We start from the raw sequence: 57,671 nt of genomic DNA on the forward strand, positions 1-57,671 counted from the left end.
ATGGTAATAAGGTAAAACTGCCGAAAGTTGGTTGGGTAAAATTATGCCTGCATCGCCCGCTGATGGAAAATAGCACTATTAAGACTGTAACCATAAGCAGGACACCAACAGGAAAATACTACATCAGTATTCTTGTAGAGTATGAAAACCAAATACTCCCCATAATACCGAAGAACTTTCTTGGGCTGGACTTTGCTATGCACGGTTTGTATGTTGCTTCCGATGAGGATGATGCAGACTATCCAAATTTCTTGAAGAAAGCCGAGAAAAGATTAGCCAAGGCACAAAGAAAACTTTCTAAGCGGCAAAAGGGAAGTCATAACAGAGACAAACAAAGGTTGCGTGTAGCTAAGTTACATGAAAAAATTGCCAACCAACGCCACGACTTCCTTCACAAAAAAGCCCGCTACTTGGTAGACCGCTATGATGCCATAGGCATAGAAGATATTAGTGTCAAAGCTATGGCGAAACATAAGAAAGGCGGAAAATTCAGCTTTGGTAAATCCGTAGCCGACAATGGCTGGAACATGTTCACAAATATACTGGAGTACAAGCTTGCATGGCAGGGCAAACAACTTATAAAGATAGACAAGTGGTATCCAAGCAGTCAATTATGCCATATTTGTGGCTACCAAAATGACGAAACTAAAAACTTGTCTGTAAGAGAATGGGATTGTCCCGCTTGTGGTAGTCATCATAACCGCGATAAAAACGCTGCAATAAATATTCGAGAAGAAGCTAGACGAATATCTGCCTAACTAATCTCGTAAAATACCGTGGGTCGCACGGGAATCTACGCCTGTGGAGAGAGTGTAAGTCGCTGCAACTCTTCGGAGTCAGTGGTGCTGTTCTCGTGGAAGCAGGAAGCTCCCGCCTCTATAGGCGGGGGTACGTTCACGCGCTGGATTATGTAGCAATGAACGGAAAGAAATAAAATAAAAAAGCTTCATGCTGATTGACAAGAACTGTCATTCGCATGAAGCTTTTTGTTATTCTTTTTTTGATAGAGCTACGATGGCATCGATGATATCCTTCGATTTCTCATCTAATCGTGGGTATTCGGCAATCAGAGAATCCAGGCGGCTGTCATTGGATGTCTCTTGAACATTGGCTATATGTATGTGATCTGTGTTCAGTGCCTTTGAGGTGGTGATATAGGCGGTGGAAATGAAGAAAGCAATGTCAGTGGCGAGGGCTGTGGCCAAATGCTGCAAATCGTCAGCGGCAATGCCGGTGGTATAGCCGCGTTCCCAATTGGAAATCACCTGCGAAGATTTATGGATGCGTTGCCCCAGCTCTGTTTGTGTCAGCCCCAGCTCTTTTCGTCGTGCTTTGATTCTGCTACCAATGGACATGTTTTGTATCACCTCTACAGGCTATTATACAGAATATCTAATGCAATAAGTTAAAACTAACGAAATAATAGAAAACAAAAATAAAATAGCGAATTCCGTTATAAAATGATATAATATAGAAAAATATCATGTCACTTTGACATAGCGTTAGAGAAAATGAGAGCTGGTAAAACGACATGGGGTGTCGCAGCGATATTATATGATTAAGGTAAGCTAATAGAGAAGGGCGGTGTGAGCGAGTGAAGCCGACGCTTAGGATTGTCCATCTGTTTTGCCGGCTGCTGCAACGGGAGCGGCTGAATCGGGAAAATGTTATCGAGGAGTACAAGATCAACAGCCGTACCTTTGACCGCGATATCAGCGATATCCGCTATGTCCTGTCGGAGCTGCATGAATGCGATGAACTTATTTATGACCGCAATGACAAATGTTACTATCTGTCCAGAGGCGGCCGGCATGATTTTACTGGCAGGGATGTAATGGCTCTTCTGAAAGTGTTATTGGGAAGCCGTGCTTTATGCCGTGATGAGATGATGGGGATGGTAGATGCCATTCGCGCATTGCTGCCATATGAGGATAGGAAAGCCCTTTATTATGCAATAGAGGATGAACTTAAACATTATATTGAGCCAATACATGGCAAATCCATACTGGAATTGCAGTGGAAAATCAATAAGTCTATCATAAATAGACAGAAAATACAGATTATATACACAAAGGCAGATAAAAAGCGGATTAAGCGGGATGTATTGCCCGTGAATATCGTATTTGCAGAGTTCTATTTTTATCTGGTGGCGTTCCGCGATGAATCCGAGTATGAGTACCCGGCATTTTTTCGCCTGGATCGCATCGAATCCGTCAAGGTACTAGGCAAGGTGGGAGAAAATCCGCTTTATACGAATTTCCGCTATAGTGATATGCGTCCGGCAGTCCAATTCATGTATGCTGGAGAACTCTTGGAAATAAAATTGCGATGCAAAAAATCGGCACTGGAAGCTGTGGTGGACAGAGTGCCGAAGTATGAGATTATACAAGAAACAGATGAAAGTGTTTTACTAAAAGTAACGGCCTTTGGTGAAGGTTTCATCCGCTGGGCAGCTATGCAAGGCGAGGCTGTAGAAATTCTTGCTCCGCAGGAATTGAGAGAGCGGATGGGACAGTGGTTCGCGAAAGCGGCGGAAGTGTATATGGAGGAGGTAAAAGATGCATAAAAAAAGAGAGAGGGGTTAGGATAAAATAACTGAAGATTTAGAAAAGATATACTTAGATGTGGTATGTGGAATAGGGAGTAAATATGGAGCGTTCTGAAGCAAAGGGAAATGGTACTTTTCTATTGTAATAGTCGGTACGGTTCTTCCTTTTTATTAGAATAGCGAAAGGATTACAGGAGTTTACTAATGTCAGAGATTATAGGTATTGATTTTGGTACGGGGTTCCTGACAGCGGCAGTTGTAAAGGATGGCATCCCTGAGTGTGTGAGGGATAGCGGGGGAAAAACGGCTTTTTTTCCAGGAGATGGTGGTAAAGGTGTGGCTGCATGGGGGACAAAAGATAAACCTAGTACGTATCTTTCTGCTGTAAGCAGTATTAAAAGAGAAGCTGTTATTGGTGGCAAATATCCTTGGTTGGAAGGAAAAGTCTACTATCCCGTTACATTGCTCACAGATATGTTCAATGAGCTCAAAGTTTTGGGCGAATCATTTTTGGGCAAGACAATTTCACAGGTTGTGATTTGTCTGCCTGAGAGATTGCTGGGCAAGCAGACAGAAGTGGTCAACGAGGCTGCAGTTAGAGCTGGCTTTGAACAGGTACAGACTGTTGCAGATGGTGTAGCTGCTATGCATTATTATGCATCCTGCAATCAAAACAGGGAAAATATCCTGATATGTGATGGAGGGGCAGGTACTTTTAGCGTGACTTTGGGCAGTATCAAAGGGGGAGAGATAGAAAAGCTTTATGGCAATACGGAGATGTTTTTTGGGGGGCTGGATTTTGATACAAAAATTGCAGACAGGTTGGCTAAAGAATTCGCTACTGAGTACGGCATAAATCTGTATGGTCTTAAGGGGGCAATGCCACGTTTGTATAATGCGGCTGAAGATGCTCGAATTTCCCTTTCCAGTAAGCATGAAGCCGAAATTTATTTGCCTCAGCTTGCTGCTAAACGATCACAAATATTTGATTTGTATAGAAAAATTGGCCAAGGGGAAATGTATGAACTGACTTATGGATACAGGCTGCTAATTTTAAATATGCTTAGGTCATTTGATATAAGTATTCCTGTACGGCGGGTGCTGCTTACGGGGGGACTTTCATATATGCCTATGGTGGGAGAATGTATTCGCGAGGAATTTGGTAATGTGTCTGTGGAAGTTTTCCATGTTAAAGAGGCTCAAGCTATGGGGGCTGCTCTATATGGAACAACTATAGCAAGCAGGAAAGAGCGCGTATTTTCTAGGCATAGAAATGAGGTAAGGGAAAAAAATAATTATAATCATAAGAAAAAGATTTTTAAGGTATTGGTAACGGCGACCATGAGCGCAGGTAAGTCAACTTTTATCAATGCCCTAATCGGCAAAAAAGTGAGCAAAGCAGAAAATATGGCCTGTACCGACCGTATTCTTTCATTTGCGAACTCAGGGGGAAAAATCTCTCGTACTTTTGAAAGTGAAGATGGTACGTCTGTGAACTTTTTGGGAAAGCTGGCGGAGTTTGATCTTGTTATCAAAGATTCACCTGGGGTGAATTCTAGCATGGAAAGAAGTCATCGGGATATAACGAGGCGGGAGATAAAGCAGGGAGACTATGATTTGCTGGTTTATATCATCAATGCCTCGCAGATTGGGGTCAATGATGATAGCTACCATATGGAGTTTGTGCGTGAGCATGCAATGGGAAAACCAGTGCTATTCCTGCTTAATAAGATAGATTGCTTAAATCCAGAAGAGGAAGATTTGAAAGGGATTATCAGAAGAGTTCGCAGCTATATTTCAAGCAAGGGGTTCAAGGCACCGATGATTTGCCCTGTATCGGCCAAGGTCGGATTTGAGGTGCTGAGTGATGAAGGTGAGTTAGAATTAGAAGATCAATTGGAAAGACGCAGATGTAAACGTCTTTTCAAAACTTTTGGTATTCCGCAGTATTATGCACAGGAATTTTCCCAATACTGTACCGACTCCGAGATTGAAAATCTTCATACGTTATCAGGTATTAATTATGTGGCCATGATTATCATGGAACTATGCAAGGGAGGAAAAATTTGATGGCAAAATTGTATGTTAAGTATAATCCCTATCGTTTACAAACAGAAATTAAGATTAATGGCAATGCCATAGAAAAAGACAGCAGACTGTACAAATATGTCAAAGACAAGCGTTTGCAGGAATGGGTAGGGGAGTTTCCGGAAGAATTGCGAAAAGCAGTTAATACAGTAGATTTTGATATAAAATTCCACGGAATGGAGATGGATTGGGATGATTTTGAAGATGCCTTTCGTCAGGCAGTAGAGAGAGGTGTCATAAAGCCGCCTACTATGGAATTCGTTGCAGGAAAGTCTCAGAAAAATATCGTAGAGAAATTGACAAAGATTTTTGATGATTTGCGAGATGATAATGCTCCTGTAGAAGCTTTCAAAGATGAAGCTCTAAAAAAATCTTTTGATAATGTGAAAAATGCGGTATTTCCTATTAACGTCATTGCTACTATGAGTTCTGGAAAGTCTACATTGATCAATGCCTTGTTATCAAGGAAGATGATGCCATCTAAAAATGAGGCTTGTACAGCCACTGTAACCCGAATAACTGATAATGACAGAGATGATTTTCAAGGAATTGCATATGATAGAGATGGAAATATCATCTCAAAAATAGATAATATAGCCTATGCGAATATGGTGGAGTTGAATGAAGATCCAGAAGTGCAAGAAATTGCTATATCTGGCAATATCCCTTTTATCGATGCCAATACGACGGCCTTGCGCTTGGTGGATACACCGGGTCCAAATAATTCTCAGAATCAAGACCACAAAAACACAACATATAGAGCTGTAGAAAGTGACGCAAATAATTTAATACTGTATGTATTGAACGGGACACAGCTGGCTACCAATGATGATGATCATCTGCTCAATCATGTTGCGGAAAAAATTCGTACCGGTGGGAAATTGATGCGAGACAGGTTTTTGTTTGCTATAAACCGTATGGATGATTTCAACCCGGAGGAAGAGAATATAGAATCTGCCATCGAGAAGGCTAGGACATACTTGGTCAATCATGGTATAGAGAATCCGCAGATTTTTCCGTGTTCTGCTTATGTGGCCTTGAATATTCGTACATATCTCAGGGATATAGATCCCGCCAAGTTAAAATTGGATGATATGGATAATCTCCCTGATGCAGCCTTGGATACTATTAGCAAAATGAGACGGTTTAGGAAGCATGAATCCATGCACTTAGAAGCATACAGCAATTTGTCTCCTATAGCCAAGCGGGAACTGAATGCTGAATTAGCTGCTGCTTTGGATAGAAAAGACAGCAAAGGGCAAGTGTTAATCCATTGTGGCATACGCTCTATAGAGTCTGCAATTATCGCCTATGTGAAAAAATATGCCATGACGAAAAAAATAAAGGATTTGGTAGAGACGTTCCAAGGTGTGTTAGAGGCTAGTGAAGTCTTGGCAAAAGTCAAGGCAACGGTGGCCACGGATGAAAATGCACTAAGGGAAATTACTGAGCGTGCGAAGATTATTCAAGCGCGTATAGATGACGGCAAAGAAGCACAAAAATTCAAAGATAAGATAAATGCTTTTAATCCCATGGAATCTATAAGGGAAAAAACCGAGGAGTTGACAGACAAGATCAATGAAGATGTTAGTAATATTTTTCAAAGCTATGATGAATTCATTGAAAGTAAGAGGGAGGCTGTTCGGTTAGTTAATCAATTCACGGATATGTCATCCAATACTATGGCTAAACTAGCGGCTGAACTGGAAACTATCATCAATCGCGAATTAGTAGAAACTGGCGAAAGGTTGTTGAGAGAATACCAGGAAAAGCTCACTCGCTTCGATAAGGAGGCTCAAGTAGGGGCGTTGGACTTTGATACAGCATCTTTGGTGAAGGATGGTCTGACTAACCTTCGGGAGAGCATCAATACTTGGCGCTCCGATTCCTTTGCTATGGAAAAGGCGGAGGCTATAGGTGAGACTACCATAGAGGTAGAAACTTATCATGAGAAGGTAGGCACTGAAAAAGAAGATGTTATAGTGGGATCTCATGATGTAGAAGTAGGGACACGCCAGGTAAAATCGGGTTCTCATATAGAGCCGCGCACTAGAAGAGTGAAAAATCCCGACAAGCAAGGGTGGAAATTTTTGATGTTCTGGCGAGATGATTATGTGGATGAAACGTATTATGTAAATGTGGATGATTATCGCACAGAGAAAGTATACAAGACGGTACTTGATTATGAGACAGTAGAAAGAGATGTCTTTGAGGAGCGTACTAGAACTACTGAGAAGTTCCGTGTAGCTACGGATAAGATACAGGCAGATTTACTAGCAAAATATCAACAAAAGCTGGGAGAGAGCATTAAAAAATCACTTGATTACGCCGAGATGCAGATAGACGATATGAAGGAGCAGTTCTCTAAGAGTTTTGATGAATTGGATAGACGTATTGGCGAAAAGTATAAGGAAATTGAGGCTTGCACGGTCGACCAGGAAACAAGAGAAAAAGAACTTGAAAAGAATAAGAAAATCATAAAATGGATTGAGGCCAATATTGCCGAATTGAACGGGATTTTAGATGTTTAGGAGGGTGAGAGATGCATGATTCGGTAAAGAGTTGTATAGCCAATGGTGATATAGAGGGACTGAAGTATATTTTTAAGGATGCTTTAGATGTGGATCCAACCTTTGCAAAATATCGGGATGATTATAATCAGGTGGCAAAGGCTGAACTGTTTCAGTCACATCAGGAATTGTCCAGTTTTAATGGAAACTCTTCTCAGTGGGATATGACTTATTGGAAGACATTGAAGAAGGATTTGTTGAAAAACTTTTCTCGCGAGCGGGTAGACCATATGCAGAAAGTTGCTCAAGTGATCTATGCAGATAAGATAAGCAGAAAATCAGAGATTTCTGAGAGTGCAGAAGATAAGCAACAAGTTTTGGCAAAGACTGAGCTTCAGCCAAAGCCTGCCGAAATAGCATCGACTGTGCCCAAAACTGGGAAACCAAAAGAATCCAAGGAAGAATACCAAAGACGCATAAATAAAGAACTGGCAGAGGATACAAAGAAATATGCGCCAGTCAATCTTCCAACACGCATTGAAGGGGCAGAGCCTAAAAAAAAAAGGTTGCGACCAATCCGTCAAATGCCTTCGGGGGAAAATCAAGCAGAGAGCAGAGAGATTATGGCGAAAATTGCGTTGGCGATATTTGTCGTAGTGATAATTCTGTTGATAATGTTGAGATAAAACATTCCACGACGAGAAGCGTTGCTTGGCGAACCATATTAATTATTGATTCTGTGGAAAAGTACTTTTTATCACTGAGCAGAAAACATATAAAAAAACGTATTGGCAGCAGAGAAGCAATTTATGAGCTTACAGAAGACTTGTACTTTGATGATTGTGATTGGAAATGGATAAAAGGTTATTCGCCACAGGACTTTGCTATTTATATGCAAATTTGTGAAGGTCGTCCAACCGGTTATTATAAGCTCATGATACCAGGAGAAAAGAAAAAATTTTATTGCAGAATTAATGGAGGTGGTGGTTTATGAAGTGGAATGGGTTTGATGGAAAGACGATAGAGGTAAATGAAGAAAGTTTTTTATCTGAGAAAATGGAAAAACCGCAACTGCCTTTGATGACTGAAAATCGGATAACTATAGAACCAAAGTTAGATGAATCGCAGAAAGAAAAAAAGACCAGACACTCACTAGTGAGGGAATATGAACAGTTTGATCGATTGGCTATTTTGCAGAATAACCTTGCCAATTGTTTGAAAATCATCGATGATGAAGTGATGAAGGGATATTTGGCAAAACTTGATAGTTTGCAGATTGTGGAGGCAGATGCAGAGGCTTTAGCCCAAATTAATCAGATTCAGTTTTTCCGTATTGATAAGCTGGCATATCAGGCGGAGGAATTCTCTTTGCATAATCTGGCAACTTTGTATAGGGTTTTGAGCGATAAGCCTTGCACTTTAGTGTTGATGATGAAAAGCGATGGTATAACGGTGGAATTTTTCTTGGGTGTGAGACCTAAATCTTCTATTCACGCTGCTGGTACTATGAAGTGTATGTTAGAGGATAGTCTCAAAGGGCTTTTCCCCGGTAGCCGCACCTCGGCTTATTTGGAAGAGGATTTGCATAAACAAATGGAAAACATCTCCATGGGAGCTGTTTCTAGTGTTACTTGCATAGCTGATTTTCGCCAGAATGAGGAGGGCTTGAGCGATAGACGTTTTGTGCAGGGGGTGGAAAAATTCATTGACAGCATGAAGGGGAAGCGCTATCAGGCTTTTTTCGTTGCAGAGAACGTAAGCTATGATTACCTTGCTGAAATACGAAGAGGTTATGAAAGCATTTGTACACAAATATATCCCTTTGCTAATATGCAGATGAATTTTTCCTTAAATGATTCTGATGCTGAGGCCAAAGCTAATAGCAGTGGTAACACCATAACGCTTTCGAAAAACAAAGGGGTGGGAAAAACTGTAAACGATGGCATTACACTGTCAAAGAATATCGAAAAAAATTATGGCAAGAATGCCTCTATTACCGCCGGAGAAAATATATCTGAGACTATTGGGCACACATATACATCTGGGACAGTCGATGGGCTGAATGAGTCTACAGCAGAGGCTCACAGTGAGAGCACTAATACGACAGATGGATCTACGGTGGGGGTGGGTGCTTTTTATGGTGTGGGTGCTAGTTACAGTAAAAATCACAGCGAGAGCAAAGGCAGCAGTGATACTCACACTGTCACCAAGGGCACTAGCCATACAGTATCCGAGTCGCATTCTATTTCGCGCACATTGACTCATGGACTAAGTACATCAAACACAGTGGGGGTAAGTAGTGGTATCAGTGAAGGTGAAGGTTCGGCTAGGAATTACGGGATCGCTATTAATGATACAAAGACTATAGGACGGAGTGAGGCCGTTACACTGACTAATTCCTTGACGGTTACATCTACATTGGGAAAAAGTCAAGGGATCACGTTAGGGGCAGAAAATAAAACCTTTGCTGCGATTGTCAAGCGATTGGAAAAGCAGCTTCAGCGCCTAGAGGAATGCGAGAGCATGGGGATGTGGAATTTTGCTGCTTACTTCGTGGGAGAAAGCTCTGCCGAAACGGAAATGGCAGCCAATATCTATCGATCCGTGGTTTCGGGCAAAGGGAGTGGTATTGAGTGCTCGGCTATAAATACTTGGAACGATGAACCTTCCTTGGCACAACTGGCACCATATATCAAAAATTTCTTGCATCCGGTGTTCGCGTACCAAGGTTTTGACTATGATGGAGAGCGCCGGGTGGAAGTGACTCCTGCCGCTTTAGTGAGTACTGGGGAATTGGCAATACATATGGGGCTTCCTCATACATCAGTGAAGGGGCTTCCAGTAGTTAATCATGCATCTTTTGCAAGGGAAGTCCTGCATAGCTGGCAACCTGATAACGGACAGGCGGATGTGTTGCAGTTAGGTCATATTTTCCATATGGGTGAACAGACAGAAACAGTGGTGGATTTGGATATAGAAAGTCTTGCCAGTCACACATTTGTGGCGGGGTCTACAGGCTCAGGAAAGAGCAATGCTGTTTGTCATATTATTGCTGCCTTGAAAAAACATGGGAAAAAATTCTTGGTTATTGAACCGGCTAAGGGGGAATATCGGCATATGTTCCCCGGGATAAGAATTCTTGGTACTAACCCCAGATTAGGGGAATTGTTGCAACTTAATCCATTTGTATTCCCTCCCTCCATCCATGTGCTTGAGCATATAGATAGACTAGTGGAGATATTCAATGTTTGTTGGCCCATGTATGCTGCTATGCCTGCGATTTTGAAAGAGGCTGTGGAGAGGGCTTATACAAGATGTGGTTGGAACCTGTCTCTTTCGGAGAACAGAATTCATGAAGAGATATATCCAAGCTTTGCCGATGTGCAGGAAGAGGTTAGGCAGATTTTAACCGAAAGTGAGTACTCTGCGGACAATAAAAGTGACTATATAGGCTCACTTGTCACCAGATTGCGTTCCTTGACCAATGGCATAAACAGCCTTGTCTTTTCAGCCAAAGGTATTTCCGACGAGGAACTTTTCAACGAGAATGTTATCGTTGATCTTAGTAGGATTGGATCTGCAGAAACTAAGTCCCTTCTCATGGGATTATTGGTGCTCAAATTACAGGAACATCGTATGGAAGAACGTAGCAGGGGGGCTTCGCCGAACAGCACTCTCTTCCATGTCACTGTCTTAGAGGAGGCACATAATCTCTTGAAGCGTACTAGCAGAGAGCAGACTGCCGAGGAAACTAATCTTTTGGGAAAATCAGTGGAGATGTTGGCTAATTCCATAGCAGAGATGCGTACCTATGGCGAAGGCTTTATCATAGCTGACCAATCACCGGGGCTTTTGGATTTGTCAGTTATTCGCAATACGAACACGAAAATCATCCTACGTTTGCCGGAACTATCTGATCGTGAATTAGTAGGAGCAGCTGCTGGATTAAATGCGTCACAGATTGAAGAAATCGTGAAGCTGGAGAAAGGCGTAGCAGCGGTGAGCCAAATTGATTGGCTGGAACCCGTTCTTTGTCAGATTCCACTTTATGAGCCAACAATAAGTGTTGATGAAAAGCAGAAAGTACAGATAAAGGATTTTGTTAAAATAGAGGATCAATTGTTGGACGCTATCAAGAATAATGGGATTGGAGGTTCTAAATTACGGAAAGCTTTGCTAAACATGAAGGCTGAGATTCTAAGTTCATCATTAAGGGGGGCTTTGAAGGCTGAATGTTTGATGTATGCAAAAAGTGGAAATGCTTCAAATTGGCAACACTTTTTGTTTGAGTTTTTTGATGCACAAAAAGCTCTTAATCATGCTAAATCTTGTGGGGAAATGAATTCTTGGCTGAAAGCAGTAAAAGAAAAGTTGATACCTACGTCATATGAACTTGCATCGCAACAAGTAGACATTCTTTTAGGAATTGTATTGCGTGAGGCAGTTAAAAGAGACGGCAGTTACTTGAATATTTTTCTGAGGTTTACTGAAGAACACCGAAGTAAGGGTGGTGTGTTTGTCAATGGATGAGATAAATGAAAGGTCAGATGTTCATGAAGATCAGGGAGAGTTTGAAAGTTATCATGAAATAGGCTCAGAAGGAGAAATTTCTCAAGATGAGGCAGAAAATTATTGGGGGGAACAGTTAGAAGCAGCAGAAATAGAAAATCCTGATATCGAGACAGTGCCCTTCAGTACATATGAAGAGCGTTTGGCTCATGTGCCAAAGGAGAATACGGATAGGGGCATATGGGAGGGAGAAAGAGGAGAAAGTGGCTATAGACCTGCAGACAGAGAAACCATAGAAGCTATGAAAGAGCGTGGGGTGAGTGAAATACCCTATCAAGATGCTATGGTGGATTTTAGCGGGGTGGCAGAGGCTACGGTAGAAATTGATAATATGACGGAGCGTCGTCTGGGGCGAGACGGAAATTTTGAGCAGTGTGATACGAAATTATCTGAAGTATGGAACAAGGAAAATCATGAGGGGCGGGATGATTGGACACCTCGTGATGTATCGGATTGGCGTCATGAGAATAATTATTCTTGGCATGAACGTAACGACATGAGAACATGCGATCTTGTGCCCACGAAGATACATGAAGCTTGTACTCATTTAGGTGGCGTGTCAGAATGTAAGAAAGCTAGTCAGGAAAAGGAGCGTATTTTTGATGATTAATCATAAGAAAGTCAGACTATGGGGGAGAGACCTAGATCTTGAAATACAATATGACTGCTATGCAGGTGAAGAAGTACTTCCTGTTCAGGAAGAGGCTTTAGAGAGTGTGTTGAATAACTGGCAGATTGTAGAAGATGCGAAGGCTTATGTTGTGAAATACATGCTGGAGCGTGATGGTGATAAGATAGAGGATGCAAACAAGCTTAATTTGTTTAAATATGTAATGCCGCAAAAACTTTTTGTAGGGCGGACAAAAGACACCCCGTCGGTGTATTTAGTCTGTGCTTACAGATATAATGAGGATGATGGTTTAGTGGTGGAATTTGTAGATGCTGCTGTAAGACAGGTGGGTACACAAAGCATTATTTGAAATGATGAATATTTCCTAAATAAGGTTGCCTGTTCAAAGCAGAACAACGTCATGCGCGTAAAGAAGATTATTTCAATGAGCGCATTAAGTAAATTGAAACCACGGCAGAATACATGACCACTATGAGCGAACTAAAGCCTATGATGGTAAAATGGCAACTATGTATAAGTCGTTTGTAGAGGAAGTAGAGAGAGTATCTTGAAATTCATTATGAATTTGAAAAGGCATTTGATTCTAATGAAAGAATAGAAGAAGCAATTGGATGATCAGTCAGACTAGCGGAAAAATGTAAGGTGGATAAATAGAAAATCATTCATAATATTAAGGAGTTGGATATTTTTTTTTACCAAGGTACATAATGGAAAAATGTGTACGGGCGTGTGTGTTTAAGAGACAGGATATAGAAAGAGAGGGGACGGGGTTATGACTTATCGTAAAGATGCAGATTTAGAGATTTTGGCTTCGGCGAGTGATGAAGATTTGCTAATATTAGTGGATTATCTTATAAAAGATAGGGATGGTAGCCTAAGGTTAACTGAAGAATTGACATTAACAGAAGTATATAAAAAATATTCAGATAGACCAAGTATGTATTGGCAGGAAATTGCTGGGGAGTTGCAGCATTTTGGTGGAAATAGTATTGCCAATTTAGTTAGAAATATATTTGGTAATGGTGAAGGAGTCCTGTATAGAGAAATTCTATGTGATGTTTGCGATAAGATGAAAGTAAATTATAATTCTAAAGCTTCTATTGAAATAATAGAGATGAATTTATTGCAAAAAATTCTAATAGACGCTATTGATAAAATGAATAGTGAAGAATTAAAAAAGATAATAGATGAGTTGGATTTGAAGACAACTGATTTTACCAAAGAAGCTTTGATCGCGGCATTACAAGCTGGTATAGTTAAAGGGGGATTCTTTGCGTATCAGATAGCAGTAATAGTAGCTAATGCTGTAGCAAAGGCGCTTCTTGGTAGAGGATTATCTTTAACAGCAAATGCAACAATAACAAGAGCCATGGGGGCATTGGCTGGACCTCCGGGAATTGCTTTGACTGCTTTATGGACTTTGGTAGATATTGCTGGGCCTGCATACAGGGTCACAATACCAGCGGTCGTACAAGTTGCATATATTCGTATGAAAACTAAAGAAATATTGCGCTTAGAAAGTGGACGGTCTTGATGATGCTGTAAAGATAGGCACAGGCTGATTTGAGTCTTAGTTAAGAAAAAATTAAGGTTGCCTGTGTGGCAACCTTTTTTGTATTGTTACGTGTTACAATCAATAATAATAGGAGACAGTTAATATGCAAATTAATTATGAGTCCCCTTGGGTTCAATTTTATCAGCGAGCAGTTAAATACTTAAATCTCGAATTTGATGAAAAAATCTTTATTGAGGAATGCTTGCCTTTATTTGATAGTATCCGTTCTTGGAATTATCTTGATTCGGAAACGTTAAACTGGGTGAAGTCGCAACCAATGTTAAATCACTATAGCATACCTGTTATAGATGGGATGACAAAAGAAGGAATTATGCGATATAGAGAAAAATGGTTAGATGATGATGAATTTGGGGGGATATTCGATCGATTTATATCAAATCCTTTTTCTGGATTTCATGAAATTAGTGAAATGATACCTTGTGGTACTTTTGTTTATATGCTAAAAAAGGCTTGTCAGTATTATGACAAAAAATGTGAAGAGTTGTGTAAGAAAATAGACGAAATAAAAAATAATGAAAAAATGTTGTCTGAGAAGGAAAAACTAGCTTCAAGTGGCGATGTGGGCGCGATGGTTTTCTTAGGTGATGCCTATCACGAAGGTATGTTGTGCCGTCGGGATGTGAAGAAATCATTTAAGTACTATCAAAGGGCGGCAGAGAGCAACAGTGCCGATGGTTGGTTCGGTATGGCAAGATGTTATTCTCTGGGAGAATGTGTAGAAGCCGATGCTGAAAAAGCGATAAGGCTATATGAAAAAGCAGCTAGCAATGGCAATTGTAAGGCGATGCTATTGCTGGGGAGTACTTATTTAGGTGGAGGTGCTAGTGATAAAACTGATAAAGTATATATTGGAAATGTTAGTTTTGATAGAGAATACGATTTTTCTAAAGTAAAGTTCTGGTATGATAAGGCTATAGTTGCATGTGGAGATGATAAAGAAGCGTTGGCTTTGTGCTATCATCGCATAGCTGCTGATATTCAGTATTCTAAAAATAAGGATGAATTGAGTAACATAGCAGAGGAGTATCATAGAAAAGCTGCTGACTTAGGAAATGTTGGGTCAATGTTGGATTTGTTGCGTATATATGATATCAAAGAATCATTAGATGATGATTTTATGCGAAAATATAAGAGGTGGTTGGATAATGTGGTAGAAGAGAGTGGCTTGAAAAATATCGGCATTATTGGAGCTAAATACATAGAAGGTAGTTTGGTTACTGAAAAGCAAGAAGATAAGAAGAATAAAATTAAGGCAGAGTTTAAATGGTTGAATGAAAAAGCCAATGCTGGTGATGGATGGGCTGCCTTTACTTTGGGGAATATTTGTTATTATGGATATGGAGCTTGGGGCGTTCGTATCAATAAAGCGCATGAGTATTATAAGTTGGCATCAGAATCTATTAATCCTGTATACGCAATAGAATTTGGAGATATGTACTGGCAAAAAAAGATTCCATGTGTTCAAAGGAGAAATAGTGCTATAAAGTGTTATTATAAGTCATTGATAAATGGTAATAGATTAGCATTGGAACGTTTGGAAAAGTTCCTTTAATCAATTGGAGAAGTGCTAAAAACTATGGACGTGATGATAGATGAGACACTTCTAATTGGCTGGGAAGTTATTGAAAATAGTTAATAGAATCTGTAAATGCTTATGATTGGGTAAATCGGCCATGATTATTTTGCATGTAAAGTGAATTGCTGATTAGCAGACAGGAGGAGTCAAAGTGGAAAAGGAAGTAAAAGCGAAAGATTTAATGGACTTAGGTAATCAAGCGGAATTAGCTGGCGATATTGATAAGGCCATTCACTATTATGAACTTGCAGCGAAAGAAGGAAATACTGATGGCTTAGCCAGCATTGGATTGCTGTATCAATATGGTACGGGGGTTGAGCAGTCATATAATCGTGCTATTGAATGGTATCAAAGGATAATAGATGCTGGTGATGTAGATGGATGGTATCTATTAGGGACGGTTTATGAAGATATGGAAGATTATACCAAGTCGGTTTATTGTTATGAAAAACAAATAGAGGAAGGGGGGAATTGCAAGTATACTGCTTTTTATGGTTTGGCAAAAGCCTATCGTTATGGTTTAGGGAAAGAAGAAGATTTCCCTAAAGCTTTGGATTATTACCAACGAGCAGCTGGTAATGGTGAAATTACAGCCATGGTAGATTTGGGACAACTTTATTACGATGGCAATGGCGTTAAGCAGGATTACAGTATTGCCAATTATTGGTTTGAAAAAGCGGCGGACTCCTATGATGGAAATTATCTTGCTTTTGCACATTTGGGAGAGGCCTATCATTATGGCTTGGGAAAGAACGTAGATTACGACAAAGCAAAAGAATACTACGAAAAGGCACTAGAAGCTGGTGAAGATGCAGTATTGTTCTGGTTCGGGCAAATTTACTATGATGAAGAGCAGTATGAAAAAGCATTAGGATATTTCCAGCGTGCTGCAGTGGAGAAAAATCAATTCCAAGCTGAGGCAGAGGAGCATATTGGTAGAATGTATCAGTTTGGTGAAGGTGTTGAGCAGGATTTTGGCAAAGCAGCAGAATGGTATCAAAAGGCTGCCGATAATGGCAATGCAGCGGCAATGCGGTCTTTGGGGGCTATGTATACCCGTGGCGATGGTGTTGAACAGGACGCTGGTCAGGGAGCATACTGGGCTTTACAGGCTGCCAAGTTGGGCGATGTTATAGCGATGCATAATATTGGATATTGCTATGGAAATGGCGAAGGTGTTGAACAGGATTATGTTGCTGCTTTGGCTTGGTACATGCGCGCAGCTGATTGTGGTGATGAGGATGCCATGAATGAAATTGGTGACATATATTATTTTGGCAATGGCGTAGAGAAAGATTATTCCATCGCTAAGGAGTGGTTTGAAAAGGCTATCGCGGCAGGGAATGAAACGCCGCTTATGCCGTTGGGAACTATTTACTATTATAATGAGAATTATGATAAGGCAATGGAACTATACTTGAAGGCTGTAAATGACGATAATACATATCAGCATATAGCTGAAGCGAGAATTGGCGATTTGTATTTGGAAGGCTCAGGTGTTGAGCAGGATATAGCAAAGGCCGCAGAATGGTACCGAAAATCAGCGGCGCATGGTTATGCAACGGCGATGTTGGCTTTAGGAGATATTTACTGTGAAGGCGTGGGCAATGTCGAACAGGATTTGATCAAGGCTAAAGAATGGTATGAAAAAGCCAAAGAGGCAGGAAGTGAAGATGCAGAACAGCGGCTGGCTGATTTTTCATAGTATAATAGGGCTTATGGACACAGAAATGACATCTTCGGCGATGGAGGTGTCATTTTTTACAATAATAAATTGTTTGAATTTACCTGTATATTATTGATTGGATGGTAGATTTTTATTGCAGGCTGGCGAATAATGCTATCAGGATGGTCTGTTTTGGGCTAAGCTGATTATTAATCGCTTTGGTGAACAAGAATAAATATGAATTAGAAATGTGAGGTGTAACCGTCATGTTATATGGTGATAAAGAAGTAACAAATGCTTTTTCGGATGTTGAGACTGTCTGTGAAAAGGCGAGAGCTTTGATGGATCAAGAGAAGTATGCTGAAGCAATAGAATTGTTAAAGAAAGAAATCAAGAAAGTTAAGAAGTTCAAGGTATACGGATTTGAAGAATATTATAATTTTGATGAGATGTTCCAGTTTGAAATATTTATAAACTTTTTGTCGGGAAAGAATAATGCCAAGAATAAAAAGCAAAGAAACCGTGCCAAGATGGGGCCGAATATAATTTGGCGTACGGAACCGGTGGCTGACTTATACTACTATTGTGGTTATGCTATGGTAGAACTCGGTGAATTTGAGCAGGCTTTAAACACATTGCGTATGGGGCTAGAGTGGAATCCATGTTCAATGGATTTACGATTTGAGCGAATTAATATTTTCAGAAATCAGGGAGATATAGAAAACTTGCATCGTGAAACTAAGGATGCTTATAAATATGTGTTTCGGCCAAAGTATTTGGCAAGAATTTATCGTGATAAGGGGTATGGGTTCATAGAAGAGGAAAAATGGGATGCTGCGATAGCGAGCTATTTCCTAAGTCTTGCTTTTGCTGTTGATGATGATGATATTGAAAGAGCTAATGGTGAATTGGGATATATTGAGGAAACTACAGGAATTGAAATTGGAGAACCAAGTGAAGAAGAAATCGTACAAATTGCCCGTGAGTACAAAATCCCTATTGGCATTGATGAGCGGTTATTAAATTTTGCGCAGAGAAGATGGGAACAAAGCCTGCAGAATAATGATGAAGACGGTGTAAAGTATTATCAGGAGATAGTTGAGGCATTCTCTGATGAGGCATAAATTTGCTTAGAAATGATTTACTGGTTATTGAAAAGCACAGGCCCGATTGAGCCTGTGCTTTTCATGTTGCACAAGAGTGTATGTGTTAGCTGTAAGCAATATTATTCTTCTGGGCAATGCGCTGGACATTCTCCATGGATGTTGAGGCGAGACGGGAAATTTTTTCATAGGGTTCATGCTCGCGTAACATATTGAGAACGAATTTATATGCGCCAGATGGGGCTTCGTGCTCAATGGGTTAAGCCCTGGGGTCCAACTACCGTTGATTCAGACTTCAGTGACAGTCTACAGAACATCTTGGATGAACAATTTAATCCAGAACGGCCTAATGCGGTTCGGTGCTCAGACATCACTTATGTATGGACAATTGACGGATTGGTATATCAGCGGCGCATGGCTATGCAACGGCGATGCTGGCTTTAGGAGATATTTACTGTGAAGGCGTGGGCAATGTCGAGCAGGATTTGATCAAGGCTAAAGAATGGTATGAAAAAGCCCAAGAGGCAGGAAGTGAAGATGCAGAACAGCGGCTGGCTGATTTTGTATAGAAAAAGGGGGGAGACAACACATCTATAACCACCAATCCTTCTAAAATAAAATAGGCAGTTACTTGTAAGGCTATTCGCTTATTGCGGTGGGGCTACTTTCTTTGTTATAATACAGGCAAGGAGGTAGAGTATGGATATATCGGTATTGTTTTATACAACACATTTGAGTAAAAGTCTGAAGAATTCGCTGCATAAATTTGATAAGGAAGAGTTGATGGCCGACATAAGCCTAGCTAGAGATTTTTACGATGAAGCACTTGAAACTGCAGAATTCCCGTATGATTACCGAATTAAGTCCTTGGAGTCTTGCCGCATCAAGTATGACAGATACTATCCTAACTATGCCGTTGAACGTACATATAATGATTTGTTTGGAGCGAGGTTAATCGTAGAAGATTATTCGCAGGCTTATGAGATTGCGAATATGAAGCCAGTCAGGGAATCCAATATGATAGCTGGTAAGAAGATGGACGATGGATATCGCGGCTTACACTTATATTATCAGCCGGATCATTCTGTATATCCGATTGAATTTCAGTTCAATACAGCTTATGATCGGCGGTTGAATGATTGGTTACATAGCTATTTATACAAGAAAGGTTATGCACCTGATGTTGGTGGACGCTTACGAAAAATATATGAATCTGGCTGCATTCAATCAGAAGAAGATTTTAGGAGGGAGCTTAATGTGTTACTTGGTGGTGAATAATTTTGGTGAGCGTGGCAGTATTGCTGTCCAAATGCAACATGGCCCTCGGCTTAGATCGCTGACGCACTATATTGAAGAGGTAAGAAAAGGTAAAGGAAGTCAAATTATAACCTTGAGCAATCCTGATGCGTATAAAGAGTATGCTCCTTATGATATATGCTCTGATGAAGCAGAATTTGTGCAAAAGGTTTTGTCAATGTGAAGGAAATAGGATGTATTATTAGACAGGGGAATATATAAGATATAGTTCGATATATAGAGGAAACAGCCGATTCTGTGATAGAATCGGTTTTTTTGTAAAAAATTTGATGAATGATAAAACGACGTGAGATGTCATAGTGATGCGGTATCATCAGGATAAAAAGATGGTACCTGCTAAAAATTGGCAGGATGTCTGCTGGAAGTTTGTAAGGAGGAGATTTGTATGATTTGGAATTTTGTAATTGGTGGCGTAGCAGGTTGGGTGCTGGCAAATTTGCTGGAAGATGATAAGCCAGAGGAAAAAGCTGAGGTTACCCCAGAGCAGGCTTTGGAGGTGCTGGTGCAGGACATCCGCGAGGAAGCAGAATGCGCGATGGATGCATGCACGACGGATGAGGAGCGTGAGCTGGTCTATGCACAGGTAAAAGAGTCGGTGCAAAAGCTCCAGCTTACGCTGCAGGAAAAGGGAGAAGAAATCATTGCTGACTTACGGACACAGAATGTGGATGCTCCAAGTGAGGAAGAAGTGGCAGATTCTGTGGAAAGCAGGGTGCAGGATTTCAAAGAAAAGATGGATAATTTGTCGGATGTGTTGAATCAGGCATTATCGGATTTGAAGCCTAAAACAGCGGAGGCTTAATATCTCATAGCAGTTCAGCAATTCAGCACAGGCGGATATAGCGTCTGTGCTGTTGTTGCGATTGTGCTTTTGCGGTATGAGGAATTGATGGCGAGATTACGAGGGAGTCTGAGAATAGTGAATGGACGCTAAGAAAAGGTGTTTTTATTACAATGCTATAGAAGATGACTGGCAGGAAGAGCCGTGTATACCGGGCGCTTTGGAAGATCGTCTGAAGGAACTACGGATAGATGACCAGCGATTTTCTTACATTTATTTGCCTTTGCGCTGGAGCGTGGAGATGCTTCCTGATAGAACGGTGGAGCTTGTTTTGCATAGCCAGCGGGTGACTTTGGAAGACAACACGATTACGGAGGTTATGGATAAGGAGTGGACGATTGCCTGCGATATTGACCATGGCAGTGTACAGGGCTGGCCCGTGTCGATTGTAGAAAATACGGTAAGAAACTGGCGCAATGGGTATGTTTGCGGGGGCAATATAACCTTTCCGGAATTGTTGGCCGCAAAGTATGTGGATATCCCCGCGATGGTCATCGATATAGCCATTGGATATTTGCAGGAGATTGCTGAGGGAAAATATGGATTTCGTCCCAGTTATTTAGGAGAGGCGCATGGCTTGCTGCATTTGTTTGCTTATTGTGAATGCACGTTAGATCCTTCGCTTTATTTGTTGAAAGATGTTTTGGGACAGGCTGCTTATGAGGCGATAAAGGAACAAGGCGGCTTTGATGTTTATCGGGAATTGTGCAGATTTTTGTCCATAGAAAATCCGCCGCCTAGTCTGCGCAAGGCCTATGTGAGAAATCCCGAAAGCATATTGGTATATGTTTTCCTTCGGCAATGCGGCTTTACGGATATCAATATCATCCGGCGGTTTTTCTATCGGGAAGAGATTTTTGGTTATCGGCTGCTGGATATGCGCTACGATACTATCACAGAGGCGCTGAGTTTTAGTGGGGCAGGAGCCTATGAAATACGTAGTTTTCAGCGCTTTTGCCGCTGGCTGCTGCGCTATCGTTCGGAAAAAGCCATTGCCCCACGTGTGCTTAGGTGGTGTAATGACAACCTTAACTATGCCGCAATGGATACGCTGAGAATGTTCATCGAAGCCGGGCTGGAATACCATGAAGATTTGATCGATCGGGCTGTTTATCGCTGTCTGCTCAATGAGGGGCTTACGCAGGAAGTCCACGATGCACTGGTCGATGAATTGTTTGCCGAGCATCCGGAGATAGTAAATCGTTATAGATATGCTGGGACGCCTTTTGAACGTAAGAATGCGGTATATGAATATAAGGACAAGGAATTGGCCTTGGAAACAGAACTCGGTGAATATACATTCCGGTTGCCCAAGGATACAAATGAATTACGTAAATGGGGCAATATATTCCATAACTGTGTCGCCAGCTATGATTCAGCGGTTATATCCAGATGGTCTTTAATCGTCGCGATGAAAAAACAGGAAAAATACGTTGCTTGCATAGAGGTAAAACAAGGTCGGATTACGCAGGCATTGGGCCATTGCAATCAAAGATTGCCAGCAGATTATTGTACAGTGATTGCAGAATGGGCAAAAGAGAATAAGATTTTCTGCAGACGGTGATCGAGTGAAAATGAGCCTGCATCCATTGATAGGCATATCTGCTATGCCGCAAATATCAAGTGGGGAAAGGAGATAGTGTGCATATTGACAAGTCAGGTTTTGACTTGTCAAATCTGCTCGCTTTTTAGGTGAAGGGGGGGTGTTCGATAATTTTGTGATAATCGACGTAAAATAAGCTGGAAAATGTGATTTTCGGGCGCTGTACGTGAAGAATTTTGTGATGGACAGATAAAAAAGGCCGGGCTATCGATGCGGATAGTCCGGCCTTTTTGTTTATGCGTATTTATTTTTTATCGACGCCCCAGGCATGGATGCCGGTTTCGTCACCGAGGATGGCTGGGTCAAATACCGGCTCGGTGATGCCGCGGCGTTTCTGGTCGAGGTAGTCAGCCAGCGTGATGCGGACGCGTTTGCTGAGACGGGCGATTGCGTAGAGGTTAGTCAGGCACAAAAAGCCCATGAAGAGGTCGGCAAGGTTCCAGACCAGCGAGAGCTCTGCGACGCTGCCGAAGAATACCATGGCGACGCAGAGGAGGCGGAAAACGTTCAGGGACGTCTTGGATTTCTTCTCGAAGAAGGCGATGTTGATTTCGCCGTAGTAGTAGTTGCCGCAGATGGAGCTGAAGGCAAACATCATGATCATGATGGATACGCAAATCGGTGCCAGGGCGCCAAAGATGCTGGCAAGCGATGCCTGCGCGAGCGCGGCACCGGTTACTTCGCCACCGATGACATACTGGCCCGAGAGCAGGATGATGAAAGCGGAAGCGGAGCAAACGAGCCAGGTATCGACGTAGACACCAAAGGCCTGGACAAGCCCCTGTTTTACTGGATGAGTGACATCAGCCGTAGCTGCTGCATTCGGTACGGAGCCTTCGCCGGCTTCGTTGGAGAACAGGCCGCGCTTGACGCCCGTGAGGATGGCCGAGCCGAGACCGCCGCCGACTGCTGCCTGCGGGGAGAACGCATCATGTACGATCAGGGCAAACATGCCCGGAACTTTATCGAGATTGAAGAGAATAACGGCAATGGCCGTCAGGATGTAGAGGCCAGCCATGATGGGGACCAGGAACTCCGTGAATTTTGCGATACGGGTCATGCCGCCGAAGATGACAAGTGCGGTAAGGACACAGAGGATGACGGCCGTGCCAATCTGCGGGATGCCGAAAGCGTTCTGGACCGAAAGCGCGATGGTGTTGGACTGTACGGAGTTGTAGATAAGACCATAGGTGATGGCGATGAGAATCGCAAAGAGCTTAGCGACACCAGGCTGCTTGAGGGCATTCTGGATGTAGTAAGCCGGGCCGCCGTGGAAGGCGTTGTTGCCGCGCGGCAATTTGTAAATCTGAGCTAAGGTACTCTCGACAAATCCGGTTGCGCAACCGATGAATGCGATAACCCACATCCAGAAAATAGCACCCGGGCCGCCGGTAACGATTGCGATAGCCACACCAGCAATGTTGCCGACACCGACACGGGAAGCAGTGGAAACGCAGAATGCCTGGAAGGAGCTGATGGATTTGCCCTTCGTTTTTTCGCCGATACCATCGGTCAGCAGGCGAACCATTTCTGGCAACATGCGCAGCTGGACGAACTTTGTCGACAGTGTGAACCAAAGGCCGCAGCCGACGAGTACGGCAATGAGCACGTACGACCAGAGGACGTTGTTGACCTCATTGACAACAGTGTTTAATAGATCCATGAATAATACCTCTTTTCCAATAAAATAAGCCTTTTGTTCCTATCACAAAAAGAGCACACGTCACCCATGTACCGGATAGTCGCAAAAGGCGCCATTGCCTTAAATATAATAATTTTTACATATCTATTATATCGGCAAGGATTAGTAACTGTCAAGTTTGTGTTAGTTTGTATACAAAAAACAGTCCCGCAAAACTGCGGGGCTGCTGACTTATAGGATAACAGGAGGTGGCAAGTATTATCAGGCTTTCTTGTAAGCCGTGATTTTCTGGTAGTGATTCTGGAAGAACTCTTCTGCGACCTGTGGGAACAGTGCGTAGGAGAGGACGTCCTCCTCAGACGGATTTAAATAGCCCTTCTCTTTGAGTTCGGTTTCGAACTCAGCGAAGGTTTTTGCCTTAGCGTCTTCGACGGAGCAATCTTCGATGATGTCCTCTGGAGCAATACCAAGTGTCTTTGTGAGGAAGTCACGATCGATAGCGACCGGCGTACGGCCAAATTTGCCACGGGCGAGGTCTTTGAATTCTTTCGGAACCATCTTATAGCGCTCGCCGCTCATGACGTTGAACGTAGCCATCGTGCCGACAATCTGTGAGGACGGCGTAACAAGCGGCGGATAGCCGAGGTCTTTGCGGACGCGCGGCATCTCATCGAGAAGCTCCTGGTATTTGTCTTCCATGCCGGCTTCCTTGAGCTGGTTGGCAAGATTCGAGAGCATGCCGCCCGGAATCTGGAAGTCGAGGACGTTTGGATTGATATCGAAATAGCCTTTGAGGTTGAATTCTTCAATGATGCGTTTCTTGACGCTGAGGAAGTGTTTGGAAATCGGCGTGAGTTTCTGGACGTCGATGCCCGTATCGTATTCGGTGCCTTCGAGGGCGCGAACCATCGTTTCTGTGCATGGCTGGGAGGTGTCAGAGGAGAACGGAGCAAGGGCAGTATCGATGATATCGACACCCGCTTCGATAGCTTTGAGGTATGTAGCATGGCCGAAACCGGACGTGCAGTGCGTATGGAGCTCGACTGGGATGTCGAGGGCAGCCTTGAGTTTTTTGACGAGGTCTTCGGCTACATACGGTTTTAAAAGACCGGACATATCCTTGATGCAGACGGAATGGCAGCCCATATCCTGCAACTCTTTCGCGAGTTCGACGAATTTTTCGTTCGTATGAACCGGGCTGATGGTATAGACGAGACAGCCCTGTACTTCGGGTTTTTCCGGACAATGGAGTGCTGCATTGATGGCAACTTTGAGGTTGCGGACATCGTTTAAGGCATCGAAAATACGGAATACGCCGACACCGTGCTCGGATGCTTTCTGAACGAATTTTTCCACGACGTCATTGGAGTAGTGATTGTAGCCCAAAAGATTCTGACCGCGAAGAAGCATCTGAATCGGTGTGTTGAGGTTGGCTTTCAACGTATCAAGGCGTTCCCAGGGATCCTCCCCAAGGAAACGCAGGCACGTATCAAACGTTGCACCGCCCCAGGCTTCCAGTGCTTTATAACCAACCGCATCCAGTGCCTCCAGCTGTGGGAGCATATCTTCGATGCGCATTCGCGTGGCACACAAAGACTGATGACCATCACGAAGGACTGTCTCCATAATCTGAACTGGGTTCTTTGCCATAATGAAACACTCTCCTCTAAAATTATTAACTCATAAGCATAGCTTATGGATGATTTTAGCAAAAACAGTGAAAACTTAGCCGGAAAAACAACTTCAAAGCCGCATAAAAACTAGAATTTTCATGAATCAGCCATAATTATCATCTCAAGAATAGTATAGGTACTAAAATGTTCTTTGTCAATGGAAAACGTGATTGTTTTCCCATTCTATAACTAATTTGAATCGTTATTTGCAATTGTTGTGATATAGTTATTATTGATTGTAGGGCGGAGGATAAAGGATGATTATCGTATTACTGGAAATAGTTTTGAAAAAATGAGCGTTGTCCTGTATAATCAATAGGGTTAGATTTTTAAATATATATAGATAGGAAGACTGCATAATGTTTCGTATGATAAAGGTTAAGGCTATTATTGCTGGCATTTTGATTTTACTGTTGCTGGGTGGAGTCGTTTTGTTTGGCTTGGTCAAGATTTCGCGGGAGCGATTGCTGGCTGAGACCTTGGAAAAGGGCAAGGCAATGCTGGCCGAGGAGGACTACCAATCGGCCCGGGTGTATCTGTCCCTGTTTGAGGATGAAGGGCAGAAAAGCCTTGGCTATAATCTCTATGGGTATGTGTCCGCAGAGATCGCCTATCGGGTCTATCTGGGCAATGGTGATATCAATAAGCTTCAGGTGGCTAGCGATTATCTGTCAGCGATTAACATGAATGACCTTGGCGGATATGGCAGTAATGCCAAAGAGTTGAAAAAGACAGTAGAGGACTGTTTAACCTCTTACGAGGAGCAAGTCCAGGCGCAGGAACAGGCTGCGGCTGATGCAGCAGCTGCTGCTGAAGCGAAGGCAAAGGGAAAACAGGAAGCAGTGAAAAATGGCAAGGCAGAAAAGGCTGTTGTGCCGGAAAAACAAGAGAAAACAGTTCCTGCAACTAAAGCCGCCCAGCCGCCTAAGGCACCTGCTGGACAGGAAACTAAGGCTGCACCGAAAAAATAACGGAGAAATTGCATAATCATACAGTTTTTCTTGCAAAAAATAAATAATGCTGTATAATAATTACTGCACATGAATAAAACGCAACGACATTTCATAAAATAAGCGCTACTATGAAATGTCGTTGCTTATTTTATGAAAGAAGGTACAAGGATGGAAGGCGTAAAGGAATATTCCTGGAAAGAAACGGCAAAATTTCTGCTTTGCTCGGGCTTTGGCTGTTTTATGTTTCTGTTCCCGGTAAGTGGGGGACAAAGTGATTTCAACACGACTTTGTCGGTGTTGACGGAAATGCTTGATAAGGCTATCCAGGCGAATCTACCATGGCTGTTGACGGCAATTGTGGTATTTTCTTCGGTAGGGGCATTGATCGGGCAAGTTTGGAAACCGGCTTTCTTGCGGAAGCATGAATGGTTGGCAGGGCTCTTGTGGGTATCGAAACCTTATATGGTGACGCGGCTGGTGGCTATGTTCGTCACGCTGTGCGTGGTGCTGGGCGTTGGTCCTGAAGCTGTTCGCAGTGCTGACGTAGGCGAAAGTATGGTGGGGCTTTCCCAGACGCTGGTAGCCTTAGCTGTAACGCTGAGTTTTGTATTGCCGTTTTTGACGGATTGCGGCATCATGGAATTTACAGGAATCTTGTTGAAACCATTGATTCGCCCACTGTTTCATGTTCCAGGCCGTGCGTCGGTCGATCTCATTGCTTCCTGGCTGGCATCGTCCAATACGGCGGTGCTGATCACGGGAAATCAGTACAATAGCGGTTTTTACAGCAAACGTGAGGCAGCGTCTATTATGACGAATTTCTCGCTGGTGTCGATTCCGTTCTGCATGGTTGTAGCGGAAACCCTTCATGTCACGTCGCATTTTCTGCTGCTTTATGGTTCTGTTACGATTATTGGTCTGATACTGGCGGCAATTGGTGTTCGCATCCGTCCGTTGAAATCCATTCCGGATACGTTTCATGGGGAAAAGAAAATCAACGAAGAAGTGCCTAAAGATGCTTCGCTCGTTCGTTGGGCGTGGACTGAGGCGTTGGGACGAGCTGCGAAATTCCGTCTTGCCGAAGCCTTAAAGGCCGGTGGTAAAATGACAATCGGTATCGTGCTGGATCTCATTCCTATCGTTATCGCTTGGGGAACCATTGGTACACTGTTGGTAAATGAGACGAGCATCATGCAGTGGATTTCCTATCCTATGGGGGCTTATATGAGCCTTCTGGGGATTGAAGGGGCATTCCAGATTGCACCAGCAACCTTGGTGGGGTTTATCGATATGTTTATCCCGGCGTTGATTACCAGCCAGGATTTGCCGGAAACCACGCGATTCCTCGTAGCAGGGCTTTCTTTGGTGCAGATTATCTATCTGACTGAAGTGGGAAGTATCATCGTTAAATCCGGTGTTGGGCTGGATTTCAAGAAACTATTTATTATTTTCCTGGAACGTACGATTATTGCAATCCCTTTGTTTGTGCTGGTAACAAAATTGTTATAATGCTGGCAGGCGTTAAATGGTGCTTCGCAGCTGCTTTCGCTTAAAGATGAAGAAATACATTCTGGCGCGAGGAACTTCTGTACCGCATAGCTGCCGGGAGCGCATAGCCGTGCTCAATAAAAAATTAAATGGACATGGCGGCGGTAACGATATGATGATCGCTGGAAAAGACATGTTTCAACAAATAGGGTGGAATATCGATAATCTGGCGATAGGGCCAGAAATCCGCAGAGGAGACGCTTTTTGGGCGTCTCTTTTTGCATTTCTGCGCTAATAGATGCTGCTTATTTACCACACGGACAAAGGCATCATCGCAGAGCTTTTGAAAGGCAATCGCATCATCGTGGAACTTGGCATCTTTCATGCCGATGACCAGATCCAGCTGGTTGGTGGCTAGGCGGTGCAGTAAATGCAGCAGCAACTTTGCATTATTTTATGCAGCAGCCGGGAATTTATGAAAGCACTACCCCCTATGGCAACAATGAAAAAGCCGGCCATTATGTACAGGCCGGCGATGGAAGGTTTTTTGCAGGTTGACCGGTCAAATTTGACAGGCACTGATTGAAAAAGGAGTTATTGAACATGAATAACAGCGAGGAAAAACGATTACTGATTGCGTTTGAAACGATGATCAATACAGCGGATGAAGCTTTGGCGGAAAAACTGATTGCTTATCAGGAAAATGCCGATATTATGAAACCGGAAATTATTTAACGCAAGCAGGTAAAAGCCGTTGCTGTAGCGAATATAGTCGATGGTATTTTATTGAATAGAAAGAGGCGTGAAATTGTGAAATCGTTTAAGAAAAAACTGTTGGTTGGTGCATTATCGGCTATGGTATGTTGCAGCTTCGCTTATGAAGCTGAGGCAGCGGATAGTATGGAAGTCAGCCAAATTGGTACGAGCCAAAGTGTAGATTATTTGGTATTCGTCAACAAAACACACAAGCTGCCGGATGATTATGAGGCAAAACTGCCGCTGCTTACCGTGAGGAATTCGTTTGGACGGGAGTTTCAGATTGAGCCGGAAACTTATCGGCACTTTGAGCAACTGCGCACGGCGCTGAAACAGAAGGGAATTCAGGTTGAACTGGATTCGGTATATCGGAGCGTAGCCCGCCAAAAGGAAATCGTGGCGGAATTTACCCAAAAGTATGGAGCCGATTATGTAAAACAGTATGTAGCAGTTCCGGGATATTCCGAGCACCATACCGGATTGGCTGTCGATATCTGCCTGGTAGTGGATGGAAAGGTTATCGATGATAACGATGAAATGATAGCGCAGAAGGAAATTTTTGCCCAAATCCATCCGCTGTTGGCCGAATATGGCTTTATCCTACGTTATCCTCAGGGAAAGGAAAGTATCACAGGCTACAGTTACGAGCCTTGGCATTTCCGTTATGTTGGCAAGGAAACTGCAAAGAAAATCAGTGATGAGAGTTTGGTTTTAGAAGAATATTTAAAGTGAATTCCTCATGGGCGTCATCTGTCATCAGGGGCATGCGAATCTGAAGGAATAATTGTATTGCTAATAAGGAAATTTAGGAAAAATGCAGATTTGTACGAGGAGTGAACACAATGGAAAAATCCTTTTCAATTCCGATTTCCCGGCGAGATTTTATGAAGATGGCAGGCTTGGCTGCGGCAGGAGCACTGGCTGGCAGTGCAGTCGGTACGCCGGAAAATGTGCTGGCAGCGCCGAATGATAGAAAGATGGGAACCATGATTTATGCAGGCAAGGAAATTCCTGTGTTATATTCCGTGGATGTATGTGTCGCAGGCGGCGGTCCTTCGGGGACAGCGGCGGCTGTGATGTCATCCCGGAATGGTGCCAAAACCGTGCTCGTGGAGCGTGGTGTAGCATTAGGGGGACTGGCGGTATTGGGCTGTGTTTATCCTTTTATGGATACCTTTGCGCCGGACAGCGATACGCCTTATGTAGCGGAAGTGAAGGAACGGCTGCGCAAACACGGCATTGAGCCTTTTGATGGCGTGACGCAGCAAACCTGGCACAATCCGGAGATACTGTCACTCATTTATGATGAAATGTGTGAAGAAGCAGGCGTGGAGGTTCTGTATCATACCGTGTTGGTCGATACCATTCAGCATGGTTCGGTCATGGAAGCATGCATTGTCCAAACCATTGCTGGTTTGGCGGCTATCCGCGCCAAGACATTTATTGACAGCACGGGGGACGCATTTTTGTCCCGTGCGGCAGGTGTTCCTTATGAGCGCGGCTATGAAAAGACAGGCAACAACCAGCCCTTGTCTTTCCGTTTTGAAATGGGCGGCATAGACGTAGACAGGCTTTATCAGCATGTGGCAGTGGAGCTTAAAGAGGATTGGTGCAAGTCCAAGCCCCCGTATTTTGAAATTGCTGAAGCTATGCACCGCAAACAGAGATATAAGCTGGAAGACTTGATGGCCGAGGGCGTGAAAAACGGGGAAATCACACAGGAAGAAGCAGAATACATGCAGGCTTATACCATCCTTGGCAAAAACGGGGTTATGAGTATGAACTGCCCGGAAATTCCCGTGAAGTTCTCAGCCTCTGATCCGGTTTCTTATAGCAAGGCAGTAGCCTATGGCCGCAAGATGATGCATAATATCGCAAACTATCTGATTCGCCATTTGCCAGGCTTTGAGAAGGCCTTTATCAGCCGCGAAGCAGCTATGTTGGGGGCACGGGAATCCTGGCGTATTCGTGGTAAGTACTATCTGGTCGAAGATGATTACCACAATCAGAGCCGCTTTGCCGATGCCGTCTGCCGCACAGCCTGGTTTATTGATGCGCATGGCGAAAAGGTTTCGGAAAAACTGCCTAAGGGTGCTTTCTATGAAATTCCCTATGGTTCTTTAATCACGGAGCAGATAGAAAATCTGCTGGTGACCGGACGTTGCATCAGTGCCAGTTTTATCCTGCAGGCGTCCATGCGCATCCAACCAACCTGCATGAGTATTGGGGAAGCGGCAGGTATCGCAGCAGCTTGGGGAGTTACGCATAAAATCGCTGCTAATGCCATCAAGTGGGAGGAGATACCGGCTGACAAGCGCAGCTATGTATCAGCCAATACGAAAAGTTGAAATTAACCGGATAAAATCTGCAAGCGCATGGAGAATTGATGAAATGATGGACATTCTCTGTTTAGGTGTCTAAGTAAAGTTCCTTTCTGTATGTTATCATAATGCTTATACATCCAGCCTCAGGATATTGACTATGTACTGCTGACGCATTTGCATTCGGATCATGCCAGTGGCCTGCGGCAGTTGAAAGCGGCGAAGCATATCCTCGTAAGTGAGGAAGATTCCCGAGCATATGACCGGTAAATTGGTCAATGAATCGTAAATGGAACGTCAAAGATGCATGATATATGGAATCCGTGGCATGGCTGCGAAAAAATCTGTCCCAGGGATAATATAAAACGCTCCAATGGTCAGCCTGTATGGCAGCATAAATGCGTAGAATGTCTGGGCTGCCTGCATATCTGTCCGGACAAAGCTATTGACTATGGCGACATAACCAAGGGGCGTAAACGGTACAGGCATAAAGAGGTGAAAGCCGCAGATTTACTGCGTGGCATATCAGCAGAAAAGTGAGTGTATAAAGTTTGCAGTGTTATTCTGCGCAGCCCTGCTCGAGTTTTAGCAGGGCTTGTTTCATTTCCAGGCCCCAGGCGTAACCAGTCAATGAGCCATTGCTGCCGATAACGCGGTGGCAGGGGATGAGGATGGCCAGGGGATTAGCACCTACAGCTTGGCCTGTTGCTTGCAAGGCACGTGGTTTACCGATAGCCTGGGCAATATCTTTGTAGGTAACTGTCTGTCCATAGGGAATTCGGGCAATTTGAGCCCAGACCTGCTTTTGAAAAGGTGTACCGGTAAGTTCATATGGCAGGGAAAAATCTGTACGCTTGCCGGCAAAGTATGCCTGCAACTGGGCATAGGCTTCGTCACTGAGGCATGTGGGATGATTTTTTTCGTCCTGTTGGGACACGAGGCTGATGCGGATAAGTGTTTCATTAGCTATGCCTGTTTTCAGCAGGCCAAATGGAGTTTGATAAAAAGCGTAAGTGGTCATAATGTTCTCCTTGCTTTATGATGAATAAGAAAATTAACAAAACAATACAAAAGTATTATAATGTATGATGGGAAAAAGATAAATATCTGTAATATAGGGGGCCATAGAATGAGGGGATCTATGCGTAAAATGTTTTGTCTGGGATTGGCGGCTTTATCCATGGGGATAGCAGTGCCGGGAACAATGGCGGCAGAAAAAGCAGCCATCAGCTTGCCACAGAAGATGGCCGGTGGTGAAACCGTAGAGGTTTATTATCGTAAAGGCTTGCCGGTTTCGGCAGCGCGTGCCCGTGCTGCCGGATTAAAACAGGAAAAGATGGTTCTGAAAGCAGGTTCTATCCGCCGGGAGGGTTCCAAGCCTCTTACCTGCGATATTTTGTTTGAAAAAGATGTGCCAGTCACTTTGCGTGACGGTACGGTTATCTATACAGATATTTTCCGGCCGGTAGATGAGGCAAAGCATCCGGCCATCATGGCCTGGAGCCCTTACGGCAAGGAAATCGGCGGCCAATGGCTTGACGATGTGCCGGGACGGGCTGGTGTACCGCAGGCGGCAACTTCCGGCTTGGAAAAATTCGAAGCGCCGGACCCGGCCTATTGGGTGGCGCAGGGCTATGTCATCATCAATCCCGACAGCCGTGGGGCATACCATTCGGAGGGCAATTTAAACTATTGGGGCAGCCAGAATTCCCAGGATGGCTATGATACGATCGAGTGGGCAGCCCAGCAGCCTTGGAGCAATGGCAAAATAGGCATGTCCGGCAACTCCTGGCTGACGGTTTCGCAGTGGTTTATCGCAGGCGAGCAGCCACCGCATTTAGCTGCCATTGCACCATGGGAGGGCTTTGTCGATCATTTCCGCGAAACGGCTAATCGCGGCGGCATTCCGAATCCCGTATTCCCAGAGGGGATTTTTGAAACCTTCGCCAGCCAAAATTATATTGAGGACCAGCCGCGTATGGTGGTGACGCATACCTTGCTCGATGCCTATTGGCAGGATAAGATTGCCAAACTGCAGAATATCCATATTCCGGCCTATGTGGTAGCCAGCTTCACCAATCCGGTGCATACACACGGTACCTTTGCCGGTTTCCGTCAGATTCCCAGCAAAGATAAATGGCTGCGTGTGCACAATACCAATGAGTGGGCTGACTATTATCAGCCGGAACATGTGGAAGATTTGCGCAAGTTCTTCGATCATTATTTAAAAGGCGTAGCCAATGACTGGGAAAAGACGCCGCGGGTGCGGCTATCGGTCCTTGACCCTGGGCATAAAGATGTGGTGGACAGGGTCGAGCAGGAATTTCCTTTGGCTAGAACGCAGTATAAGAAATTATATCTGACTGGTCAACAGACTCTTAGCTGGGGAAAAGCGGCCAAAGAACAGGTGGTCAGCTACGATACGCAGGCTGAGCGGCCTGCTGTCGATTTTGTACTGACCTTTGACCAGGATATGGAATTGACGGGCTATATGAACCTGCATACGTATGTAGAGGCAGACGGTGCTGAGGATATGGAACTGCAGGTTACGGTGCAAAAACTCGATAAGGATGGCAAGGTTATCGCTGATCCCATCACGCGTATGCCCACCGTTTCCGAGGGCTATCTGCGAGTATCCCAGCGGGCCTTGGATAAGCATAAATCCACGCCGGCTGAGCCGGTCTTGAAACATACCCATGAGGATTTACTGGAAAAAGGCGAGATTGTGCCGGTGGATATTGGCATCTGGCCCATGGGCATGAAATACCATGCTGGCGAAAAACTGCAGCTGATTATAGCGGCCTACCAGCCGCCTAAGGCCGACAGTGTACCGCCGTTTGGTGTGGCAAAGATTGCTGTGCCTGAAAAGGGGTATACTTTTATGCCAGGTGAGAAGCCGGCCATGAAAATCTTGGGCGGCAATCATACCGAAGTCACTTACCCGAATCTTGCGGTCAAGGCACCAGCTACACGCAACAAAGGGAAACACCTTATCCATGTGGGTGGCAAATATGACAGCTATCTGTTAGTGCCAGTCGTGCCAGAAAAGTAAGAAGAAATACGTTAAAAATCCACGGGAGCATTGCTGCGCACCGTGGATTTTGCGGTGAAGATGTCTGCTATCAATACCACGGAAATAAAACTTTTACAAAAAAGATTGTAAAAAAACAAATAAAAGTCACATAGAGTTCACAAGGGGGCCGTATAATCAAAAGCGTGTTATAGGTAGTCACGATTATGTGTATGATAGGATAAAGGAGAGAGTGAAATGAGCTTACATGGTATCACGAAGGGAACCCCGCTGGAGAAAATGGCAGAAATGATGGCTTTGGGCGAAGCCAAGGGCACGATGATGTATTATACGCTGGCGCGCCTGGCTAAAGAGCAGGGGCTTGACGATGTGGCTGAGCAGTTTATCGAAGCCGCAAATCAGGAGGCAGTCCATGCCGGTTTCTATGCCACAGTAAACGGCATGCTGCCCAAGGATTTCTGGCAGCTCGTGCGCGGCTTGATGAGTGCAGAAACCAGCGGTGAAAAGAAGGTCAAGGCTATGGCCGATAAATTCCGCGAAGTAGGCCTTGCCGAAGCTGCCGACGAAATGGAAATCTTTGCCAAGCAGGAAGGCCATCATGGCGTTGTTTTGGCGAAGATTTTGGAAAAGCATTGCCCGGGACTTTTGGAAGCTGCCGGCAAGAAAATCTATGTCTGCTCGGTCTGCGGCTATGAGCATGTCGGTGACTTGGAGGCGGAACCGGATGATTTTGCCTGCCCGCTCTGTGGCCAGCCGAAGAAAGTATTTAAGCTGAAGGAGTGAGGGGACTTTTGACTGTGACAGATCAAGAAGTAATTCAGGCGTTTCATATCATGTGGGATAATTTTCCCGAACCGGTGACTATCACCCAGCGGAGCCGGGAAATCTCCACTTCAGCGTAGGCCGGGGGGGTTGAGTATCAGGAAATCAAACGCTAAAAAATAGCCTGACAGGGCGCATAGCTTTGTCAGGCTATTTTTTGCAGAGCAGGTAATCTTTGGCTGATGTCGAAGATTACCTTAAATATTTGTGTATTAATACGACCCAGTTTACCGACTATGACAAATATGAGTCTTCGATCTTCAATCCTAAGGCTAAAGCAGCCTATCGTGAGGAGATGTTCCCCCAGCAATGTGCAGCGGCTTATGAATTAGGGAAAAGTTTGCTTGAGCGCTAATTCCTAAATGTGATTTCTTGCCAAGAACATTGTTCATGCCTTTTCTTTAGTGGTTGTGTATAGGAAAGATGGTGCATAAAAAAGTGACAAGGAAGAAGATAATTGCCATAAGAATATAGGTCTTAAGAACAGGAGGTAACGATGATGACCCCAAAAGCATCTTATCTTGAACATGCGGCAGTGACCGTGGCAGATATCGAATGGAGTCTGAATTTTTTTCAGACGGTACTGGGCATGACGGAGACAAGGCGTAAGGAAAAGGATGGCGTTTTACAGCAGGTATGGCTGAAAGGCGGCCTGCAGCTGGTGGCTGCTCCGGAAGATCCAGCAGCAGGACGGGGGCACCACTTAGGCATTGTGGTGCAGGATTTCAAGGCGGCTTTGCAGGAAATGCTGGCCTATGAAGGTGTACGTCCCTTGGAAGGGAAGCCGGAAAAATGGGTGAAGCTTCCCGATGGCCTGGTGTTGGAACTGTTTCAGGAAAAGCCGGGAGCCATTGAGAAAGTGTTGGATATCGAAGTGAAATAATGGGCGCAAAAAAAGCCATCCATAAGCCAGCTGATTAATCGGTGCTTATGGATGGCTTTTGCTTATCACAATAACGGATTTACTGTTCTACTTCAGCGTCAGCTGCGGTGTATTCCTCCAGGGATTTTTCGCGTACCTGAATGCAGATATAGCTGATGCCTTCATCGGCAGACGCCGAGAATTGACGCCGTGCCGCCGGGGCGATGCGCAGCCAGTCACCGGCAGAAAGTTCTACGGTTTGCCCGTCAATTACAGCGGTGCCTTTGCCGGCCGTGATGAAGTAAATCTCCTCATTTTTCTTGTGGTAGTGTACAAAGGGAACGCCTGCTCCGGCAGGCAGGTTGTTGACGCTGATTTCTGCTCCCGTCAGATTCAATTTGTCATGCAGCTCGGTTCTGGCATCGTTTGCCACACTGATTTTGCTGAAATTTGCCATGTTAAATTCCTCCTAAAACATTGTAACAACATCGCTTACAATGAGAGGATAACATTTTATCGATGTAATGTCAATGGTTACAATGGAGAATTTTATGAAGTTTTCGCAGTGGATGCCATAAAGGCATATCAGCAGGTAAGATTGACATTTTATAAGTGATGTAATATGATAGGCTACAACCTTATATAGTAAGAAATAATGGTTTTAGGAGGTTCCTTCATGCAGTTTTCATTTCGTCTGCCGGTAGCAACGCATATATTGCTTTGTATAGAACGGTTCAAGGATGAGTACAAGACCACATCAACTTTTTTGGCGGGCAGTGTCAATGTCAATCCGGTTATTGTCCGGAAAACATTAGGCCAGCTCAAAGCTGCCGGCCTCGTGGAAGTGGCAGCTGGTGTCGGCGGGGCAAAACTTACCAAAAGCCCGAAAGACATCACCTTGTGGGATGTCTTCCAGGCTGTGGAAGAAGACGAAGACTTATTTCATTTTCAGGAGAATCCCAATCCTGCCTGTCCTGTGGGGCGGAATATTCATGGGGTTTTGGGGGAACGGCTTGAAGATGTCAGACAACATATGCTGGCTGATTTCAAGAAGGTCACCCTTGCCGATTTGTTGGAATCTATTGCAGTGAAAGAAGCAGAACAGGAGAAAAATAAATGATTGCCATAGCGGAATTAAAAACAGGTGTTATCTTCGGAGATAATAACACCTGCGAATATGTATATATGCCGGCCAGTGAAATAGGCGTGGAAAATTCCCTGTGCGTTTACGAAAACAATGGGCAGCGGTCTGAAGACCGCCGCTTACCAAGCAGGCCGTAGTGCATGCCTTGAAAGGCGTTACGGTAGTCTGCAAGTTCCGCCAGGCCGCGTCCTGTGCCTACGACAACCTCGACACCGCGTTCCATCAACTGCTTAATAGCCGCTGTCGTCTCGTCAGGAATCTGTTTGGCAGAATAAAGCAAAGTTTCGTCCAAATCGTAGTCTGCGGCACGCCGGAAATGGCAGCTGTAAGCAAGGAGAGCATTACGGGAGAATATATCGCACGCGAAATGAAAAATTAGCATGAAATAAATAATCCCCCATCCGCATGAAAAATTGCAGGATGGGGGATTCATTTTGCTTTGTTGGAGTTAGAGTCATTAATACATTAAAGACTGTCCGTCCGTTGGCATATCATAATTGGTCACATTACGTTCGGCAAGTTTGCCCTTTAGTGTATGGCGGGTGAGTGCGGCATGGGCCACATTGTCAAGATGTGTCAGATACAGTCTGGCGTTAGGCGCAGTCTTGGCAACGCAGTGGACATCTTCGGCATCCATGATGAGGCGACCATTTTCTACCGTTTCGGCGGCGCAGCAGTTGAGTGCCACGATTTCCGGCTGCCAGCGTTTCAGCGTGTTGGCTACTGCCGGATACCAGACCGTATCCCCGGCCAGATAAAAGATTTTTTCGGCGGCGCTTTCAAACATCACGCCCATGGCATCACCACAGGGATTTACCGTGCCATGGAGGGCGGGTACCTTGGTCAGCTTTGCCGGACCAAACAGCATGCCAGTTTCGGATAGTACGGTCACATCGCGGAAGCCGGATTTTTGGAATACAGCGGCATCTGCTTCGTTTTGGCAGATTACAGGCACATTCTTGTCTAAAGGAGCGCCCACAGTACCATCCATGGACATATCGATGTGGTCGGGATGGATATGCGTTACCAGATAATAATCGACGCCGGCGAGGATTTCTTTTATCGGCATGGGCAGGTCATAGAAGGGCATGGGCAAATGCTCCTTCATTTCATCCGGTACATGATAAGGTCTGCCGGGAACATCGATGAAGGAAAACTGATGCTTGGGCATCAGCCACGGGTCAATCAGAAACGTTTTGCCGGCATATTCAAGGCGGTTGGTGGCATTGCGGATTTGCGTCAATTTCATGGTCATGTCTCCTTTTTGTAGCTTCTAAATTGCGTCAGCTAGGTTATGCTTCAAGTATAATGCCTATACTGGGTCACAACAAGCAAAGAGTTTCTCTTTTGACGCAACTAAAAGGTTGCTATAAAATAAAGAGGAGGGGGGATTGGATGAATCAGAAGCAAATGGAATATTTTCTCGAAGTTTATCGGCAGGGCAATATACAAAGTGCCGCCGATAAGCTCTATGTATCGCGGCAGGGTGTCAGCAAGATGCTCAAGACGTTGGAGGAGGAACTTGGGCAGCTGCTTTTTATCCGCAATCCGCATGGTCTTGTTCCAACTGACTATGCCAATGCACTTTTACCGCATGTGCAGCGGCTGCTGGCAGAATACCGGAGCATTGCGAGCATGAGCACATTGGCCTCACAATCCAAAAGCGTGGTGACTATCTACGCGCTTGACCATATAATGGCTTACTTGGGGGCAGAGTTCCTTTGGGATTTTCACCAGGCATGTCCGGATATTATTCTTAGCACCGTGGATACGACAGATGATGCAGCTTTGAAGGGCGTTTTGGAAAAGCAATGCAACTTTGCCATCGTAACAGGAGAAGCTGACCAAAATCGTTTCGCAGCGGAACCGCTGTTCTTTTCCCGATACTGTGCGCGGCTGCATCGCCAGCATCCGCTGGCCGGTAAAGAAAACATTGCCTATGCAGATTTGGAAGGTGCGCGCATTGTCAGCAAGGGGCGGGGTTATCAATGTTTTCGTCATAATATCGATAAGTATATCCTGCTGCCGGGGTTGCATGTAGATTTGGTCGCTGAAACGGCCGATGAGATGCTCATCACCGATCTGATTCTCCGGCATCAGGCGATAAATCTTGGCTATGACTACGCTGCCGTGCTGAATCCCCATCCGGATATCGTGGTAAAACCATTAGGTACGGGCGATGACCTGGGGCAGAATGTATATCTTGTCTGGGACAAGACCACAGTCCTCACGAAAGCCAGCCAAAAGTTTCGTTCCTTTCTGCTCGCTTGGCTGCCCCAGCATGGTAAAGACAAAGTTAGCTGGCCTTTGTGATATTAAGGGGTACTGTTCGTATTTTCAAGAGTGTCGGCAAATTTACGCCGGACGAAGTCGATAAGACAGCGTTCGTCTGCGTAGATTTGCCGGCCTTTTTTGGTGACGATAAATCCTTTTTGAGCAAGTCCCTCGATGGGAATGGCGATAAGATTACTATCATAGTGAAATCAATCGGTTTATTCAATAGATAAATCGATTATAAGTGTTTTTTATTTCGGTTCGAATACGCTATGATGAAGACAGAAAAAATCAATGTGAAGCGGGAGGTAATGATGATGGAAAAGGCAATGAAGATCTGGGCCGAAAAAATGATGGCAAGGACGCATAAGGCAGTGAAAATTTATCAGCAGGAATCGCAAAAAAAGCAGGACATGACTCCGGCGCAGTGGAATATGCTCTATGGGAAATACCTATTGGATATGGACGAGGCAATTTGACGAAAGGAGAGCGTTATGGAAAAGAAAGCGATTCTGCTGGACGAAAAGGACAATGTGGCCACCTGCACCAGCGAAGCACATCCGGAGGACATGGTTATCTGTCATGGTGGCGGCAGGGCCAAGGTTAGGGCTGTCGAACTGATTCCCATTTGGCACAAGATTGCCTTGAAGCCTATCGCCAAGGGCGAGATGGTCTATAAGTACGGGGAAATCATCGGGGAAACTTTGCGGGATATCCCGCAGGGCGGCTGGGTATCGCATGAGAATATCCGCAGCATTCCCAGGGATTATGCCAGTGAGTATGTAATGGGCAAGGAGGGCAAATGATATGGAATTTTACGGTTACAGACGCAAAGAAGGCCGCCCCGGCATCCGCAATCATATCCTGATCCTGCCCACTTGTGCCTGCGGCAGTGAATCCTGCCGGATTGTGGCGAGCCAGGTGCGGGGCGCTGTGAATATTGTCTTTAACACCGGATGCAGTGATGTGGCGGCCAATACGGCAATGAGCCAGAAGGTGCTCACGGGTTTTGCACTGAATCCCAACGTCTACGGCGTGGTCATCATCGGCCTGGGCTGTGAAACCGTACCCCATGCCCAGTTGCGGGAAAAGATACAGGCAAAGTGTTCCAAGCCGGTAGTTTCCTTTGGCATACAAGAAGAAGGCGGCACATTGAAGACCATTGAAAAAGCTGTGCGGGCAGCCAGGGAAATGGCAGCCGAAGCCGGGCTGCAGCAAAAGGAAAAATTCCCCATCAGCGAGCTGCTGCTGGGGATAGAATGTGGCGGCAGCGATGCTACTTCCGGCATTGCCTCCAATCCTGCGGTGGGCAATCTTAGCGACAGGCTCGTGGATTTGGGCGCATCTGCCATGATGAGTGAGTCCATTGAGTGGATAGGCGGCGAACATGTGTTGGCTCGCCGGGGCGCCACGCCGGAAATCCATGACCAGATCATCCGGGTGTGTGAGGACTATGAAAAACATTTGCTGGCCGCAGGGCAGGATTGCCGGGCGGGCCAGCCGACACCGGGCAACAAAGCGGGCGGTTTGTCCACGATTGACGAAAAGAGCCTTGGCTGCATCCGCAAAGGCGGCACCCGTCCCATCGTGGAGGTGCTGGAACAGGCGCAGCCGCCCACGAAGCGCGGGGCTATGGTCATGGATACGGCAGGATACGATATTTCTTCTGTAACATCCATGGCGGCTGCCGGCTGTCAGGTCATCATCTTTACCACGGGCAGGGGAACGCCTACGGGCAATGCCATTGTGCCGGTGCTGAAAGTGACCGCCAATGAACATACCTATAGCTGGATGGAAGATAATATGGATGTGGATTTATCGGGCATTATCCGTGGCGAGCAGACCATTGAGGAAAGCGGCGGGATGCTGCTGGAAAAGCTCCATGAGATAGCAAGCGGCAAACTCACCAAAGCGGAAGCCTATGGCTTTTCGGATATTGCGGTTGACCATGTGTGCAGATTTGTATAATTAGTGTAGAGGCGAATGGCGCGTCGGCAGAAAGTCTTTGACTATTCTGTTGACGCGTCATTCTGCAATACGAATATGGTTCATTTTTTAGTGCAACTATGTTATATGAGGTGGTGTTTCATCGATTTAGCCATGAATTTAGGTGCAAATAATCTAATATAAGAGAAAACAGAATATTTTTTTGATAAAAGCAGGAATTTTGCTTTACCTGTAGTAATATAAATAATAGACATAGGAAGTAGTATGTTTTTATTACAAAGGGATGGTAATGATGTTTAGTAGTATCGTTGCTTTTATTGAAAAAGTACATTATACCACTATTAGTGTACATGGGGGGGGGGACACTCTAAGCCGTCTGTCCAATTTTATAGAGGATAATTATGTCCGCTTCTGTTTAGCAGAGAGTGGGGACACATACATTTTGTGTGTGTTCTGACTTTTGCTGAGCAGAGGCGGGCTTTTTTGTTGTGTATTATGGGAGGGATGGTAATGAAAGTAGTTAAGGGACTGAGCAAGACAGAGGTGGAGGCATCACGAAAAAAGTATGGGGATAATGTGATTCCCGATTCGGAGCCGACAACCTTTTGGGACGAGTTCAAGGAAACATTTAACGACCCGATGATTCGTATTTTGCTTGTTATTGTAGCAATTATGCTGGTTATGTACTCTTTAGGACATGCGCAGATATATGAACCATTGGGAACGATTGTAGCGGTATTCATCGTGGCTTTTGTCACGGCTAAGACAGGTGTGGCTAGTGACACCAAGTATCGGGAGTTAAAGGAAAGCACGAAGAAGGATACTTGTAAAATCTATCGTGATGGGAAAGTATGCAATCTGGAAATGGATGAAGTGGTTGTAGGTGATATGGTGCTGCTGCAATCCGGGGATAAAATTCCGGCAGATGGTGTATTGACCGATGGCGATTTGCGGGTGAATAATTCCGCGCTTAATGGTGAAGTAGAGGAATGTAAGAAAGTTGCTGCTACTGAGGAAGTAGCTTTTCCGGAAACCGTTACTGGTGATGATTTGACAGGTAGTCATCTGCTATTTCGGGGAACTGTGGTTTTTGACGGCGAAGGTGTGCTGACAGTTCGTAAAGTTGGCCTGGCTACCATGATGGGTAAGATGGCGGCGGAAATGAACGAGGAGGAACCGGATTCGCCGCTAAAGGTAAAACTCAGTAAATTGGCACAGCAAATATCTGTATTTGGTTATGTGTCAGCAGTGGTAATTGTGGCTATGTATATGGCCTATTTCATTATTGGTGCAGGCGGCTTTTCAGCTTATGGAGCATTGGGCTGGGAACGGATACTTATGGATACCGTGGAGGCTGTTTCATTGGCTATCCTGATTGTGGTTTGTGCTGTGCCAGAAGGCTTGCCCTTAATGATTTCACTAGTGCTTATGCAAAATACCAGCCGTATGCTGGACCATAATGTGTTGGTGCGTAAGGCAGTAGGTATTGAAACGGCAGGTTCCTTGAATATTTTGTTTAGCGATAAAACTGGCACGATAACCAAGGGCCAGCTGGAAGTGGTCGAATTTTTGGCAGCAGACGGTAAAGCCATACCGCTGACAGAGTTATCTCAGCATGCGAGATTGAAGCAGTTAATCAATTTAGCGATTGGGAAAAACAGTGCAGCACTTTTTGATGCTGATCACCAAGTGATTGGCGGTAATGCGACGGATCAGGCGTTGATGCGTTTCTTAGGCGAAGATGATTACCAGTCATTGCAGGGAAAGTATACTGTTGGTGCACACCAGGGCTTTAATTCGGCAAATAAATTCAGTCAGGCAGAGATTAAGGAAGAAGCGAAAGTTTTTTACAAAGGTGCTCCAGAACGTTTGATGGTGTCAGCTAATTTGCAAGGTGTGGATCTGAATGGTGAAGTAATTCAGGCAGACAAAAGCAAATTGGATGCCAAGATAAATGATTATGCTACCCGTGCTATGCGTGTTTTGGCGTTTGCCTATTCAACAAATGCGATGACGGAAAATAAGGTTAATGATGATGCTGTTTTGATTGGCTTTGCGGCTATTCGTGATGATGTACGCCCGGAAGCGCAGGAAGCTATCCATGAGGTACAGCAGGCAGGCATACAAGTAGTAATGATTACTGGTGACCGTAAGGAAACTGCTGTTGCCATTGCTCGTGATGCGGGGCTTATTACGTCGGATAAAGATAAAGTCTTTGATTCCATGCAACTGTCTGGTATGTCGGATGAGGAATTAAAGGCTCAGATTAAAGACATACGGGTTATTGCCCGCGCATTACCGACAGATAAATCCCGTATGGTGCGACTGTGCCAGGAAATGAATCTGGTTGTTGGTATGACCGGTGATGGTGTTAATGATTCGCCAGCTCTCAAGCGGGCGGATGTAGGCTTTGCTATGGGGAGTGGCACAGAAGCTGCTAAAGAAGCTGGGGAAATTGTGGTTTTGGATGATAACTTCCGATCCATTAAAGATGCAGTTTTATATGGCCGCACCATCTACCATAATATTTTGAAGTTCTGCAAATTCCAGCTGATGATTAATGTGGCGGCAGTTGTTGTCACAGCCTGCAGCCCGTTTTTTGGCATTACAGAACCCTTGCGGGTGGTTCATCTGTTGTTCATTAATCTGGTAATGGATAGCCTTGGGGCTATTATGCTGGGCAATGAACCCGCGATTGAGCGCTATATGCGGGAAATGCCCCGTCGGAGGGATGAAAGTGTTATCAGCAAAGCGATGGCCGTACAGATTCTCTTTATGGCGGCCTGGCTCACCGCTATGAGTTTTGTATTCCTGACTGTTCCTTGGTTTGCAGATTTCTTCGGTGGTCAGGATAAACTCTATACGGCATATTTCGTTCTCTTCGTTATCAGTGCACTGTTCAATGGCTTTAATGTCCGGGATGATGGCAGTGAGATATTCAGCCGCTTAGGGGATAATCCCGATTTCCTGCGGGTATGGGTGATTATTGCGGCAGTACAGATGCTTATTGTAAATGCGGCATTGGTACCATTGGAAGCCTTTAAATGGATTGGTGCTATGTTTAGTTGTACGCCGTTTAGTCTGGCAGGTTGGGGATTGGTGTTTGTCTTGGCATTTACCATGATTCCCGTGGATTTGCTGCGAAAGCAGATTATAAAAGGTTAAATTCATGCTATTAAGTGCATTGCACTTGATATAAAATTAATTTATTTTTAAGGAGGAGTTTCATCATGGCAGTAAGTTTAAGCAAAGGTCAGAAGGTAGATCTGACGAAAGGAAATCCTGGTTTGTCTAAAATTGTGGTAGGTCTTGGATGGGATACCAACAAGTATGATGGTGGTCATGATTTCGATCTAGATGCCGCTGCATTCTTGTGTGGAGCAAGCGGCAAAGTCAACAGTGATGATGACTTCGTTTTCTACAATAACTTGAAGCATGCTTCTGGCAGTGTAGAGCACATGGGCGATAACCTGACAGGTGAAGGCGATGGTGACGATGAACAGATTAAGGTTGATTTGTCCAAAGTACCAGCTAATGTAGAGAAGGTGGATTTCACTGTAACGATCCATGAAGCAGATACCCGCAATCAGAATTTTGGCCAGGTTTCCAATGCTTATATTCGCATCTTTGATGAAGGAAATAACAAGGAACTTATCCGCTATGACCTGGGTGAGGATTTCTCTGTAGAGACAGCTGTTGTGGTTGGTGAGCTCTATCGTCATAATGGCGAGTGGAAGTTTAATGCTATTGGTAGTGGTTTCCAAGGTGGTTTGGCTGCTTTAGGTCGTAACTTTGGCGTAAATGTTTGATAGAAAATTTTGTTAGGAAAACTTGCGGTGGTGATTCATTGCCACCGCAGGTTGTTTCTGGCTATATAAAAATGTCTGAAAATTAAATAAATAGAGGGCGAGTGGATGATCAGTCTTAGCAAAGGTCAGAAAGTTGACTTGACCAAGGGTAATACCGCAATAAAGCATCTGTTGATTGGTTTGGGATGGCAAAGCCGAGGAGATGATTTTGATCTGGATACGGCAGCTTTTCTGTTAGGGGCTAGTGGCAAGGTCGCTGGGGATAATGAATTTATTTTCTATGGTAATCTGCGGCATCCAAGTGGCTGTGTTGAACATAAGGGGGATAACCTGACAGGTAATAGCGGTGGTGATGCAGAGCAGATTCTGGTAAATCTGGATAAGGTTCCGCAAAGTATTGAAAAGATTGATTTTACGGCAACAATTTATGATGCAGAGAAAAGACGGCAAAATTTTGGCATGGTACAAAATGCTTATATCCGTGTTGTAAACGCCGATACTCAGCAGGAAATGCTGCGCTTTGATTTAGGCTCGCAATTTTCGGTGGAAACAGCCGTAGTCGTGGGCGAAATCTACAGGTATAAAGGTGAGTGGAAATTTAATGCCATAGGCAGTGGCTATCAGGGTGGATTAGCGGCTTTGTGTAATAGTTTTGGTATTGAGGTATCAGATGCTGCTCCTGCGAATAATTCATCAGTTGTACCACCTGCGCCACCTGTACCGCCGAAAAAAGTAGAATTGCGTAAAGGGCAAAAAGTGAGCCTGGTTAAAAAAGCCGGAGTTAACTTAGGGAAAATCTCAATTAACCTTAATTGGTCCCAACCGACGAGACAGAATAAAGGATTCTTTGATTCTATATTTGGTGGGAATGATGGTATTGATTTGGATTTGGCCTGTCTTTTTGAAATGAAAGATGGCAGCAAAGGTGCGGTGCAGGCATTAGGCAATAGTTTTGGCAGCTTTAATAGTTTCCCGTATATCGAATTGGATGGGGATGATCGAACCGGCAATTCCGAGGGCGGGGAAAATATGCGAATAAACGGTGCAAAGATTTCGGAAATAAAGCGAATTCTTATTTTTACTTTTATTTATGAAGGTGCCGCTAACTGGAGAGAGGCTCAGGGGGTGGTAACGGTTAAGTGTTCGGGGAATCCGGATATTATTGTTAGAATGGATGAATACGGTTCTGATAAAGGTCATTGTGCAATCGCATTACTGGAAAATCAAAACGATGAAACGTTCAGTGTAGAGAAAATTGTGCGATTTTTCAACAGTCATAAGGAAATAGATCAGGCCTTTGGCTGGGGATTGCGCTGGGTAGCCGGATCTAAGGATTAAATAATTGCAAAGGAGAAATATCTTATGTCATCGTATGTGCGTAGATTACCAGTATATTTATTGTTGGACTGTTCTGGCTCTATGTCAGGTGAACCTATCGAATCGGTACGCCAGGGCATAAAAATGCTGGTCAATGAGTTGAAGGGCGACCCACAGGCATTGGAAACAGCCTGCTTGTCTGTGATTACTTTTGCTAGTGTAGCGCAACAGACATCACCACTTACAGAACTTATGCTGTTCAAGGAGCCGAAGTTGGAGGCTAGCGGTGCAACAGCTTTAGGTGGCGCATTAAGAGTGTTGCGGGAATGTATTGAAAAAGAAGTACGCAAGACTACGGAAAATCAAAAAGGAGATTGGCGTCCCTTGGTGTTTATTCTTACGGATGGTCTGCATACGGATGATGAAGAATTTGACATGCAGACAAAGGATTTGAAATCCTTGAAAGTGGCGAATATCATTGCTGTAGGAGCAGGTCCCTATGTGGAGCAGGCTACATTAAAACGTATTACCGATAATGTTTTGTTGATGAATACGGCATCGGCAGGTGATTTAGCCAAGTTCTTTGCCTGGGTTTCCGGTTCCATCAAAATGTCCTCCAAGAGTCTAGATGCCAAGCCAGGTGGAAATATCGAATTACCACCGCCACCACAGGGCTTTACGATTGTTCCCTAAACGAAAAGGAGCAGATTGTGGAAGAACGCAACAACGAAAAAATGATTATGAAAAGTCAGCATTATTCCTATAAGGCAAAAAATATCCTTACGCCAAATGGACAGGAAGGGACGGTAAGTGTCAGGCTGATTACCATTGAACCCACCAGTAAGAAAATGTCTGATAAAGAGGATAGCCTTGCGTCTTCGCCAACACAGGAGAAACTCGAAGAAAAAGCAGAGAATATGGAAATGAGCAAAGTGCTGTCTGATCAGGATGTATTAAAACATACAGCTTCTTTGTGGAAATATAATCCTGTTCCCCAGCATGAACCTGAGCCCTATAGGGAATTTATTACAGAATCTGTTACTGTAGGCAGCTGTCATATCATTGCTGCACGGGTGAGAGGAAAAAAACATAAACATGAGGGGACAAATTGTGATGATTGGTTTGAAACAAGAAGCATAGGAGATTTCATCGTTATAGCGGTAGCGGATGGAGCAGGCTCAAAGAAATTTTCACGTATTGGAGCAAAATCTGCCTGCTTGGGAGCTATGTCCTTTTTGGAAAAGGCGTTACAGGATTTGGCTGTACAGGAGAAAGAAATGCAGGCGGACTTGGCACAGGCTGTAACGAAGCGTGCATTTCAGCAAATGGTATCGCAGTTAGCAGGTATAGTGCAAAATGCGGTTATAGAAGCAAGAAAAAATGTTGTCAAAGCCTATCAACAACGGCGGGGAGATGAGAATTACAAAAAAGTTGTAGGGCGGGATTTAGAGCTGAATGACTTTGCATCTACTTTTTTACTGACAATTGCTTTGCCATTGGAAAAGACTGGAGAGCTGCTAGTGGTGAACTGTCAGGTAGGGGATGGCATGACGGCTGCATTGAATACAAAGGCTTCTTATGAGCAAATTGTTACTTTGATTGGGAATGCAGATAGTGGAACCTTTTCGGGGGAAACGGAATTTTTGACTAGTAATGCTATATGCTCTAAGGAAAGTTTGATGAACCGCACGAAAGTTGCTCGCAAGCATTTTGATGTCATTATGTCAATGACAGATGGTGTATCCGATGACTATGATCCGCCGGGGAAAGAAATGCTGCGGTTATATACAGATTTGTGCATTAACCGGGTATTGGATTTTCCTAAACTGGAAAAGAGATGTGCAACACTTTCATCAGAGGCACGAAAAAAGATACGGGAAAAAACTCCACAGGCACAGTCCTATCCTACAGTAAGTGGAGAGGTTTCACCGAAAATGGTATCAATTCAGTATACCAGAGATTTTTGTGAATTAAACAAGATTGATTTACGAGAAATGTGGGAAAAATATCAACCATATTTAGGCGTAATGATGCAAGAAATGGAACAGGTACAGGGGAAAAATGCAGCAACCAGATTAAAAGACTGGCTGGATAATTATGTGATTAGAGGTTCGTTTGATGATCGAACCCTAGTTATCCTGCAACGGGGAGGTAATTAGAGTGGCTCATAAAAAGAAAAACAATAACATTGCCAAAGCCATTCTAATGGATGATACAGAGCTTGAATATGTGATAACGGATAATCCTCCGCGAGGAGGGATGAAGTACACCTATTTTACGCCAGACAAAAAATATGCAGTGCAGTTCTTCAATAAGGCAGAGGATGCTGAATCAGCGCAGATGCAGGCGCGGTTGGAAAATATTGTTGGTTTGTACAACCCAACAATTTCTCAAGATGAAGGCGGAGCGATGGGGAATACTTCGGAAACTGCAGCATATTTTTCCAGGCTCTTTTGTTGGCCGGTGGCTCTGATAAAGGAGCCTGAGTTTGGTGTAGTCTGTCCGACTTATCCACAGAATTTCTTTTTTGGTAAAGATGCGGTAAAGCCGGGCGTAAATTTAGATATGGACGGCAAAGATAAAAAAAGCAAATGGTTTACTTCAAGGAGCAGTCGGTGGCTGGCAGAAAAGGAAAAAGGTAACTTTCAAACGATGCTCAGATTGTCCATATCGTTAGCGAGAGCAATTCGCCGCATGCATGCGGCGGGGCTTTCTCATTCTGATTTATCCAGCAACAATGTCTTAATAGATCCTAAAACAGGCTCCTGTGTGGTTATCGACATTGATTCGTTGGTTGTACCGGGGGTGTTTCCGCCGGAAGTTGCCGGAACTAAAGGGTATATAGCACCAGAAGTTTTGGAAACAATGGAATTTGATTTTGACGATCCGAAACGTAAATTGCCATGTGCTGCTACGGATTTATTTGCCTTGCCAGTGCTCTTGTATGAGTATTTGTTGCATCGTCATCCATTAGATGGACCTAAGGTATATTCAACAGTGTCAACTGAGGAAGATGAGTATCTGCAATATGGACCGAAGGCAACCTTTATTGAAAATCCACAGGATACATCCAACAGACCGGATGATTTGGAAGTAACTATACATGACTTAGGACCTTATTTGGAAAAACTATTTTTGCAGGCTTTTGTAGATGGGCTTCACGATCCGGATAAGCGACCTACAGCCAGTCAATGGGAAAGGGCGTTAGGGAAAACTTGGGATTTGTTGCAGCCTTGTAAGAATCCACATTGTCGTGCGCAATGGTTTGTTCTGTATGATTTGCATAATCCTGTTTGCCCGTATTGTGGTCAGGGACTAGATAGCCGGGATGTAATGCACCTGCGCCTGAAAAAGCCCATGCGGGGGCGAAAGGGGCAGTGGCAACAGGTAGGTGAGATTAATCTATATGATAGAATGCCACTGTTTAATTGGCATTTCATCGCCAATGTTTATCCGGATGAAAAGATGCAGAATCGCTCCATGCAGGCTTATATAAGTCACCAAGGCAGTGAATGGTATTTGGTAAATAATGCGCTGGCGGGGATGCTGTCGCCAAAGGGAAATTTGGTGCCAGTAGGGCAAGCAGTATGGCTGAAAGATGGAGAAATATTTCCTTCCAGCAATAATCCGGAAGCATTGCTGTTGGAGGTGGTAAGGGGATAGTGGGGGATAATTATGAATTCGTTACAACAGTTATTTGCAAGTAATAATAAGGTTATAGATATTCCAATGGGCGAGTATGAAGGTCCGTTGACGATAAATCATGCCTGTATTGTAAATGGCAATGGTGCCACAATCTGGGTGAAAAGTGGCACAGCATTAATCGTTAATTCAGCAAAAGTAACGTTGAACGATTTGCGCATAGAGATTACAAATGACACAGATAATACCTTAGCCGTAAAATTGAAAAAAGATACGTTGTTAAAGTGTGTGGAAGTGTATGGTCAGGAAGATATAGAAGGGCAGCACTCTAACTGGGCGATTCCCAGAATGATTGATTTAGGATCATTTGCCCCGAATAAGACAAATGAATTTTATCGTAGGATGCAGGTTAATAGTGCATGCAGGATAATTAATAATGTTCATGGATTAGAGGTTATACCCTTAAAATTAAGTACGGGTACAAGCGATGTTTTATTTAAAGTTTCCGCATTGATGGATGGCACAATCTTATATGGGGATATTATTTTAGAAACGGATTATGGCATCAATAAGCGAGTATATATAACTGGACGGTCTATATCTGGTGCTGTGGAAGTTCATGAAACATGTGTGAGTAATAATGCACATATTACGGATAGCAAGAGTATAGAGCATCCAAATAATATTCAGAATAATGATAAAAATAATTCTAAGATGGTGGTAAAAGGTCAGCGTATATCTTTGGATAATAAAAAGACATTATTTGTGGCCTTTCAAGGCGAGGGCGATGTTGGCGATATAGATCCATATGCTTTTATGTTAGATGGTAATAGGAAAACACGACAGGATAGAGATTTAGTTTTCTTTGGTAATCTGCAAGCAAAAGAAAATGGTGTATATATCGATAATAAAATGGGTATGCAGGGAGTATCAATATGCTGGAAAAATATTCCGGATAAAGTGGAGAGTGTAGTAGTTTCTTTTGCTATATATGAAGATGAGACACATTCAGCAAAATATTTTTCGGCAGTGAGAAAACCGGCTGCCAAAATATATATAGATGATGATGTATATGATTTGCCTTTAGTGTTGGGCTTGGAAAGAGTGGTTAATATTTTAGAAGTATACAGATATAAAGGGGGATGGAAAGTTAAATTTATTGGAGCAGGTTATACAAGCGGATTAAGAAAACTGTGTGAAGAATATGGATTGGATGTAATGGGGTGATGAGATGAGAGCTTTATTATCAATACCAGCAGCGTTGTGTGCCTATGTTATTTCTGTGATAATTTTATTCTTATTCTTTATTTGGTTTTTTGATAAACCGCAGAACTGGGACTATTTTATACCAATAGTTACATCGTTTGTTGCATTTGTCATTGCCGAGATGACAGCAGAAGAAATATCTGGAAGTCATAAGGTGGCAGCATTTATCGGATTTTTAATCGGTGCGTTTTGGGTTGTCTTGGTGGTGGCAGATATTTTCGGAAATGTATCTGATATAATTCATGCAATAATTGGTTCGCAAGACCATAAGAATGATGTGGGAGCATGGGAAATGTTTTTGTTTTATTTTGATAGAATTTTAAGTTCAAAGATCTTTGCAACAGTATCAGTAATCTGTGCATCTGGTTCAATAAAAGAAATTAAATAGATTGTTGAGATAAAAGTCATGTGATAAAGACATGGTTAGGAGGCGATAGGTGGTGAACATATATGATTATAAAAAGATATCATTGTTGACGATTATTTCACAGTTTTTTATGAAAATATGTTATGCCGAAGGAAATTCAGGAATGGCGGCTGATGATACGGATTTGTTGACAGATTTGACAAATACAATGCACACTGTGATGTCCTCGCTATCCAGCATATCCATATCTTTAAGTGATATTTCTGGTTCATTAGCAAGCATTGCTACATCTTTGGCTATTGTAACTACAGAATTAGCAGAAATTTCTACATATTTAAAACTGCTTGTGATGGTTGTAACTGTTCTTACAGGGGTTATTACACTGTATGTAATGATTTTCTCACCTATAAAAAATGGTTGAGTGGTAGGCAACGTAGAGAAGAGTAGTTATATTATTACGAAATGAGTGAAATAAAATTCGTTTAGTGAATGAGTAAGGAGTGTAGTTACAATGGCTGTAGATTTAGGAAAAGGGACAAGTTCAAGAGATGTGTATGCACTAGATGAAGGCTTAAAAGAAAAGTTTTTTCTTATGAAGGGAGATTGAATAGGGAAAGATATATTTTAAGATCTTTAGCAGTTGGCTTTGTAACAGCTATATTGATGTTTTTTGCCTTTTTTATAAGTGAAAAAGTGGCTACGTTGATAAATGTAGCAGCTATAGTTATACAAATTATGCTTGGTGTTCGTAGAACTCACGATATTGGTAAATCTGGTTGGTGGATGTTTTTGATAGTTGTACCCTTAGTAAATATCATATGGGGGAGTACTGATATTCAAAAAGGAGATAATGGGATGAATGAATATGGAGCTGATCAATTAGAGAGATGAGCATGTTCATGGAAAGGAAGAGAAAATTATGTATAAATGGGTCTTGTTAGTAATTTTTTTAATATTTATGGGTGGCAGTTGTATAAGAGAAAGTGGAACTCCGATAGATAATATAAATGGAAATTCTGATCAGAAGCAGGTTTTGCAGCAATACATAATTGAAACACGTGAAGTGATGAAACCATATCGGGAAAAGGATATGGAGTTGTCATCTAAGGGGGAGTCTTTGAAGTATAGTGGATTATCGGAAAATGAAATTAAGAAGCAAATGAAAAAATTGGCTGAAGAACGAATGAAATTGATGGAGAAATTGCGGCAAGATTTGCGCAATGTTAATGTCCCCAATAATAGCCCGCATGCAAAAAGACTCGCAAAAGCTTGGGATAGATATTTTGAACTAAGAGAGAAAGTAGCTGATTATATTGCAGGTAATTCTTTGATTGCGGTAGGGGCTGTGCTTTTGGGTAGAGATACGGCTATAGAAGAAGAAATGAGGGAACTTGATGAGGAAATTGATAGAATTTATGATTATGCAGGGGTTAGTAGGGAATAGGAAACACAGGAAAAGAGAGGGAGCGTAATGAAAAAAGTACTATGTATATTGTTGGCACTAGGTGTGCTTTTTACGGTGGGGTGTAAAAAGCAAGCAGGAAAATTTGCAAAAGATATTCTGATTAATGAAGCAGTGGATACAGTTGCTGATAGTGCTCGTAAGAACAATGGTAGTCCAAGTGCTAATACGAAAACACCTTCAACTAGTTCAGCAGCGAATGGTTCTGTAAAGTCAGCAAAAGGTAAGGCGGGAGTGGCAGCTGCAGTCGTAGGTGGTGCAGTGGCTGCGGTAGTTAGTTCCAATACAGATTTGATTTTAGGGAAAATATACATAGGTCAGTCACAAGCTGATGCTTTGCAGATTATGGGAGAGCCTATTAAGATATCTGATCCAGATAATAATGGACATAAACGATATAAGTATTCTGATATGGTAGTTGTGATTACGGGGGGCGTAGTAACAGGTTTTGTATCTGATACTGCGGCAGTATCGACGAAACGAGGTATAAAACAGGGAGATGCATTGGATAAAGTAGTGAGAGAATACGGTAAACCATATGCAAAATCTGATTATGATGGAACGACGTTATATGAATATAAATTCATTTCTGATAGAGGACAGGCTTGTCTTCTTCGATTTGCAATGAAGAATGGTGTTGTTGATTATATTAGTGGACGTATTTTGTAGAAAAAGGGAGGATGAATGAAATGGCTATTTTAGAATCGATTGCTGGTTTTTTCGGCTTGATAATTTTTGTGATTTATTTGTATGCAGGAGATAAGGCTATCTATTATATTAAGTATCATATTTTGAATACACGAGCGGAGATATATAGTAACACTGGTGATTATATCATCGGTAGGATTATTTGGGCAATGCTATTGGGATGGGCAGCTATTCCTATCGCACTATTACACAACTATGTTGTTAATAAGTGATGTTTAATTGTGGATTGTTAATAATATCTTCGAAATTAAAGAGAAATGAAAAAATTAGTTACGTTACTTTTAATTGTATTTTTAGCTTTCGGAGGATATTTTGCATATATGGTGGTTGTAGCTGAGAAAAGAGTATCCTCCGAAAGTGTTTCGTTGGGTAATGAGAATTCTGTAAATTTATATAGTCGAGAGAATACAGTAGAAAAAGAGAATGCTCATAATAGCAAGCAACAAGATATCAAAAAAATAGAAAAATATGTGCAATGGACTATTCGAGTGACAGATAACAATGTATATGGCTATTCGCAAGGTTTTGAAAATGCGACCTATAATCATCCCTATACAGGGTCAAGAGATGGCCCTGATTATGATTGTGCATCTTTGGTCTATCACGTTTTAGATTATGCAGGTTTTCCTATAATTGCAGCATGGAAACAGAATCCGGCATATTATAATTTGTATCAAGGAAAACAAGCTACTGGTGATGCAGATACGATTTGGACGGATCTGCAGAAAGTTGGTGGTTTTGCGAGATACTCATGGGATGAGGTGAAAGACGATTTACAGCGAGGTGATATTTTGTGTAATCCAGAGGTACATGTAGCAGTATATATAGGTGATGGAAAAACGGTAGAAGCAAGAGGTGTAAATAATTCTCGTGGTGGTAGTTGGCGTACAGGCGATCAAGGTGGTGAGATTGACTTTTGTAATGCATATGGACGCAGATGGACGGAAGTTTACCGATATATCGAATAATGATGGATTAGGAGATGAGCTCTGGTTTTAGGAGGCAGGTGAAAAGCATGAAAAAGGTGTTATGTTTGTTACTGATTATGGGGATGCTTTTTACAGTTGGGTGCAAAAAACAGGCGAAAAACATTGCGAAAGATTATCTGTTTAATAAAGCAGTAGATGTTGTGGTGGATAATGCAAATAAAGGGAGTAATACTAATGGAGTCGTAAAAAACTCTCCAGACAGTGCATCTTCCAATACACCAAGTAAATCGGCTAAAGGAAAAGCTGGTGCGGCAGCTGCCGTAGCTGGTGGTGCAGTGATTGCAGCAACGAATGAGCTGGAGGCGCGTGCAAATAATTCAATGCAGAACGAAAGAAGTGCAGAGCAACAATATGGCAATCAAGATGAACCGGATTGGCATTGGATTAAGGATAATAATACAGGTGTATATATTTGGAATCCGGAGCCGGAAGATGGTGAGTATATTGTTTGGAATGGTGATTATGTACAAGTGGGAAAATATCGTTATGCAAATGGTCCTGGCATAGTTACCTGGTATAAAAATGGTAAGGTAATACAAGTGGATAATGGCGCTTTTGAACATGGTAGACATCATGGGAAATTTACTCATAAATTCCCTAGTGGGAAAGTAAAATATAGTAATTGGGATCACGGTAGGGAAATATAAAATAGGAAGTATTAGGGGATATGAGAGTGGAAATGATGGAAAAATAAGATCGAAATATATAAGGAATATTTGTATGGGAGTTATATCTATATCGGCTTTTGGAATGATTAACCCTACCTATACATATGCAGAGAGTATCGTAAATGAACAAAGTGGGATGCATAATGATGCTACAGATAATACGCCGGAACAATTAGAAAAAAGGTAGAGGAAAAATTAGCAAGAAAGATTATAAAAGTGCTATAGAGTATTGCCAAAATATAATTCAAGTAAATCCGAATAATGCCTTTGCGTGGGCGTTGATTGGGCGAGGCTATAATAAGCAAAAAGAATATGATAAAACGATAGATAGTTGCCAAAAAGCTATTGGAAGTGATCCTAAATATATACCTGTTTGGGATGGATTGGGGATTACATATTTATTTGCTAATGAATATGTAAATGCATTGCATTGTTATAAAGATGCAATGAAAATAAATTCGAATAATACAAGGCTTATGACAGGCATGGGGAATGTATATTATAAGATGGAACATTATGATGAGACGATAAAATGCTATAGAAGAATTGTTGAATTGAGTCCTGATGATAAGATTGCATGGAGAAAATTAGGTACTGTGTATGATAAAATCAATAAAATTGATCAAGCTATTAGGTGTTATAAGAATTCGGCAAAGACATAGAATAAGCAAAACTGATTTATGCACTTGCAGGATGGATGCATTTATATAGTAAAGAATATAAGAAGTCAAATAAACTTTTATATAAGGTTCTTGACCTTGAACGTGATAGTGCAGAGATTTGGTCTATGATTGCTTTAAATAATTTAATGCAAAAGAAATATAATAAAGCTGTTGAATGTGCTGAAAAAGCATTAAGCGTTGATCCTAAAAAAGAGCAGCCATTGTTGATTATTGGGGCGGTTAATGCTTCGTTAAATAAATACAACAATTCAATAGCTGATTTTCCAAAAAGCAATATAAATAAATTCTAAAAATGGGACAGCTTGGTATTTAATAGGTGGAGTATATGTAGAATTGAATGAATATGATAAAGCGATTGAATGCTGTGAAAAGAGCTTGAAATTTTCTCAAAAAGAAGCAGCTCCCTTTTTTGTGTTAGCTTCTGCTTATAATGGAAAAAAGACTTTGATAAGGCAATGGAATATAATGAAAAGGCATTTGAATTAGCGGCTAAAAAAGCTTATGTATGGTATACAATGGGAGATACATACAATGGAATGGAGCAGTATGATAAGGCTATAGAGTGTGCTCAGAAAGCTATAGATATTGATTCAGATGAGGGAGAAGCATGGTTGACGCTGGGGAGAGCATACAAAGGTTTGAAGAATTATAATAAGGCTCAAGAGTGTTTTGAGAAAGCAGTTGAATTTGATTCTAAAAAGCAGAAGGCTAGAAAAGAATTAGACGAACTGAAGAAAAAACAGTAGACTGCTAAATGCGTTAAGGAGATGGTAATTGTGTACGCTTACAGAAGAATTATATGTGTTTTGTTTATAAGTATGAGTTTATTGATGCTTTTGGGGTGTTCTAGTGAGCATAAATATGTTGAGTTGGTTAAAAATGGCACAATGCAAATGGAACCGGATATAAAAATTGGACGAGCATTTGATGAGTTTTTTGCTAATCCTCAATGGAAGTATTTTGATTCCACGGATAATCATAAGGTTGTGGAGTTTAATGGTGAGTGTACATGGTGGGGACAAGATGCACACTGCTCAATTCAGTTTATCATAACAAGTGAAACAACTTTTGAATTATGGATTGTCAAAATTAATGATCAGGAAATGAATAAGTTGGAAAGTGCAGCATTACTACATAAGGCATTGACCAATCGTGATGATTGGTAATGCGTGCAGGGGGGATAACAATGGTTAATGAGGTATATGTTCGATATTATCTTATCAGTTGACATCTAAAGATAATATAAATGGCCAAATAAAAACGCAGGCATTTTTGGGAGAAGCTACATTATCTAAAATAGATGGTAGATGGCTTATAAGTAATTTTAATGTAAAGGTGAAATAAATTGTAATTGGGGTGAATGATATGCCTATTGTAGTTGTAATTGCTGTTTTAATTTCGGCGTATCTTCTCTGGGATTATTTGTTCTATTTGATAGGTGTTATACTGGGGTTGGCCTGTATGTTTTTTGGGTATTTAACCTATACATCATATCAAGAGACAAAGATATCACCTGAAAAGTGGGAAGCCGATGAACAGAGAAAGTTAGAAAAAGATGAATCTTATCAAAAAAAGAGTATAGATCAAAAAGCTGGAAAAGGGCTGGTGATTACTTTTTTACTGATAACATTGTTGTGTGGAGGTTTGAGTTATAAGGCAATAGAATATCAGTTGGATGAAAATGCAGTCGTTGAACAAATCGTAGGAGATTATAGCGCTGATAAGATAACTAATGATGCATTGAAGATGATGTCTGACGATGAGTTGAATAAAGTTCAAGAAATAGCAAAGGCGGCACATCCTACATTTTATAATCTGA

62 protein-coding genes and 1 pseudogene (1 of these 63 running past the window's edge) are annotated in these 57,671 nt (G+C 43.1%); 55 read left to right on the forward strand and 8 right to left on the reverse strand.

Going from position 1 to position 57,671, the window contains the following annotated elements; translation table 11 throughout:
* A partial coding sequence (locus tag T504_RS0105260) for an RNA-guided endonuclease TnpB family protein (protein WP_033170021.1) occupies positions 1 to 758 on the forward strand: 758 nt, incomplete at its 5' end.
* Between the two features lie 231 nt (positions 759 to 989).
* On the opposite strand, the gene T504_RS0105265 is transcribed toward T504_RS0105260, so the two are convergent.
* Positions 990 to 1,355: a helix-turn-helix domain-containing protein gene (locus T504_RS0105265; RefSeq protein ID WP_033170022.1), complete on the reverse strand. Its 366-nt coding sequence runs from the start codon at positions 1,353 to 1,355 to the stop codon at positions 990 to 992.
* Between the two features lie 239 nt (positions 1,356 to 1,594).
* Here T504_RS0105265 and T504_RS0105270 point away from each other — a divergent pair, with 239 nt between their 5' ends.
* The 17 genes from T504_RS0105270 to T504_RS0105345 all read left to right on the forward strand — a co-directional run bounded on the left by T504_RS0105270 (position 1,595) and on the right by T504_RS0105345 (position 21,989).
* Positions 1,595 to 2,566 carry a helix-turn-helix transcriptional regulator gene (locus T504_RS0105270; RefSeq protein WP_033170023.1) on the forward strand — a complete coding sequence of 324 codons (972 nt, stop codon included), beginning with the start codon at positions 1,595 to 1,597 and terminating at the stop codon, positions 2,564 to 2,566.
* Positions 2,567 to 2,752: 186 nt separating this feature from the next.
* Complete coding sequence (locus tag T504_RS0105275; protein WP_033170024.1) at positions 2,753 to 4,618, forward strand: Hsp70 family protein; 1,866 nt, start codon at positions 2,753 to 2,755, stop codon at positions 4,616 to 4,618.
* Complete coding sequence (locus T504_RS0105280) at positions 4,618 to 7,167, forward strand: dynamin family protein (protein WP_033170025.1); 2,550 nt, start codon at positions 4,618 to 4,620, stop codon at positions 7,165 to 7,167. Before T504_RS0105275 ends, T504_RS0105280 begins: the two co-directional genes overlap by 1 nt.
* Before the next feature lie 11 nt (positions 7,168 to 7,178).
* On the forward strand, positions 7,179 to 7,832 hold the full coding sequence (locus T504_RS0105285) for a hypothetical protein (RefSeq protein WP_033170026.1): 654 nt from the start codon (positions 7,179 to 7,181) through the stop codon (positions 7,830 to 7,832).
* 53 nt (positions 7,833 to 7,885) lie between these two features.
* Complete coding sequence (locus tag T504_RS0105290; RefSeq protein ID WP_033170027.1) at positions 7,886 to 8,140, forward strand: hypothetical protein; 255 nt, start codon at positions 7,886 to 7,888, stop codon at positions 8,138 to 8,140.
* On the forward strand, positions 8,137 to 11,676 hold the full coding sequence (locus tag T504_RS0105295) for a helicase HerA domain-containing protein (RefSeq protein ID WP_051635216.1): 3,540 nt from the start codon (positions 8,137 to 8,139) through the stop codon (positions 11,674 to 11,676). The genes T504_RS0105290 and T504_RS0105295 overlap by 4 nt, the downstream gene beginning before the upstream one ends.
* Entirely contained in the window at positions 11,669 to 12,325 is a 657-nt protein-coding gene (locus tag T504_RS0105300) for an HNH endonuclease signature motif containing protein (RefSeq protein WP_033170028.1), read from the forward strand. The genes T504_RS0105295 and T504_RS0105300 overlap by 8 nt, the downstream gene beginning before the upstream one ends.
* Positions 12,318 to 12,695 carry a hypothetical protein gene (locus T504_RS0105305; RefSeq protein WP_033170029.1) on the forward strand — a complete coding sequence of 126 codons (378 nt, stop codon included), beginning with the start codon at positions 12,318 to 12,320 and terminating at the stop codon, positions 12,693 to 12,695. Before T504_RS0105300 ends, T504_RS0105305 begins: the two co-directional genes overlap by 8 nt.
* 423 nt (positions 12,696 to 13,118) lie before the next feature.
* Positions 13,119 to 13,880, forward strand: a complete 762-nt coding sequence (locus T504_RS0105310) for a YaaW family protein (protein ID WP_033170030.1) — start codon at positions 13,119 to 13,121, stop codon at positions 13,878 to 13,880.
* 124 nt (positions 13,881 to 14,004) lie between these two features.
* On the forward strand, positions 14,005 to 15,474 hold the full coding sequence (locus T504_RS0105315) for a tetratricopeptide repeat protein (protein ID WP_033170031.1): 1,470 nt from the start codon (positions 14,005 to 14,007) through the stop codon (positions 15,472 to 15,474).
* A 175-nt stretch (positions 15,475 to 15,649) separates the two neighbouring features.
* Positions 15,650 to 17,203, forward strand: a complete 1,554-nt coding sequence (locus T504_RS13640) for an SEL1-like repeat protein (RefSeq protein WP_037373115.1) — start codon at positions 15,650 to 15,652, stop codon at positions 17,201 to 17,203.
* Between the two features lie 227 nt (positions 17,204 to 17,430).
* The gene (locus T504_RS0105325; protein WP_033170032.1) at positions 17,431 to 18,288 is read left to right on the forward strand and encodes a hypothetical protein; all 858 of its coding nucleotides are present in this window, start codon (positions 17,431 to 17,433) and stop codon (positions 18,286 to 18,288) included.
* A 410-nt stretch (positions 18,289 to 18,698) separates the two neighbouring features.
* Positions 18,699 to 18,836, forward strand: coding sequence for an SEL1-like repeat protein (locus T504_RS14180; RefSeq protein WP_081823382.1), 138 nt, complete (start codon positions 18,699 to 18,701; stop codon positions 18,834 to 18,836).
* Positions 18,837 to 18,966: 130 nt separating this feature from the next.
* Positions 18,967 to 19,545 (forward strand): nucleotidyltransferase family protein, encoded by a 579-nt coding sequence (locus tag T504_RS0105330; protein WP_033170033.1) that lies wholly within the window; start codon positions 18,967 to 18,969, stop codon positions 19,543 to 19,545.
* Entirely contained in the window at positions 19,523 to 19,747 is a 225-nt protein-coding gene (locus T504_RS0105335) for a DUF6718 family protein (RefSeq protein WP_033170034.1), read from the forward strand. Before T504_RS0105330 ends, T504_RS0105335 begins: the two co-directional genes overlap by 23 nt.
* Before the next feature lie 222 nt (positions 19,748 to 19,969).
* Entirely contained in the window at positions 19,970 to 20,386 is a 417-nt protein-coding gene (locus tag T504_RS0105340) for a hypothetical protein (protein ID WP_033170035.1), read from the forward strand.
* A gap of 121 nt (positions 20,387 to 20,507) precedes the next feature.
* The gene (locus T504_RS0105345; protein WP_033170036.1) at positions 20,508 to 21,989 is read left to right on the forward strand and encodes a PcfJ domain-containing protein; all 1,482 of its coding nucleotides are present in this window, start codon (positions 20,508 to 20,510) and stop codon (positions 21,987 to 21,989) included.
* A gap of 283 nt (positions 21,990 to 22,272) precedes the next feature.
* Here the strand turns inward: T504_RS0105345 and T504_RS0105350 are convergent, their stop codons facing one another.
* Both T504_RS0105350 and T504_RS0105355 read right to left on the reverse strand, forming a co-directional pair.
* A complete protein-coding gene (locus T504_RS0105350; protein ID WP_033170037.1) occupies positions 22,273 to 23,691 on the reverse strand; it encodes an alanine/glycine:cation symporter family protein in 1,419 nt (472 codons plus the stop codon).
* 240 nt (positions 23,692 to 23,931) lie between these two features.
* On the reverse strand, positions 23,932 to 25,320 hold the full coding sequence (locus tag T504_RS0105355; RefSeq protein ID WP_033170038.1) for a pyruvate carboxylase subunit B: 1,389 nt from the start codon (positions 25,318 to 25,320) through the stop codon (positions 23,932 to 23,934).
* A gap of 382 nt (positions 25,321 to 25,702) precedes the next feature.
* Here T504_RS0105355 and T504_RS0105360 point away from each other — a divergent pair, with 382 nt between their 5' ends.
* The gene (locus T504_RS0105360; protein ID WP_033170039.1) at positions 25,703 to 26,314 is read left to right on the forward strand and encodes a hypothetical protein; all 612 of its coding nucleotides are present in this window, start codon (positions 25,703 to 25,705) and stop codon (positions 26,312 to 26,314) included.
* A gap of 150 nt (positions 26,315 to 26,464) precedes the next feature.
* Positions 26,465 to 27,805, forward strand: a complete 1,341-nt coding sequence (locus tag T504_RS0105365; protein ID WP_051635217.1) for a YjiH family protein — start codon at positions 26,465 to 26,467, stop codon at positions 27,803 to 27,805.
* Positions 27,806 to 27,929: 124 nt separating this feature from the next.
* Here T504_RS0105365 and T504_RS0105370 read toward each other — a convergent pair whose 3' ends face one another.
* Positions 27,930 to 28,226 carry a type 2 periplasmic-binding domain-containing protein gene (locus T504_RS0105370; protein ID WP_051635218.1) on the reverse strand — a complete coding sequence of 99 codons (297 nt, stop codon included), beginning with the start codon at positions 28,224 to 28,226 and terminating at the stop codon, positions 27,930 to 27,932.
* A gap of 161 nt (positions 28,227 to 28,387) precedes the next feature.
* Here T504_RS0105370 and T504_RS15020 point away from each other — a divergent pair, with 161 nt between their 5' ends.
* From T504_RS15020 to T504_RS0105385, 5 genes are all read left to right on the forward strand, one after another.
* A complete protein-coding gene (locus tag T504_RS15020) occupies positions 28,388 to 28,519 on the forward strand; it encodes a hypothetical protein (RefSeq protein WP_255327117.1) in 132 nt (43 codons plus the stop codon).
* A 75-nt stretch (positions 28,520 to 28,594) separates the two neighbouring features.
* A complete protein-coding gene (locus tag T504_RS0105375) occupies positions 28,595 to 29,272 on the forward strand; it encodes a M15 family metallopeptidase (protein WP_051635219.1) in 678 nt (225 codons plus the stop codon).
* A gap of 110 nt (positions 29,273 to 29,382) precedes the next feature.
* Positions 29,383 to 30,888 (forward strand): FAD-dependent oxidoreductase, encoded by a 1,506-nt coding sequence (locus T504_RS0105380; RefSeq protein WP_051635220.1) that lies wholly within the window; start codon positions 29,383 to 29,385, stop codon positions 30,886 to 30,888.
* A gap of 111 nt (positions 30,889 to 30,999) precedes the next feature.
* Positions 31,000 to 31,131, forward strand: a complete 132-nt coding sequence (locus T504_RS15085; RefSeq protein WP_081823383.1) for an MBL fold metallo-hydrolase — start codon at positions 31,000 to 31,002, stop codon at positions 31,129 to 31,131.
* A gap of 33 nt (positions 31,132 to 31,164) precedes the next feature.
* Positions 31,165 to 31,401: a hypothetical protein gene (locus tag T504_RS0105385; RefSeq protein WP_033170041.1), complete on the forward strand. Its 237-nt coding sequence runs from the start codon at positions 31,165 to 31,167 to the stop codon at positions 31,399 to 31,401.
* Positions 31,402 to 31,420: 19 nt separating this feature from the next.
* On the opposite strand, the gene T504_RS0105390 is transcribed toward T504_RS0105385, so the two are convergent.
* Entirely contained in the window at positions 31,421 to 31,882 is a 462-nt protein-coding gene (locus T504_RS0105390; RefSeq protein ID WP_033170042.1) for a methylated-DNA--[protein]-cysteine S-methyltransferase, read from the reverse strand.
* Between the two features lie 120 nt (positions 31,883 to 32,002).
* On the opposite strand from T504_RS0105390, the gene T504_RS0105395 reads away from it, so the two are divergent.
* The 4 genes from T504_RS0105395 to T504_RS0105410 all read left to right on the forward strand — a co-directional run bounded on the left by T504_RS0105395 (position 32,003) and on the right by T504_RS0105410 (position 35,597).
* Positions 32,003 to 33,913 carry a CocE/NonD family hydrolase gene (locus T504_RS0105395; protein WP_051635221.1) on the forward strand — a complete coding sequence of 637 codons (1,911 nt, stop codon included), beginning with the start codon at positions 32,003 to 32,005 and terminating at the stop codon, positions 33,911 to 33,913.
* A 216-nt stretch (positions 33,914 to 34,129) separates the two neighbouring features.
* Positions 34,130 to 34,675 (forward strand): ferritin family protein, encoded by a 546-nt coding sequence (locus T504_RS0105400; protein ID WP_033170043.1) that lies wholly within the window; start codon positions 34,130 to 34,132, stop codon positions 34,673 to 34,675.
* Between the two features lie 214 nt (positions 34,676 to 34,889).
* Entirely contained in the window at positions 34,890 to 35,069 is a 180-nt protein-coding gene (locus T504_RS0105405) for a hypothetical protein (RefSeq protein WP_033170044.1), read from the forward strand.
* Positions 35,070 to 35,210: 141 nt separating this feature from the next.
* Complete coding sequence (locus T504_RS0105410; protein ID WP_231473863.1) at positions 35,211 to 35,597, forward strand: VOC family protein; 387 nt, start codon at positions 35,211 to 35,213, stop codon at positions 35,595 to 35,597.
* A gap of 79 nt (positions 35,598 to 35,676) precedes the next feature.
* Here the strand turns inward: T504_RS0105410 and T504_RS0105415 are convergent, their stop codons facing one another.
* Positions 35,677 to 36,033, reverse strand: coding sequence for a cupin domain-containing protein (locus T504_RS0105415; RefSeq protein WP_033170046.1), 357 nt, complete (start codon positions 36,031 to 36,033; stop codon positions 35,677 to 35,679).
* Between the two features lie 219 nt (positions 36,034 to 36,252).
* Between T504_RS0105415 and T504_RS0105420 the strand changes: the two genes are divergently transcribed.
* Positions 36,253 to 36,696, forward strand: coding sequence for an Rrf2 family transcriptional regulator (locus T504_RS0105420; protein ID WP_033170047.1), 444 nt, complete (start codon positions 36,253 to 36,255; stop codon positions 36,694 to 36,696).
* Between the two features lie 106 nt (positions 36,697 to 36,802).
* Here the strand turns inward: T504_RS0105420 and T504_RS14760 are convergent, their stop codons facing one another.
* Complete coding sequence (locus T504_RS14760; protein WP_081823385.1) at positions 36,803 to 37,153, reverse strand: HAD family hydrolase; 351 nt, start codon at positions 37,151 to 37,153, stop codon at positions 36,803 to 36,805.
* A 24-nt stretch (positions 37,154 to 37,177) separates the two neighbouring features.
* Positions 37,178 to 37,969 (reverse strand): MBL fold metallo-hydrolase, encoded by a 792-nt coding sequence (locus T504_RS0105430; protein ID WP_033170049.1) that lies wholly within the window; start codon positions 37,967 to 37,969, stop codon positions 37,178 to 37,180.
* Between the two features lie 146 nt (positions 37,970 to 38,115).
* Here T504_RS0105430 and T504_RS0105435 point away from each other — a divergent pair, with 146 nt between their 5' ends.
* The 25 genes and pseudogenes from T504_RS0105435 to T504_RS0105545 form a co-directional block, all read left to right on the forward strand.
* Positions 38,116 to 39,033 carry a LysR family transcriptional regulator gene (locus T504_RS0105435; protein ID WP_197018683.1) on the forward strand — a complete coding sequence of 306 codons (918 nt, stop codon included), beginning with the start codon at positions 38,116 to 38,118 and terminating at the stop codon, positions 39,031 to 39,033.
* A gap of 278 nt (positions 39,034 to 39,311) precedes the next feature.
* Positions 39,312 to 39,473, forward strand: coding sequence for a hypothetical protein (locus tag T504_RS14415; protein WP_231473864.1), 162 nt, complete (start codon positions 39,312 to 39,314; stop codon positions 39,471 to 39,473).
* 15 nt (positions 39,474 to 39,488) lie between these two features.
* Positions 39,489 to 39,800, forward strand: coding sequence for a UxaA family hydrolase (locus T504_RS0105440; RefSeq protein ID WP_033170050.1), 312 nt, complete (start codon positions 39,489 to 39,491; stop codon positions 39,798 to 39,800).
* Between the two features lies 1 nt (position 39,801).
* Complete coding sequence (locus T504_RS0105445) at positions 39,802 to 40,962, forward strand: UxaA family hydrolase (protein WP_033170051.1); 1,161 nt, start codon at positions 39,802 to 39,804, stop codon at positions 40,960 to 40,962.
* Positions 40,963 to 41,451: 489 nt separating this feature from the next.
* Positions 41,452 to 44,106 carry a calcium-translocating P-type ATPase, PMCA-type gene (locus tag T504_RS0105450; protein ID WP_033170052.1) on the forward strand — a complete coding sequence of 885 codons (2,655 nt, stop codon included), beginning with the start codon at positions 41,452 to 41,454 and terminating at the stop codon, positions 44,104 to 44,106.
* A gap of 65 nt (positions 44,107 to 44,171) precedes the next feature.
* A complete protein-coding gene (locus tag T504_RS0105455) occupies positions 44,172 to 44,750 on the forward strand; it encodes a TerD family protein (RefSeq protein ID WP_033170053.1) in 579 nt (192 codons plus the stop codon).
* A gap of 105 nt (positions 44,751 to 44,855) precedes the next feature.
* Positions 44,856 to 45,416, forward strand: a pseudogene (locus T504_RS15090) (TerD family protein); the annotation flags it as partial.
* Between the two features lie 696 nt (positions 45,417 to 46,112).
* Positions 46,113 to 46,760, forward strand: a complete 648-nt coding sequence (locus T504_RS0105465) for a vWA domain-containing protein (protein WP_033170055.1) — start codon at positions 46,113 to 46,115, stop codon at positions 46,758 to 46,760.
* Positions 46,761 to 46,777: 17 nt separating this feature from the next.
* The gene (locus T504_RS0105470) at positions 46,778 to 48,226 is read left to right on the forward strand and encodes a PP2C family serine/threonine-protein phosphatase (RefSeq protein ID WP_051635222.1); all 1,449 of its coding nucleotides are present in this window, start codon (positions 46,778 to 46,780) and stop codon (positions 48,224 to 48,226) included.
* Position 48,227: 1 nt separating this feature from the next.
* Positions 48,228 to 49,730 carry a protein kinase domain-containing protein gene (locus T504_RS0105475; RefSeq protein ID WP_231473866.1) on the forward strand — a complete coding sequence of 501 codons (1,503 nt, stop codon included), beginning with the start codon at positions 48,228 to 48,230 and terminating at the stop codon, positions 49,728 to 49,730.
* 12 nt (positions 49,731 to 49,742) lie between these two features.
* On the forward strand, positions 49,743 to 50,936 hold the full coding sequence (locus tag T504_RS0105480) for a TerD family protein (RefSeq protein WP_033170056.1): 1,194 nt from the start codon (positions 49,743 to 49,745) through the stop codon (positions 50,934 to 50,936).
* A 4-nt stretch (positions 50,937 to 50,940) separates the two neighbouring features.
* Positions 50,941 to 51,363, forward strand: coding sequence for a hypothetical protein (locus T504_RS0105485; RefSeq protein ID WP_033170057.1), 423 nt, complete (start codon positions 50,941 to 50,943; stop codon positions 51,361 to 51,363).
* 52 nt (positions 51,364 to 51,415) lie between these two features.
* Positions 51,416 to 51,763 carry a hypothetical protein gene (locus T504_RS0105490; protein ID WP_033170058.1) on the forward strand — a complete coding sequence of 116 codons (348 nt, stop codon included), beginning with the start codon at positions 51,416 to 51,418 and terminating at the stop codon, positions 51,761 to 51,763.
* Between the two features lie 182 nt (positions 51,764 to 51,945).
* Entirely contained in the window at positions 51,946 to 52,233 is a 288-nt protein-coding gene (locus T504_RS13825; RefSeq protein ID WP_051635223.1) for a DUF805 domain-containing protein, read from the forward strand.
* A 28-nt stretch (positions 52,234 to 52,261) separates the two neighbouring features.
* Positions 52,262 to 52,786, forward strand: a complete 525-nt coding sequence (locus T504_RS0105500) for a hypothetical protein (protein WP_033170059.1) — start codon at positions 52,262 to 52,264, stop codon at positions 52,784 to 52,786.
* Positions 52,787 to 52,813: 27 nt separating this feature from the next.
* Complete coding sequence (locus T504_RS0105505; protein ID WP_033170060.1) at positions 52,814 to 53,473, forward strand: hypothetical protein; 660 nt, start codon at positions 52,814 to 52,816, stop codon at positions 53,471 to 53,473.
* Positions 53,474 to 53,493: 20 nt separating this feature from the next.
* The gene (locus T504_RS0105510) at positions 53,494 to 53,724 is read left to right on the forward strand and encodes a hypothetical protein (RefSeq protein ID WP_033170061.1); all 231 of its coding nucleotides are present in this window, start codon (positions 53,494 to 53,496) and stop codon (positions 53,722 to 53,724) included.
* A gap of 45 nt (positions 53,725 to 53,769) precedes the next feature.
* Complete coding sequence (locus T504_RS0105515; RefSeq protein WP_156033476.1) at positions 53,770 to 54,480, forward strand: endolysin-like domain-containing protein; 711 nt, start codon at positions 53,770 to 53,772, stop codon at positions 54,478 to 54,480.
* A 47-nt stretch (positions 54,481 to 54,527) separates the two neighbouring features.
* Complete coding sequence (locus T504_RS0105520) at positions 54,528 to 55,148, forward strand: toxin-antitoxin system YwqK family antitoxin (RefSeq protein ID WP_033170063.1); 621 nt, start codon at positions 54,528 to 54,530, stop codon at positions 55,146 to 55,148.
* A gap of 299 nt (positions 55,149 to 55,447) precedes the next feature.
* The gene (locus T504_RS0105525; RefSeq protein WP_033170064.1) at positions 55,448 to 55,831 is read left to right on the forward strand and encodes a tetratricopeptide repeat protein; all 384 of its coding nucleotides are present in this window, start codon (positions 55,448 to 55,450) and stop codon (positions 55,829 to 55,831) included.
* Between the two features lie 35 nt (positions 55,832 to 55,866).
* Positions 55,867 to 56,142: a tetratricopeptide repeat protein gene (locus T504_RS0105530; RefSeq protein ID WP_033170065.1), complete on the forward strand. Its 276-nt coding sequence runs from the start codon at positions 55,867 to 55,869 to the stop codon at positions 56,140 to 56,142.
* 22 nt (positions 56,143 to 56,164) lie between these two features.
* On the forward strand, positions 56,165 to 56,338 hold the full coding sequence (locus T504_RS15095) for a hypothetical protein (RefSeq protein WP_369793615.1): 174 nt from the start codon (positions 56,165 to 56,167) through the stop codon (positions 56,336 to 56,338).
* A complete protein-coding gene (locus T504_RS0105535) occupies positions 56,308 to 56,598 on the forward strand; it encodes a tetratricopeptide repeat protein (RefSeq protein WP_033170066.1) in 291 nt (96 codons plus the stop codon). The genes T504_RS15095 and T504_RS0105535 overlap by 31 nt, the downstream gene beginning before the upstream one ends.
* A gap of 30 nt (positions 56,599 to 56,628) precedes the next feature.
* Entirely contained in the window at positions 56,629 to 57,018 is a 390-nt protein-coding gene (locus T504_RS0105540; RefSeq protein ID WP_033170067.1) for a hypothetical protein, read from the forward strand.
* Between the two features lie 199 nt (positions 57,019 to 57,217).
* A protein-coding gene (locus tag T504_RS0105545; RefSeq protein ID WP_033170068.1) for a hypothetical protein crosses the window boundary here: on the forward strand, positions 57,218 to 57,671 show its start. Its footprint extends 905 nt past the window's final position; the window shows 454 of its 1,359 coding nt (coding positions 1-454); it begins with the start codon at positions 57,218 to 57,220; the stop codon falls past the right edge of the window.

Origin of the sequence: Selenomonas sp. ND2010 (assembly GCF_000702005.1) — a bacterium.
Classification (GTDB): domain Bacteria; phylum Bacillota; class Negativicutes; order Selenomonadales; family Selenomonadaceae; genus Selenomonas_A.

Excerpts from the sequence above, each read along its gene's own strand:
- T504_RS0105265 (WP_033170022.1), bottom strand. The coding sequence starts at position 1,355 with ATGTCCATTGGTAGCAGAATCAAAGCACGACGAAAAGAGCTGGGGCTG.
- T504_RS0105275 (WP_033170024.1), top strand. The coding sequence starts at position 2,753 with ATGTCAGAGATTATAGGTATTGATTTTGGTACGGGGTTCCTGACAGCG.
- T504_RS0105280 (WP_033170025.1), top strand. The coding sequence starts at position 4,618 with ATGGCAAAATTGTATGTTAAGTATAATCCCTATCGTTTACAAACAGAA.
- T504_RS0105285 (WP_033170026.1), top strand. The coding sequence starts at position 7,179 with ATGCATGATTCGGTAAAGAGTTGTATAGCCAATGGTGATATAGAGGGA.
- T504_RS0105295 (WP_051635216.1), top strand. The coding sequence starts at position 8,137 with ATGAAGTGGAATGGGTTTGATGGAAAGACGATAGAGGTAAATGAAGAA.
- T504_RS0105300 (WP_033170028.1), top strand. The coding sequence starts at position 11,669 with ATGGATGAGATAAATGAAAGGTCAGATGTTCATGAAGATCAGGGAGAG.
- T504_RS0105305 (WP_033170029.1), top strand. The coding sequence starts at position 12,318 with ATGATTAATCATAAGAAAGTCAGACTATGGGGGAGAGACCTAGATCTT.
- T504_RS0105310 (WP_033170030.1), top strand. The coding sequence starts at position 13,119 with ATGACTTATCGTAAAGATGCAGATTTAGAGATTTTGGCTTCGGCGAGT.
- T504_RS0105315 (WP_033170031.1), top strand. The coding sequence starts at position 14,005 with ATGCAAATTAATTATGAGTCCCCTTGGGTTCAATTTTATCAGCGAGCA.
- T504_RS0105325 (WP_033170032.1), top strand. The coding sequence starts at position 17,431 with ATGTTATATGGTGATAAAGAAGTAACAAATGCTTTTTCGGATGTTGAG.
- T504_RS14180 (WP_081823382.1), top strand. The coding sequence starts at position 18,699 with ATGCTGGCTTTAGGAGATATTTACTGTGAAGGCGTGGGCAATGTCGAG.
- T504_RS0105330 (WP_033170033.1), top strand. The coding sequence starts at position 18,967 with ATGGATATATCGGTATTGTTTTATACAACACATTTGAGTAAAAGTCTG.
- T504_RS0105335 (WP_033170034.1), top strand. The coding sequence starts at position 19,523 with ATGTGTTACTTGGTGGTGAATAATTTTGGTGAGCGTGGCAGTATTGCT.
- T504_RS0105340 (WP_033170035.1), top strand. The coding sequence starts at position 19,970 with ATGATTTGGAATTTTGTAATTGGTGGCGTAGCAGGTTGGGTGCTGGCA.
- T504_RS0105345 (WP_033170036.1), top strand. The coding sequence starts at position 20,508 with ATGGACGCTAAGAAAAGGTGTTTTTATTACAATGCTATAGAAGATGAC.
- T504_RS0105350 (WP_033170037.1), bottom strand. The coding sequence starts at position 23,691 with ATGGATCTATTAAACACTGTTGTCAATGAGGTCAACAACGTCCTCTGG.
- T504_RS0105355 (WP_033170038.1), bottom strand. The coding sequence starts at position 25,320 with ATGGCAAAGAACCCAGTTCAGATTATGGAGACAGTCCTTCGTGATGGT.
- T504_RS0105360 (WP_033170039.1), top strand. The coding sequence starts at position 25,703 with ATGTTTCGTATGATAAAGGTTAAGGCTATTATTGCTGGCATTTTGATT.
- T504_RS0105365 (WP_051635217.1), top strand. The coding sequence starts at position 26,465 with ATGGAAGGCGTAAAGGAATATTCCTGGAAAGAAACGGCAAAATTTCTG.
- T504_RS15020 (WP_255327117.1), top strand. The coding sequence starts at position 28,388 with ATGAATAACAGCGAGGAAAAACGATTACTGATTGCGTTTGAAACGATG.
- T504_RS0105380 (WP_051635220.1), top strand. The coding sequence starts at position 29,383 with ATGGAAAAATCCTTTTCAATTCCGATTTCCCGGCGAGATTTTATGAAG.
- T504_RS0105385 (WP_033170041.1), top strand. The coding sequence starts at position 31,165 with ATGCATGATATATGGAATCCGTGGCATGGCTGCGAAAAAATCTGTCCC.
- T504_RS0105390 (WP_033170042.1), bottom strand. The coding sequence starts at position 31,882 with ATGACCACTTACGCTTTTTATCAAACTCCATTTGGCCTGCTGAAAACA.
- T504_RS0105395 (WP_051635221.1), top strand. The coding sequence starts at position 32,003 with ATGCGTAAAATGTTTTGTCTGGGATTGGCGGCTTTATCCATGGGGATA.
- T504_RS0105400 (WP_033170043.1), top strand. The coding sequence starts at position 34,130 with ATGAGCTTACATGGTATCACGAAGGGAACCCCGCTGGAGAAAATGGCA.
- T504_RS0105410 (WP_231473863.1), top strand. The coding sequence starts at position 35,211 with ATGATGACCCCAAAAGCATCTTATCTTGAACATGCGGCAGTGACCGTG.
- T504_RS0105415 (WP_033170046.1), bottom strand. The coding sequence starts at position 36,033 with ATGGCAAATTTCAGCAAAATCAGTGTGGCAAACGATGCCAGAACCGAG.
- T504_RS0105420 (WP_033170047.1), top strand. The coding sequence starts at position 36,253 with ATGCAGTTTTCATTTCGTCTGCCGGTAGCAACGCATATATTGCTTTGT.
- T504_RS14760 (WP_081823385.1), bottom strand. The coding sequence starts at position 37,153 with ATGAATCCCCCATCCTGCAATTTTTCATGCGGATGGGGGATTATTTAT.
- T504_RS0105430 (WP_033170049.1), bottom strand. The coding sequence starts at position 37,969 with ATGAAATTGACGCAAATCCGCAATGCCACCAACCGCCTTGAATATGCC.
- T504_RS0105435 (WP_197018683.1), top strand. The coding sequence starts at position 38,116 with ATGAATCAGAAGCAAATGGAATATTTTCTCGAAGTTTATCGGCAGGGC.
- T504_RS14415 (WP_231473864.1), top strand. The coding sequence starts at position 39,312 with ATGGAAAAGGCAATGAAGATCTGGGCCGAAAAAATGATGGCAAGGACG.
- T504_RS0105440 (WP_033170050.1), top strand. The coding sequence starts at position 39,489 with ATGGAAAAGAAAGCGATTCTGCTGGACGAAAAGGACAATGTGGCCACC.
- T504_RS0105445 (WP_033170051.1), top strand. The coding sequence starts at position 39,802 with ATGGAATTTTACGGTTACAGACGCAAAGAAGGCCGCCCCGGCATCCGC.
- T504_RS0105450 (WP_033170052.1), top strand. The coding sequence starts at position 41,452 with ATGAAAGTAGTTAAGGGACTGAGCAAGACAGAGGTGGAGGCATCACGA.
- T504_RS0105455 (WP_033170053.1), top strand. The coding sequence starts at position 44,172 with ATGGCAGTAAGTTTAAGCAAAGGTCAGAAGGTAGATCTGACGAAAGGA.
- T504_RS0105465 (WP_033170055.1), top strand. The coding sequence starts at position 46,113 with ATGTCATCGTATGTGCGTAGATTACCAGTATATTTATTGTTGGACTGT.
- T504_RS0105480 (WP_033170056.1), top strand. The coding sequence starts at position 49,743 with ATGAATTCGTTACAACAGTTATTTGCAAGTAATAATAAGGTTATAGAT.
- T504_RS0105485 (WP_033170057.1), top strand. The coding sequence starts at position 50,941 with ATGAGAGCTTTATTATCAATACCAGCAGCGTTGTGTGCCTATGTTATT.
- T504_RS0105500 (WP_033170059.1), top strand. The coding sequence starts at position 52,262 with ATGTATAAATGGGTCTTGTTAGTAATTTTTTTAATATTTATGGGTGGC.
- T504_RS0105505 (WP_033170060.1), top strand. The coding sequence starts at position 52,814 with ATGAAAAAAGTACTATGTATATTGTTGGCACTAGGTGTGCTTTTTACG.
- T504_RS0105510 (WP_033170061.1), top strand. The coding sequence starts at position 53,494 with ATGGCTATTTTAGAATCGATTGCTGGTTTTTTCGGCTTGATAATTTTT.
- T504_RS0105515 (WP_156033476.1), top strand. The coding sequence starts at position 53,770 with ATGAAAAAATTAGTTACGTTACTTTTAATTGTATTTTTAGCTTTCGGA.
- T504_RS0105520 (WP_033170063.1), top strand. The coding sequence starts at position 54,528 with ATGAAAAAGGTGTTATGTTTGTTACTGATTATGGGGATGCTTTTTACA.
- T504_RS0105530 (WP_033170065.1), top strand. The coding sequence starts at position 55,867 with ATGCATTTATATAGTAAAGAATATAAGAAGTCAAATAAACTTTTATAT.
- T504_RS0105535 (WP_033170066.1), top strand. The coding sequence starts at position 56,308 with ATGGAATATAATGAAAAGGCATTTGAATTAGCGGCTAAAAAAGCTTAT.